Origin of the sequence: Streptomyces sp. NPDC085937 (assembly GCF_044540535.1) — a bacterium.
Classification (GTDB): domain Bacteria; phylum Actinomycetota; class Actinomycetes; order Streptomycetales; family Streptomycetaceae; genus Streptomyces.
Genome location: NZ_JBITSH010000006.1, coordinates 165,508 through 220,926, shown reverse-complemented (window position 1 = coordinate 220,926; position 55,419 = coordinate 165,508). Strand labels below are relative to the sequence as shown.

53 protein-coding genes and 1 pseudogene (2 of these 54 cut by a window edge) are annotated in these 55,419 nt (G+C 73.8%); 24 read left to right on the top strand and 30 right to left on the bottom strand.

The features are described 5' to 3' along the window. Together ACIF8S_RS15620 and ACIF8S_RS15615 are read right to left on the bottom strand one after the other, a co-directional pair. Positions 1–5, bottom strand: the beginning of a protein-coding gene (locus tag ACIF8S_RS15620; protein WP_399999661.1) for a tripartite tricarboxylate transporter TctB family protein. It extends 532 nt beyond the left edge of the window; only the first 5 of its 537 coding nucleotides appear in the window; it begins with the start codon at positions 3–5; the stop codon falls past the left edge of the window. A 71-nt stretch (positions 6–76) separates the two neighbouring features. Continuing rightward, on the bottom strand, positions 77–1,060 hold the full coding sequence (locus ACIF8S_RS15615; RefSeq protein ID WP_399999820.1) for a Bug family tripartite tricarboxylate transporter substrate binding protein: 984 nt from the start codon (positions 1,058–1,060) through the stop codon (positions 77–79). A 226-nt stretch (positions 1,061–1,286) separates the two neighbouring features. Between ACIF8S_RS15615 and ACIF8S_RS15610 the strand changes: the two genes are divergently transcribed. Further along, complete coding sequence (locus ACIF8S_RS15610; RefSeq protein ID WP_399999660.1) at positions 1,287–2,045, top strand: response regulator; 759 nt, start codon at positions 1,287–1,289, stop codon at positions 2,043–2,045. Between the two features lie 36 nt (positions 2,046–2,081). Here ACIF8S_RS15610 and ACIF8S_RS15605 read toward each other — a convergent pair whose 3' ends face one another. Both ACIF8S_RS15605 and ACIF8S_RS15600 read right to left on the bottom strand, forming a co-directional pair. Further along, positions 2,082–2,726, bottom strand: a complete 645-nt coding sequence (locus ACIF8S_RS15605; RefSeq protein ID WP_349799439.1) for a phosphatase PAP2 family protein — start codon at positions 2,724–2,726, stop codon at positions 2,082–2,084. A gap of 121 nt (positions 2,727–2,847) precedes the next feature. After that, positions 2,848–5,091: a heavy metal translocating P-type ATPase gene (locus tag ACIF8S_RS15600; RefSeq protein WP_399999659.1), complete on the bottom strand. Its 2,244-nt coding sequence runs from the start codon at positions 5,089–5,091 to the stop codon at positions 2,848–2,850. 177 nt (positions 5,092–5,268) lie between these two features. Here ACIF8S_RS15600 and ACIF8S_RS15595 point away from each other — a divergent pair, with 177 nt between their 5' ends. Continuing rightward, positions 5,269–6,237, top strand: a complete 969-nt coding sequence (locus tag ACIF8S_RS15595) for a hypothetical protein (protein ID WP_399999658.1) — start codon at positions 5,269–5,271, stop codon at positions 6,235–6,237. Between the two features lie 3 nt (positions 6,238–6,240). Here ACIF8S_RS15595 and ACIF8S_RS15590 read toward each other — a convergent pair whose 3' ends face one another. Further along, complete coding sequence (locus tag ACIF8S_RS15590; protein ID WP_399999657.1) at positions 6,241–8,079, bottom strand: glycoside hydrolase family 15 protein; 1,839 nt, start codon at positions 8,077–8,079, stop codon at positions 6,241–6,243. 150 nt (positions 8,080–8,229) lie between these two features. Then, positions 8,230–9,363, bottom strand: a complete 1,134-nt coding sequence (locus ACIF8S_RS15585) for a methyltransferase (RefSeq protein WP_399999656.1) — start codon at positions 9,361–9,363, stop codon at positions 8,230–8,232. A 193-nt stretch (positions 9,364–9,556) separates the two neighbouring features. Here ACIF8S_RS15585 and ACIF8S_RS15580 point away from each other — a divergent pair, with 193 nt between their 5' ends. The 5 genes from ACIF8S_RS15580 (at position 9,557) to ACIF8S_RS15560 (ending at position 15,059) form a co-directional block, all read left to right on the top strand. Next, on the top strand, positions 9,557–10,795 hold the full coding sequence (locus tag ACIF8S_RS15580; RefSeq protein ID WP_399999655.1) for an ROK family protein: 1,239 nt from the start codon (positions 9,557–9,559) through the stop codon (positions 10,793–10,795). 32 nt (positions 10,796–10,827) lie between these two features. Beyond that, positions 10,828–11,724 carry an NAD(P)-dependent oxidoreductase gene (locus ACIF8S_RS15575; protein ID WP_399999654.1) on the top strand — a complete coding sequence of 299 codons (897 nt, stop codon included), beginning with the start codon at positions 10,828–10,830 and terminating at the stop codon, positions 11,722–11,724. A gap of 53 nt (positions 11,725–11,777) precedes the next feature. Next, positions 11,778–12,197: a PPOX class F420-dependent oxidoreductase gene (locus ACIF8S_RS15570; RefSeq protein WP_399999653.1), complete on the top strand. Its 420-nt coding sequence runs from the start codon at positions 11,778–11,780 to the stop codon at positions 12,195–12,197. A 211-nt stretch (positions 12,198–12,408) separates the two neighbouring features. After that, positions 12,409–12,675, top strand: coding sequence for an SHOCT domain-containing protein (locus ACIF8S_RS15565; RefSeq protein WP_399999652.1), 267 nt, complete (start codon positions 12,409–12,411; stop codon positions 12,673–12,675). 281 nt (positions 12,676–12,956) lie between these two features. Further along, entirely contained in the window at positions 12,957–15,059 is a 2,103-nt protein-coding gene (locus tag ACIF8S_RS15560) for a peptidoglycan recognition protein (protein WP_399999651.1), read from the top strand. A 98-nt stretch (positions 15,060–15,157) separates the two neighbouring features. Here the strand turns inward: ACIF8S_RS15560 and ACIF8S_RS15555 are convergent, their stop codons facing one another. Next, positions 15,158–15,703, bottom strand: coding sequence for an ATP-binding protein (locus ACIF8S_RS15555; RefSeq protein ID WP_399999650.1), 546 nt, complete (start codon positions 15,701–15,703; stop codon positions 15,158–15,160). A gap of 183 nt (positions 15,704–15,886) precedes the next feature. Next, positions 15,887–16,210, bottom strand: a complete 324-nt coding sequence (locus ACIF8S_RS15550) for a hypothetical protein (protein ID WP_399999649.1) — start codon at positions 16,208–16,210, stop codon at positions 15,887–15,889. Between the two features lie 320 nt (positions 16,211–16,530). On the opposite strand from ACIF8S_RS15550, the gene ACIF8S_RS15545 reads away from it, so the two are divergent. Next, on the top strand, positions 16,531–17,682 hold the full coding sequence (locus tag ACIF8S_RS15545; protein WP_399999648.1) for a PLP-dependent cysteine synthase family protein: 1,152 nt from the start codon (positions 16,531–16,533) through the stop codon (positions 17,680–17,682). Here the strand turns inward: ACIF8S_RS15545 and ACIF8S_RS15540 are convergent. Together ACIF8S_RS15540 and ACIF8S_RS15535 are read right to left on the bottom strand one after the other, a co-directional pair. Continuing rightward, complete coding sequence (locus tag ACIF8S_RS15540) at positions 17,656–18,126, bottom strand: SRPBCC family protein (RefSeq protein ID WP_399999647.1); 471 nt, start codon at positions 18,124–18,126, stop codon at positions 17,656–17,658. The genes ACIF8S_RS15545 and ACIF8S_RS15540 overlap by 27 nt on opposite strands. 62 nt (positions 18,127–18,188) lie before the next feature. After that, positions 18,189–19,034 (bottom strand): DeoR/GlpR family DNA-binding transcription regulator, encoded by an 846-nt coding sequence (locus tag ACIF8S_RS15535; RefSeq protein ID WP_349799409.1) that lies wholly within the window; start codon positions 19,032–19,034, stop codon positions 18,189–18,191. Between the two features lie 414 nt (positions 19,035–19,448). Between ACIF8S_RS15535 and ACIF8S_RS15530 the strand changes: the two genes are divergently transcribed. Continuing rightward, positions 19,449–21,668 carry a hypothetical protein gene (locus tag ACIF8S_RS15530; protein WP_399999819.1) on the top strand — a complete coding sequence of 740 codons (2,220 nt, stop codon included), beginning with the start codon at positions 19,449–19,451 and terminating at the stop codon, positions 21,666–21,668. Between the two features lie 47 nt (positions 21,669–21,715). On the opposite strand, the gene ACIF8S_RS15525 is transcribed toward ACIF8S_RS15530, so the two are convergent. From ACIF8S_RS15525 to ACIF8S_RS15510, 4 genes are all read right to left on the bottom strand, one after another. Beyond that, positions 21,716–24,163, bottom strand: a complete 2,448-nt coding sequence (locus ACIF8S_RS15525; RefSeq protein WP_399999646.1) for a right-handed parallel beta-helix repeat-containing protein — start codon at positions 24,161–24,163, stop codon at positions 21,716–21,718. Positions 24,164–24,287: 124 nt separating this feature from the next. Further along, complete coding sequence (locus ACIF8S_RS15520; protein WP_399999645.1) at positions 24,288–24,890, bottom strand: hypothetical protein; 603 nt, start codon at positions 24,888–24,890, stop codon at positions 24,288–24,290. Positions 24,891–24,993: 103 nt separating this feature from the next. Beyond that, positions 24,994–25,821 carry an MOSC domain-containing protein gene (locus ACIF8S_RS15515; RefSeq protein ID WP_399999644.1) on the bottom strand — a complete coding sequence of 276 codons (828 nt, stop codon included), beginning with the start codon at positions 25,819–25,821 and terminating at the stop codon, positions 24,994–24,996. A gap of 39 nt (positions 25,822–25,860) precedes the next feature. Then, complete coding sequence (locus ACIF8S_RS15510) at positions 25,861–26,301, bottom strand: DUF6643 family protein (protein ID WP_399999643.1); 441 nt, start codon at positions 26,299–26,301, stop codon at positions 25,861–25,863. Between the two features lie 299 nt (positions 26,302–26,600). On the opposite strand from ACIF8S_RS15510, the gene ACIF8S_RS15505 reads away from it, so the two are divergent. Next, a complete protein-coding gene (locus ACIF8S_RS15505) occupies positions 26,601–27,899 on the top strand; it encodes a TerD family protein (RefSeq protein WP_399999642.1) in 1,299 nt (432 codons plus the stop codon). A gap of 7 nt (positions 27,900–27,906) precedes the next feature. On the opposite strand, the gene ACIF8S_RS15500 is transcribed toward ACIF8S_RS15505, so the two are convergent. After that, on the bottom strand, positions 27,907–29,100 hold the full coding sequence (locus ACIF8S_RS15500) for a glycosyltransferase (protein WP_399999641.1): 1,194 nt from the start codon (positions 29,098–29,100) through the stop codon (positions 27,907–27,909). 39 nt (positions 29,101–29,139) lie between these two features. Between ACIF8S_RS15500 and ACIF8S_RS15495 the strand changes: the two genes are divergently transcribed. Both ACIF8S_RS15495 and ACIF8S_RS15490 read left to right on the top strand, forming a co-directional pair. Then, positions 29,140–29,934 (top strand): aspartate/glutamate racemase family protein, encoded by a 795-nt coding sequence (locus ACIF8S_RS15495; RefSeq protein ID WP_356793724.1) that lies wholly within the window; start codon positions 29,140–29,142, stop codon positions 29,932–29,934. Positions 29,935–29,983: 49 nt separating this feature from the next. Next, positions 29,984–30,529 (top strand): hypothetical protein, encoded by a 546-nt coding sequence (locus tag ACIF8S_RS15490; RefSeq protein ID WP_349799393.1) that lies wholly within the window; start codon positions 29,984–29,986, stop codon positions 30,527–30,529. Positions 30,530–30,549: 20 nt separating this feature from the next. Here the strand turns inward: ACIF8S_RS15490 and ACIF8S_RS15485 are convergent, their stop codons facing one another. Beyond that, a complete protein-coding gene (locus ACIF8S_RS15485) occupies positions 30,550–31,527 on the bottom strand; it encodes an O-antigen ligase family protein (RefSeq protein ID WP_399999818.1) in 978 nt (325 codons plus the stop codon). Between the two features lie 321 nt (positions 31,528–31,848). On the opposite strand from ACIF8S_RS15485, the gene lnt reads away from it, so the two are divergent. From lnt to ACIF8S_RS15465, 4 genes are all read left to right on the top strand, one after another. Then, positions 31,849–33,459 carry an apolipoprotein N-acyltransferase gene (lnt, locus tag ACIF8S_RS15480; RefSeq protein WP_399999640.1) on the top strand — a complete coding sequence of 537 codons (1,611 nt, stop codon included), beginning with the start codon at positions 31,849–31,851 and terminating at the stop codon, positions 33,457–33,459. A gap of 59 nt (positions 33,460–33,518) precedes the next feature. Beyond that, the gene (locus ACIF8S_RS15475; protein ID WP_399999639.1) at positions 33,519–34,019 is read left to right on the top strand and encodes an NUDIX hydrolase; all 501 of its coding nucleotides are present in this window, start codon (positions 33,519–33,521) and stop codon (positions 34,017–34,019) included. Positions 34,020–34,073: 54 nt separating this feature from the next. Next, complete coding sequence (locus ACIF8S_RS15470) at positions 34,074–34,874, top strand: 3-hydroxybutyrate dehydrogenase (RefSeq protein ID WP_399999638.1); 801 nt, start codon at positions 34,074–34,076, stop codon at positions 34,872–34,874. 88 nt (positions 34,875–34,962) lie between these two features. Continuing rightward, a complete protein-coding gene (locus ACIF8S_RS15465) occupies positions 34,963–36,990 on the top strand; it encodes a helix-turn-helix domain-containing protein (RefSeq protein WP_399999637.1) in 2,028 nt (675 codons plus the stop codon). 49 nt (positions 36,991–37,039) lie between these two features. Here the strand turns inward: ACIF8S_RS15465 and ACIF8S_RS15460 are convergent, their stop codons facing one another. After that, on the bottom strand, positions 37,040–38,428 hold the full coding sequence (locus ACIF8S_RS15460) for an MFS transporter (protein ID WP_399999636.1): 1,389 nt from the start codon (positions 38,426–38,428) through the stop codon (positions 37,040–37,042). Positions 38,429–38,628: 200 nt separating this feature from the next. On the opposite strand from ACIF8S_RS15460, the gene ACIF8S_RS15455 reads away from it, so the two are divergent. Both ACIF8S_RS15455 and ACIF8S_RS15450 read left to right on the top strand, forming a co-directional pair. Beyond that, positions 38,629–38,877, top strand: coding sequence for a hypothetical protein (locus ACIF8S_RS15455; protein WP_399999635.1), 249 nt, complete (start codon positions 38,629–38,631; stop codon positions 38,875–38,877). A gap of 29 nt (positions 38,878–38,906) precedes the next feature. Further along, complete coding sequence (locus tag ACIF8S_RS15450; protein WP_399999634.1) at positions 38,907–39,074, top strand: hypothetical protein; 168 nt, start codon at positions 38,907–38,909, stop codon at positions 39,072–39,074. Positions 39,075–39,128: 54 nt separating this feature from the next. Here the strand turns inward: ACIF8S_RS15450 and ACIF8S_RS15445 are convergent. Continuing rightward, a pseudogene (locus ACIF8S_RS15445) lies at positions 39,129–39,812 on the bottom strand (SMI1/KNR4 family protein); the annotation flags it as partial. A gap of 236 nt (positions 39,813–40,048) precedes the next feature. Between ACIF8S_RS15445 and ACIF8S_RS15440 the strand changes: the two are divergent. Further along, positions 40,049–40,294 (top strand): DUF5133 domain-containing protein, encoded by a 246-nt coding sequence (locus tag ACIF8S_RS15440; protein WP_215214060.1) that lies wholly within the window; start codon positions 40,049–40,051, stop codon positions 40,292–40,294. Positions 40,295–40,313: 19 nt separating this feature from the next. Here ACIF8S_RS15440 and poxB read toward each other — a convergent pair whose 3' ends face one another. The 3 genes from poxB to ACIF8S_RS15425 all read right to left on the bottom strand — a co-directional run bounded on the left by poxB (position 40,314) and on the right by ACIF8S_RS15425 (position 43,460). Then, positions 40,314–42,062 carry a ubiquinone-dependent pyruvate dehydrogenase gene (gene poxB, locus ACIF8S_RS15435; RefSeq protein ID WP_399999633.1) on the bottom strand — a complete coding sequence of 583 codons (1,749 nt, stop codon included), beginning with the start codon at positions 42,060–42,062 and terminating at the stop codon, positions 40,314–40,316. A 96-nt stretch (positions 42,063–42,158) separates the two neighbouring features. Continuing rightward, positions 42,159–42,947, bottom strand: a complete 789-nt coding sequence (locus ACIF8S_RS15430; RefSeq protein WP_399999632.1) for an acetoacetate decarboxylase family protein — start codon at positions 42,945–42,947, stop codon at positions 42,159–42,161. Between the two features lie 81 nt (positions 42,948–43,028). Then, complete coding sequence (locus tag ACIF8S_RS15425; protein ID WP_399999631.1) at positions 43,029–43,460, bottom strand: tautomerase family protein; 432 nt, start codon at positions 43,458–43,460, stop codon at positions 43,029–43,031. Positions 43,461–43,711: 251 nt separating this feature from the next. Here ACIF8S_RS15425 and ACIF8S_RS15420 point away from each other — a divergent pair, with 251 nt between their 5' ends. Both ACIF8S_RS15420 and ACIF8S_RS15415 read left to right on the top strand, forming a co-directional pair. Then, positions 43,712–44,317, top strand: coding sequence for a GPP34 family phosphoprotein (locus ACIF8S_RS15420; RefSeq protein WP_399999630.1), 606 nt, complete (start codon positions 43,712–43,714; stop codon positions 44,315–44,317). Between the two features lie 347 nt (positions 44,318–44,664). After that, a complete protein-coding gene (locus tag ACIF8S_RS15415; RefSeq protein ID WP_399999629.1) occupies positions 44,665–45,684 on the top strand; it encodes an alcohol dehydrogenase in 1,020 nt (339 codons plus the stop codon). Between the two features lie 109 nt (positions 45,685–45,793). Here ACIF8S_RS15415 and ACIF8S_RS15410 read toward each other — a convergent pair whose 3' ends face one another. Continuing rightward, a complete protein-coding gene (locus tag ACIF8S_RS15410; RefSeq protein ID WP_399999628.1) occupies positions 45,794–47,254 on the bottom strand; it encodes a dihydrolipoyl dehydrogenase family protein in 1,461 nt (486 codons plus the stop codon). Between the two features lie 140 nt (positions 47,255–47,394). Here ACIF8S_RS15410 and ACIF8S_RS15405 point away from each other — a divergent pair, with 140 nt between their 5' ends. Further along, positions 47,395–47,868: a MarR family winged helix-turn-helix transcriptional regulator gene (locus ACIF8S_RS15405; protein ID WP_399999627.1), complete on the top strand. Its 474-nt coding sequence runs from the start codon at positions 47,395–47,397 to the stop codon at positions 47,866–47,868. Between the two features lie 88 nt (positions 47,869–47,956). Here the strand turns inward: ACIF8S_RS15405 and ACIF8S_RS15400 are convergent, their stop codons facing one another. From ACIF8S_RS15400 to ACIF8S_RS15365, 8 genes are all read right to left on the bottom strand, one after another. After that, positions 47,957–48,721, bottom strand: coding sequence for an SDR family NAD(P)-dependent oxidoreductase (locus tag ACIF8S_RS15400; RefSeq protein WP_399999626.1), 765 nt, complete (start codon positions 48,719–48,721; stop codon positions 47,957–47,959). Between the two features lie 138 nt (positions 48,722–48,859). Then, complete coding sequence (locus ACIF8S_RS15395) at positions 48,860–49,303, bottom strand: VOC family protein (RefSeq protein ID WP_399999817.1); 444 nt, start codon at positions 49,301–49,303, stop codon at positions 48,860–48,862. 43 nt (positions 49,304–49,346) lie between these two features. Beyond that, positions 49,347–50,093: an SDR family oxidoreductase gene (locus tag ACIF8S_RS15390; protein ID WP_399999625.1), complete on the bottom strand. Its 747-nt coding sequence runs from the start codon at positions 50,091–50,093 to the stop codon at positions 49,347–49,349. 63 nt (positions 50,094–50,156) lie between these two features. After that, complete coding sequence (locus ACIF8S_RS15385; RefSeq protein ID WP_399999624.1) at positions 50,157–50,876, bottom strand: SDR family oxidoreductase; 720 nt, start codon at positions 50,874–50,876, stop codon at positions 50,157–50,159. 166 nt (positions 50,877–51,042) lie between these two features. Beyond that, entirely contained in the window at positions 51,043–51,657 is a 615-nt protein-coding gene (locus ACIF8S_RS15380; protein WP_399999623.1) for an FMN reductase, read from the bottom strand. Then, positions 51,654–52,760, bottom strand: a complete 1,107-nt coding sequence (locus ACIF8S_RS15375) for a CE1758 family FMN-dependent luciferase-like monooxygenase (protein WP_399999622.1) — start codon at positions 52,758–52,760, stop codon at positions 51,654–51,656. Before ACIF8S_RS15375 ends, ACIF8S_RS15380 begins: the two co-directional genes overlap by 4 nt. 197 nt (positions 52,761–52,957) lie before the next feature. After that, positions 52,958–53,428, bottom strand: a complete 471-nt coding sequence (locus tag ACIF8S_RS15370) for a MarR family winged helix-turn-helix transcriptional regulator (RefSeq protein ID WP_399999621.1) — start codon at positions 53,426–53,428, stop codon at positions 52,958–52,960. Between the two features lie 63 nt (positions 53,429–53,491). Continuing rightward, complete coding sequence (locus tag ACIF8S_RS15365; protein WP_399999620.1) at positions 53,492–54,322, bottom strand: enoyl-CoA hydratase/isomerase family protein; 831 nt, start codon at positions 54,320–54,322, stop codon at positions 53,492–53,494. Positions 54,323–54,544: 222 nt separating this feature from the next. Here ACIF8S_RS15365 and ACIF8S_RS15360 point away from each other — a divergent pair, with 222 nt between their 5' ends. Together ACIF8S_RS15360 and ACIF8S_RS15355 are read left to right on the top strand one after the other, a co-directional pair. After that, positions 54,545–55,105, top strand: coding sequence for an NADPH-dependent FMN reductase (locus ACIF8S_RS15360; protein ID WP_033277097.1), 561 nt, complete (start codon positions 54,545–54,547; stop codon positions 55,103–55,105). A gap of 135 nt (positions 55,106–55,240) precedes the next feature. Continuing rightward, a protein-coding gene (locus ACIF8S_RS15355) for a GNAT family N-acetyltransferase (RefSeq protein ID WP_399999619.1) crosses the window boundary here: on the top strand, positions 55,241–55,419 show its 5' end (the start). It continues 724 nt past the right edge of the window; the window shows 179 of its 903 coding nt (coding positions 1–179); its start codon is at positions 55,241–55,243; the stop codon falls past the right edge of the window.

Sequence of the window (55,419 nt, the reverse complement as noted above, 5' to 3'; positions counted from 1 at the left end):
GTCATGGGGGTGGCGGGGGTTCGGGGGGATCCGGGGGTGTCGGGGGCCGAGGGGTCCGGGGGCGTGGGGGGTGTCGTCACAGGCCGAGCTCCTTCAGTACCGAGACCACGCGCTCGTCCTCGGCGGCGAGGAACGCGCCGAACTCGTCGCCGGTCAGGAACGCGTCGTCCCAGCCGTTGCGCTCCATCGACTCCTGCCACTCCGTCGAGTCGTGCAGCTCCTCCAGCAGCCGGACGAGCTTGCCGCGTTCGGCGTCGGTGAGGCCGGGCGGGGCGACGACGCCCCGCCAGTTCGTGAACTCCACGTCGTAGCCCGACTCCTTGAGCGTGGGCGCGTCGAGGCCCGGTACGCGCTCGGGCCCGGTCACCGCGAGCAGGCGCAGTTCGCCGGCCTCGATCTGGTCGCGGTACTCGCCGACCCCGGAGACGCCGAAGGCGACCTTGTTGCCGAGGATCGAGGCGAGCAGTTCGCCTCCGCCGTCGAAGGGGATGTAGTTGACGTCCTTGGGCGGGACCCCCGCCGCCTGTGCCATCAGCATCGGGGCCAGATGGTCGGGGCCGCCGGGGGAGGAGCCGCCGCCCACCGGCAGCCGGCCGGGGTTCTCCTTCCAGGCCCCGATCAGGTCGTCGACGGTCCGGTACGGGGAGTCCTTCGCCACCACCACCACGTCCTGCTCCTCGGTGAGCCGGGCGATGGGCGTGGTGTCCGCGAGGGTGCGGGGCGCGTCGTTGGAGCGGACCGCGCCGACCACGCCGAGCCCCATCGACATCGCCAGCTTGCCGTTGCCGCGCTCGCCGACCAAGCGGGTCAGGCCGACCGTGCCGCCGGCCCCGGGCAGGTTGAACACCTCCACGGAGCGGGTGAGTCCGGCGTCCTCGGCGTTCTTCGCGGCCGTACGCGCGGTGATGTCGTAACCGCCGCCCGGCGTGTTGGGGACCATGAGGCGCAGGCCCGGGATGTGGGTGCCGCTGTCGGTGCCGCCGCCGGTCGTGAGCAGCGGGGGGCCCACGAGGACGAGCAGGGCGGCCCCGAACAGGGCGAGGGGTGTGCGCAGGCGCACGAGTGCCACCACCTGTCGGTCGGGTCGTCTGGACGCACGTCGGACCCCTGGGGAGGGGAGGGTGACGCGGGCCACATGGTGCCCGGGCGAGGGCGGGCTGTCGCGGTTACGGAAGCAATGGAGGTTGTGGTCGTTGTGTCAACGGGGCGGGTGGTGCCGTGCAGGAGTTCGGCAGCTCTCGCGCAGATCCCTTTGCCGCGTCGAGGGCGGGCGTCATGATGGCGGGATGCGGGACGGGGAGGGGACGGCCGACACCATCGCGGTGCTCGTGGTCGACGACGACTTCCGGGTGGCGCGGGTGCACCGGGCGTACGTCGAACGGGTCGACGGATTCCGGGTGGTGGGTGTCGCCGGCAGCGGGGAGCAGGCCGTCGCCGCGGTGGACGGGCTGCGTCCCGATCTCGTGCTGCTCGATCTGTATCTGCCCGACGTGTTCGGTCTCGACGTCATCCCCCGGCTGCGCGCCGCCGGGCACGACTGCGACGTCATGGTCATCAGCGCCGCCCGGGAGGCGGACGCGGTGCGCGGCGCGGTGCGGCACGGCGTCGTCGACTACCTGTTGAAGCCCTTCGACTTCGGGGACCTGCGGGGACGGCTCGAGCGGTACGCCGTCCAGCGGGGGCGGATGCGGGACACGGTGGTACGCGGGCAGGCGGACGTCGACCGGGTGCTGGCTGGGGCGGCGGCGACGCCCGTCTCGCCGGTGCTGCCCAAGGGGATGAGTGCGGAGACCGCCGGGCTGATCGAGCGGACGCTGCGGGAGGCGGACGGGAGTCTCTCGGCGAGTGGGTGCGCGGAGCTGACCGGGGTGTCGCGCGTGAGCGCGCGACGGTATCTGGAGCACTTCCACTCGGTGGGGCTGGCGGAGGTGTCGTTGCGGTACGGGGCCACGGGGCGGCCCGAGCGGCGGTACCGGTGGCTGGTGCCGGGGGTCCGGCCGGCAGAGGTGCGATCGGGGGCGTCCCGGGTGCGGGGCGGAGCCTAGGGCCGGCGCTTGCCCCGCACGGGCCGGGCACCGGGTTCAGCCGCGCCGCGGGCCCCGGGGGAACGACGCCGGGAAGCGGGACGACGCCACCGCCAGTGCCGTCGCGGCGCTCGCCACGCCCAGGACCGCGCCCGCCGCCACGTCCCCCGGATAGTGCACCCCCGTATGGATGCGCGAGTACCCCACCGCCCCCGCCAACGCGCCCAGCGGCACCGACGCGGCCGGCAGCACCGTGCCGACCGCCGTCGCGAAGGCGACCGCCGACGCCGTGTGCCCGGAAGGGAACGACGCCGACATGGGCATGGGGACGTGCCGGTCCACCGTCACCCGGGCCGCCTCACGGTCCGGGCGGTCCCGCCGTACCAGCCGCTTGCCCAGCAGGTTCGCCGACGCCGAGGCCACCGCTACGGCCCCGACGCCGGCGAGCGCCGCACGGCGTGGGCGGGAGCCCGCGAGGGCCAGCGCGCCGGCGACGGCGAACGAGATCTTGGAGTGGTCGGCCGCGTGGGAGAGCCGGCGCAGCGCGCGGTCGAGGGTCGGCGTCGGGGTGGCGGCGACCGCCGCGTACAGGGCGCCGTCCACCGCTCTGAGGTCGCTCAGCACCGCCGAGGCGACCCTGCGCAGGCCGTCGGCGGGGGTTACGGATCTCGTGACGTTACGGTCGGTCGGCGGCTCGCTCATCTGTCCCTCCCGCGGTGACATCGTCGAGTGGCGTACCCGCCACCGTGGGGCGGGACGCACCGGGTGCCCACGGTACGCAAGATCCACGCGGAGGACCCGCCCACCCCGCCCTGTCGGCGGTTCAGGCAGCCCGGAACGTCCGCAGCCGCAGCGAGTTGCCCACCACGAACACCGAGGAGAACGCCATGGCCGCGCCCGCGATCATCGGGTTGAGCAGCCCGGCCGCCGCGAGCGGCAACGCGGCGACGTTGTAGGCGAACGCCCAGAACAGGTTGGAGCGGATGGTGGCGAGCGTGCGGCGGGCGAGCCGGACGGCGTCCGCCGCGGCCCGCAGGTCTCCCCGGACCAGGGTGAGGTCGCCCGCCTCGATCGCCGCGTCCGTGCCGGTGCCCATCGCCAGGCCCAGGTCGGCCTGGGCGAGGGCCGCCGCGTCGTTGACGCCGTCGCCGACCATGGCGACCGAACGCCCCTCGGACTGGAAGCGCGTGACGACGTCCACCTTGTCCTGGGGCAGCACCTCCGCGAACACGTCGTCGGGTGCGATGCCCACCTCGTGGGCCACGGACCGGGCCACCGCCTCGTTGTCGCCCGTCAGGAGGACCGGGCGCAGCCCGAGGGCGCGCAGGCGTCGTACCGCCTCGGGGCTTGTCTCCTTGACGGTGTCGGCGATCTCCAGCACGGCGCGGACCTCGCCGTCCCAGGCGGCCAGGACGGCGGTGCGGCCGGCCGCCTCCGCCCGGTCGAGGGCGCGGTGCAGGATCGCGGGGACGGTCAGGGACCGGTCGGCCATGAGCCGGGGGCGGCCGATCAGGACCGCGTGGCCCTCGACGACGCCCTGGGCGCCCAGCCCGGGGACGGCGGCGAAGTCCTCCGGGGCGGGCAGGTTGCCCAGTTTCTCCCGTGCGGCCTCGGCGACGGCACGGGCGATCGGGTGTTCCGAGGTGTGCTCGACCGCGCCCGCGAGCCGCAGGACGTCCGTCGCGTCGGTGCCCTCGGCGGGGTGGACGGCCAGGAGGCTCATACGGCCCGTGGTCACGGTGCCGGTCTTGTCGAGGACCACCGTGTCGATCCGACGGGTGGACTCCAGCACCTCCGGCCCCTTGATGAGGATCCCGAGCTGGGCGCCGCGTCCGGTACCGACCATCAGCGCGGTCGGGGTGGCGAGGCCGAGCGCGCAGGGGCAGGCGATGATCAGGACGGCCACGGCGGCGGTGAACGCGGCCGTGGCCCCGGCGCCGTTGCCGATCCAGAAGCCGAGCGTGGCCAGGGCGAGCGCGATGACCACGGGGACGAAGACCGCGGAGATCCGGTCGGCGAGCCGCTGGGCGGACGCCTTGCCGTTCTGCGCGTCCTCGACGAGCCGCGCCATGCGGGCGAGTTGCGTGTCCGCGCCGACCCGCGTGGCCTCCACCACGAGACGGCCGCCGGCGTTGACCGTGGCGCCGGTGACCTGGTCGCCGCTCGTGACTTCGACGGGCACGGATTCCCCCGTGAGCATCGACGCGTCCACCGCAGAGGACCCCTCGACGACGGTGCCGTCGGTCGCGATCTTCTCGCCCGGGCGGACCAGGAAGCGGTCGCCGACCGCCAGTGCGGTGACGGGACGCCTCTCCTCCCGGCCGTCCCGGAGGAGGACGGTGACGTCCTTCGCGCCCAGTTCCAGCAGTGCCCGCAGGGCGGCTCCGGCCCTGCGCTTGGCGCGCGCCTCGAAGTAGCGGCCGGCCAGGATGAACGCCGTGACGCCCGCCGCTGCCTCCAGGTAGAGGTTCCCGGCGCCGTCCGAGCGGGCCACGGTGAACTCGAAGGGGTGCGTCATGCCCGGCGTGCCGGCGGTGCCGAGGAAGAGGGCCCACAGCGACCACAGGAACGCGGCGGACGTGCCGACCGAGATCAGCGTGTCCATGGTGGCCGCGCCGTGGCGGGCGTTGGTGAGGGCGGCCCGGTGGAACGGCCAGGCCGCGTACGTCACGACCGGCGCCGCGAGCGTCAGCGACAGCCACTGCCAGTACTCGAACTGCAGGGCCGGGACCATCGCCATCGCGATCACCGGCACCGACAGCACGACCGCCGTGATCAACCGCTCGCGCAGCGGCCGGAGTTCGTCCGGTCCGTCGGCGGGGGGTTCCTGGTCGGGCGCGGGTTCGCGGGCGGTGTACCCGGTGGCCTCGACCGTGGCGATCAGGTCGGGGACGGTCACCCCGTCGTCGTAGGAGACCCGGGCCTTCTCGGTGGCGTAGTTGACCGTGGCGGCGACGCCCTCCATCCGGTTGAGCTTCTTCTCGATCCGCGCGGCGCACGAGGCGCACGTCATGCCCCCGATGGAGAGTTCCACCTCGGCGGGGGCGGCGGTCGTGCGGACGGTCATGGCGTGGCTCCTTGCGCATACGGGGTGGGGGTATATGGCATGGTCGTCTGTATACCCCGGTAGGGTATCCAGTGCAAGGTACCCGTCAGCTTGACTTGGTACCCCCTGGGGGTATCGTGAGCTGTGTCGATCGGCTCGTGGTGGGTCACGGGCCGCAGTTTCAGGGGAGAGACGGCCATGAAAACCGGACTGAAGACCGCCACGTTCGCCGCCGCCCTGGCCGCCACATTCGGCACCGCCTACGGCGTGGGCCAGGCCTTCGACCCGGTGGTCGAGGACCGCCCGCAGGCCCACCAGGCGCGACACCCTTCGGGAGAGCCGGAACACGGGGGCGCGCACGCCGCCGTGGCGGCCGGCGGGCTGCAGATCTCCGAGGCCGGCTACACCCTCGATCTGGAGACCCCGGCCGTCACGGCCGGGCAGCGGGCCGAGCTGCGCTTCACCGTGCGCGACGCGGACGGCAGGCCCGTCACCGAGTACCGGCGCGAGCACGACAAGGAACTGCACCTCATCGTCGCCTCCCGCGACCTGGTGACCTACCGCCACCTTCACCCCGTGCGCGCCGCCGACGGCACCTGGAGCACGCGGACCGACCTGCCGCGCGCCGGCGGGTACCGGGTGTTCGCCGACTTCACCCCGGACCGGCAGGGCGCGGAGAACCTCACCCTCGGCGCCGACCTGGCCGCCTCAGGCCCCTACACGCCCCAGGACCTGCCGCAACCGGCCGCCACGGCCCACGTCGACGGCTACGACGTCGAGCTGACCGGGACGCTGCGGCCCGGCCGGGCCGGCGAACTGCGGCTGACCGTCTCCCGGGACGGCCGGCCGGTCACCGACCTCCAGCCCTACCTCGGCGCCTACGGCCACCTGGTCGCCCTGCGGGCCGGGGACCTCGCCTATCTGCACGTCCACCCCGAGGGCGCACCGGGCGACGGCAGCACCCAGCCCGGACCCCACGTGTCCTTCACCGCGACCGCGCCCAGCGGCGGCAGCTACCGCCTGTTCCTGGACTTCAAGCACGACGGAGTCGTCCGTACCGCCGCCTTCACCGTCGAGGCGGGCAAGGCCACCGCCGAGCAGCCCCGGCCGAGCACCTCACCCGGCCACGGAAACACGCCGGAACACTCCGACGGCCACGGCCACTGAACCTCAGCCCAGCGCCCGGTCCAGGTTGTACGCGGCGCTGATCAGGGCGAGGTGGGTGAACGCCTGCGGGAAGTTGCCCTGCTGGTTGCCGGTGTGGCCGATCTCCTCGGCGTACAGGCCCAGATGGTTGCCGTAGGTGAGCATCTTCTCGAAGGCCAGCCGGGCCTCGTCGAGCCGCCCGGCCCGGGTCAGCGCCTCGACGTACCAGAACGAGCAGATGGAGAACGTGCCCTCCTCGCCGTGCAGTCCGTCGGGGCTCACCTGCGGGTCGTAGCGGTAGACCAGCGAGTCCGAGACGAGCTCCCGCGTCAGACAGTCCAGCGTGGACAGCCACTTGGGGTCCTTCGGAGCGATGAACTTCGACATCGGCATCATCAGCAGCGCGGCGTCCAGCACCTCCCCGCCCTCGTGCTGGACGAACGCCTGCAGCTCGTCCGACCAGCAGTCGGTCATGATCCGCCGGTAGATCGCGTCCCGGCACTCCATCCAGCGCGGAAGGTCGGCGGGCAGACCGCGGCGGCGTGCCACCCGCACGCCGCGCTCGATCGCCACCCAGCACATCAGCCGCGAGTACAGGAAGTTCTTCCGCCCGCCGCGCGTCTCCCAGATGCCCTCGTCGGGCTGGTCCCAGTGCGCGCACACCCAGTCCACCAGCGCCGTCACGTGGTCCCACTGCTCGCTGGAGATCGGCTCGGCCCACTTGTCGTAGAGGTAGATCGAGTCGATCAGGGCGCCGTAGACGTCCAGTTGCAGCTGGTCGGCCGCCGCGTTGCCGACCCGGACCGGCGTGGAGCCGTGGTGGCCCTCCAGGTGGTCCAGCGTGCGCTCCGGCAGATCGGTGCGGCCGTCGATGCCGTACATGATCTGCAGCGGGCCCGACGGCTTGCCGTCGCCCGGGCTGATGTGCCGGGAGACGAACGCCATGAACGCCTCGGCCTCCTCGGTGAAGCCCAGCCGCAGCATGGCGTAGACGCAGAACGCCGCGTCGCGCACCCACATGTACCGGTAGTCCCAGTTGCGTTCGCCGCCGAACTCCTCCGGCAGGCTGGTGGTGGGCGCCGCGACGATCGCCCCGGTGGGCGCGTACGTGAGCAGCTTCAGGGTGAGGGCGGAGCGGTGCACCATCTCCCGCCAGCGTCCCCGGTAGCGGGAGGAGGACAGCCAGTCACGCCAGTAGCGCACCGTCGCGGCGAACTCCTCCTCCGCCTCCTTGTGCGCGCACCCGCGCGGCGCCAGCTCGTCGCCGAGCTGGTCCAGGGCGAACACGGTCGTCTCGCCCTCGGCGAGCTTGAAGTCCGCCCGTACGTCGGGTCCGTCCTGCTCCAGCGGGACGGTGGAGGTGAGGGCGAGGTCCAGCTCCTCGGACGCGAAGACCGCCACGTCCCCGGTGACGCGCACGGTGTGCGGCTGCGTCGCGTAGCCGAACCGGGGCGCCACGCGGGCGCGGAACGGCAGGGAGCCGCGGACGCACAGCACCCGCCGGATCAGCCGGTGCCGGCCCTCCTCGACGGAGTCGCCGGACACGGGCATGAAGTCCTGCACCTCACCCACGCCGTCCTCGGTGTAGTACCGGGTGATCAGCACGTTGGTGTCGGGGAAGTAGAACTGTTTGGTGCGGGCCGGCACGGCCGCCGCCAGTTCGAAGCAGCCGCCCCGGTCGGCGTCCAGGAGCGCGGCGAACACACTCGGGGCGTCGAAGCACGGGACGCAGTACCAGTCGATGGTGCCGTCGGTCGCCACCAGTGCCACGCTGCGCAGATCGCCGATCAGCCCGTGATCGGCGATGGGCATGTACCGCCGGGCTCCGGATCCGTCGCTCTGCTGGGCCGTCGTCCCGTCCATCGCAGCCTCCTCGGCCGGCGCACGTGCTCCCACCAGCTTAGGCAGCCCACGGCCGACGGGGCCCGCCCGGCGATGGCCGGTGGCCCGGCGGACTCGGGGAGAACCGCCGTCCGCGAGGTCCTGACCAGGGGATACGTCGGGCCGGATGAGCTAGCGGCGCACGGCCTTGAGGACCACGAACTTCGGGTCCGACGCGACCACCTCGCTGTTGCCGAACAGCCGGCGCAGCTTCGCGTGGTAGCCCAGGTGCCGGTTGCCGACCACCCACAGTTCGCCGCCGGGACGCAGCGTGCGGCGGGCGCCGGTGAACATGCGCCAGGCCGTGGCGTCGGTGGTCGCCTGGTGGGAGTGGAAGGGCGGGTTGTTGAGCACCAGGTCGACACTGCCCGCCGGGACACCCGCCAGGCCGTCACCGACCCGGAACTCGGCCGGTCCGCTCACGTCGTTCGCCCGGTAGGTGTCCTGGGCCGACGCGACCGCCTGGAAGGACTCGTCCACGAACAGCACCTCGGCCTTCGGGTCGGCCAGCGCGATCGCCGTCCCCAGCACGCCGTTGCCGCAGCCCAGGTCCACCACCCGGCCGCCGCCCCGGCCGGCGGGCAGGTGCCGCAGGAAGAACCGGGTGCCGATGTCGAGCCGGTCCGCGCAGAACACGCCCGCGTGGTTGACGACCGTGTGGCCCGAGACGGGCCCGACGTCCTCGGGCAGCGTGTACCGGTACGGCCACGGGTTCGCCGGACGCGCCGCCGCGGGCTCCGGCGCGCAGAAGATCAGCCGGGCCTTCCGCTCGGCCAGGGAGGTCCGGGTCGGGCCGAGGATCCGCTCGAAGAGGGCCAGCGTCGAGGTGTGGATCTCCTTCACCATGCCGGTGCCGACCACGACCGTGTCCGCGTGTACCGAGGGCGCCAGCCGCAGCAGCTGGTCCTCCAGCAGCGCCAGGCTCTTCGGCACCCGCACCAGCAGCACGTCGATCCGCTCCGGCGGGTCGTCCCGCGTGGTGAGCAGCCGGACCGTACCCGGTTCGACGCCGTTGCGGGCGAGGTTGGCGCGGGTGGCCTCCTGCCCGAGCCACGAGTCGGTGATCTGCGTCGGGCGGTACGCGGCGAGCGCCGTGACCAGCGCGCCCCACCGGTCGCCGACGACCACGACCGTGCCGGACAACGGTGGCCGGCGGTCGGCGAGATGCCTGAGGAGATACTCGTCGGACGCGTCCCAGGCGCGCAGCCTGTCCCGCGGGTCCTCGGGGAAGCGGGTCAGCACCGGCTCGCCCCACGGAGTCGTCATACGGTCGTTCATCGTGCGGCCAGGCTAGCCGAGCCGCAGCTCGGCGCGGCACGGCGGACGGCGGGCCGCCGGGAGCACACGTGCCGGGGAGAGCGGTCCGTGCCGGACCGCCGGAGCCGGGCGCCGGAGCGCCGCCCGGCACGTCGGAGGCCTGTCGTCCGCGGCCGTTGCGGATCATGGGAGACTCGCCACCATGAGCGGGAAGGCGGACCCCCGGCCGGCGGGGGAAGGGACCACCTCGAGGACGCGGCTGGAACGCGGGCGCGGTGCGCTCGGACCCGCGCTGGAGCTCGTGCACACCGGACGCGCCCCGACCCGCGCGGTGCTCACCGCGGAGCTCGGTGTCACCCGGGCCACGGCCGGTGCGGTGGCCGCCGAGCTGGAGGCGCTCGGACTGATCCGCGTGGACGCCCGGCCCGGCGCGGCCGCCGGATCCCAGGGACGCCCCTCGCACCGGCTGTCCGTCGCCGAGGACGGCCCCGTGGCGCTCGCCGCGCAGATCCACGCCGACGGCTACCGCGCGGCCCTGGTGGGACTCGGCGGCCGCATCGTCGCCACGGCGCCCGGCAGCGAGGTCGTCGACGCCGACCCGGCGAAGGTCCTCGGCTCCGTCGTCGCGGCCGGCGCCGAGCTGCTGCGGGAGACCGGACGGCGGTGCGTGGGCGCCGGACTCGCGGTGCCCTCGGCGGTCGCCGAACCGGAGGGGCTGGCGCTGAACCCCCTGCACGTGGCCTGGGCCGCGGGGGCACCGGTGCGCGAGATCTTCGCCGAGCAGGTGCGCGCCGCCGGCCTCCACGGCCCCGCCTTCGCGGCCAACGACGTCAACCTCGCCGCCCTCGCCGAACACCGGCACGGCGCCGGACGGGGCTCGCGCGACCTGCTGTGCGTGGCCACCGGGCACCGCGGTGTCGGCGGCGCGCTGGTGCTCGACGGCCGTCTCCACACGGGCAGTTCGGGCCTCGCCCTGGAGGTCGGCCACCTCGCCGTCAACCCCGACGGGCGCCCCTGCCACTGCGGCAGCCGGGGCTGTCTGGACGTCGAGGCGGACCCGCTGGCCCTGCTCACCGCGGCGGGCCGCGAGCCGGGCCCGGAGATGTCGCTGCTGAAGCAGGCCGACGACCTGATCCGCGGGCAGTACGACGACCCGGACGTGCGCCGCGCCACCGAACAGCTCATCGACCGGCTCGGCCTCGGTCTGTCCGGACTGGTCAACATCCTCAACCCGGACCGCATCATCCTCGGCGGGCTGCACCGCACCCTGCTGGAGGCCGATCCGGACCGGCTCCGCGCCGTCGTCGCCGACCGCAGCCTGTGGGGCCGCAGTGGCGGCGTACCCATCCTCGCCTGCACCCTGGACCACAACAGTCTGGTCGGCGCGGCGGAGCTGGCCTGGCAGCCGGTGCTGGACGATCCTCTTGGGGCACTGGGGTAAGGACGACCACCGACCGACAGAAGGCCGACCGCATGACCGACAAGCTCACCGTCAGCGTCCTGGGCACCGGCATCATGGGTGCCGCGATGGCCCGCAACCTGGCCCGCGCGGGGCACACCGTCCGCGTCTGGAACCGGACCCGTGCGAAGGCCGAGCCGCTGGCCGCCGACGGCGCCCACGTCGCCGGCACCCCCGCCGAGGCGGTGGAGTCCGCCGACGTGGTGCTGACCATGCTGTACGACGGCCCCGCCACCCTGGAGATCGTGCGTGCCGCCGCCCCCGCACTGCGCCCCGGAACCGCCTGGGCGCAGTGCACGACCAGCGGCATCGAGGACGTCGCCGAACTCGCCGCCTTCGCCCGGGAACACGGCCTGCGCTTCTACGACTGCCCGGTGCTGGGCACCCGCCGCCCCGCCGAGGAAGGACAGCTCACCGTGCTCGCCGCCGGTCCGGCCGCGGGGCGGGACACGGTGACCCCGGTGTTCGACGCGGTGGGTGCCCGCACCGTGTGGACCGGGGAGGACGGCGCGGCGGCGAGCGCCACCCGGCTGAAGCTGGTCGCCAACAGCTGGGTGCTCGCGGCCACCGCCGCCGCGGGCGAGACCCTCGCCCTGGCCGGCGCCCTCGACGTGGCACCGGACGCCTTCTTCGACCTCATCGCCGGCGGACCCCTCGACATGGGCTATCTGCATGCGAAGGCCCAGCTGATCCTCGAAGAGCGGCTGTCCCCGGCCCAGTTCGCCGTGAAGACCGCCGCGAAGGACGCCGCGCTGATCGTGCGGGCCGGGGAGCGGGGCGGCGTCCGCCTCGACGTCGCCGCCGCGAGCGCCCGGCGCCTGGAGCGGGCCGCGAGCGCGGGGCACGGCGACGAGGACATGGCCGCCGCCTATTACGCCAGCTTCGACGACGGACCCGCGGCCTCCGCCTGACCACCCTCCACCGCAATTTTTCCCGATCCCCCCACGAACGCGAGGAGTTCCACGTGTCCAAGCCCCCGCTGCCCCCCGAGGCCGACGCGCTGCTGCGCAAACCGAACCCGTGCGTCATGGCCACCCTGCGGTCCGACGGCGCGCCCGTCTCCACCCCCACCTGGTACCTGTGGGAGGACGGCCGCGCGCTGCTCAACTTCGACGAGGGCCGGGTCCGCCTCGGCCACGTCCGCCGTGACCCGCGCGTCACGCTCACGATCCTCGCCGAGGACGACTGGTACACCCACGTCACCCTCCTCGGCCGCGTGACCGAGATGTACGACGACGAGGACCTGGCCGACATCGACCGCCTCTCCCGCCACTACGGCGGCTCGCCCTACCCCAACCGCGAACGCAGCCGGGTGAGCGCCTGGGTCGAGGTCGAGCGCTGGCACGGCTGGGGCGCCATGAAGGACAACGACCAGACCGGCTGAACCGTTGGGCCCGGGACGCACCGGACCGGTGCGTCCCGGGCCCCGCGGGGTCTCCCGCCGCAGGAGCGGAGCAGCCGCTCACTCCCGGCGTACTCCCCGGGCCGTACGCCGGATGCCGCCGGCCGTACGACGACCGGACCCCCCTCCCGGGGCGAGTCTCGAAGTGTCGCCGAGCGGCGACGGGACACCGCACCCGAGGAGTTGAACGATCATGGAGACGCCGGCGTACTTCGGTGACGGCGGGCCCGGCCCGTGGATCCTGCTGTTCCCCCTGTTCTGGGCCCTGGTCATCGGGCTGGGCATCACCCTGCTGCGCCGCGCGGGGTGGCGCGGCGCGCGCGGACCGCACGGGCCCGCCGCACGAGGCGACTCACCCGTGGCCGTCCTCGGCCGCCGCTTCGCCTCCGGCGAGATCGACGAGGACGAGTACTGGCGCCGCCTGTCCGTGCTGGAGGAGCAGTTCGGCCGCCGGGACTGAGCCGGACACGGCCATCCGTGGACGGGCCGCCGCCGTGGGGGAGCAGCGGTGGTCCGGCGCCCTTCCGCAGCCCAAGGTGATGTGGATCACCCCGGTTTGCTGTGACGGTTGCGCGGGGTGGTGCGCTGCACGGAGTGAGGCGTCCCGTGGGGCCATAGAGCCCCGCGTGACCGCCGCAGCTTCCGTCGGCCCGTCCGGGCCGCTTCATCGGGGTGGGGAATTCTTTGAGCCGCAGTACGCGACGCCGTCGTGCCGTGTCGCACGCCTACAGACCGCTGAGCTTGAAACGCCGGGCGTGGCTGACGCTCGGCGCCGTGGTCCTCGGGGGAGGGGGCGTGGTCACCTACGCCACGGCCAGCCCCTCCGACGGACCCGGGGCCGCCGGGCAGGACAGGAGGCCGGTCGAGGTCTACGACCTGGCCCTGCCGGGCTCCGCGGCCGGCGAGCGTAAGCTGCCGCGCACCGGGACGGAGCAGTTCTCCCTCGTCGGCGTCTCCTGGACGGGGGCGCTCAAGCCGCTGGAGGGCACCGCGCAGGTGCGTACCCGCAGCCTGGAGACCGGCGCCTGGGGGGCCTGGCACGACCTGGAGCTGGACGCGGCCCCGCCGGAGAAGCCGGAGGCCGGCATGCGCGGGGCGTCCCACCCGCTGTGGGTCGGACCCTCCGACGGTGTGGAGGCCCGGGTCGCCCGCGAGGACGGCACGACAGCGGCCCTGCCCAAGGGCCTCGAGGTCAATCTCGTCGACCCGGGTGTGGTGACCGAGGCCGAGACGCGGATGAGCGCGCCCGAGCCGGCCGCGTTCGTCGCCGACGAGAGCCCCTCCCCGTCCTCCTCCTCGTCCCCGGACCCCACCGCGCCGCCGTCCACCGTGCCCCAGCCGCCGGTCACCTCGCGTGCCGGCTGGGGCGCCGACGAGTCGAAGAGCCCCGATCCGTCGGAGTACAACGCCGACGTCAAGGCGGTGTTCGTCCACCACACCGACGGCGCCAACGACTACGACTGCGCGGAGTCGGCCTCCCTCGTGCGCGGCATCTACGCGTACCACACGCAGGTCAACAAGTGGAACGACGTCGGCTACAACTTCCTTGTCGACAAGTGCGGGACGGTCTTCGAGGGCCGCAAGGGCGGCATCGACCGGCCCGTGCTGGGCGCCCACACCTACGGCTTCAACCGTGAGTCGGCGGGCATCGCGGTGCTCGGCGAGTACGGCTCCACCGCCGCCTCGGGCGCCGCGCTCACCGCCGTCGCCCGCGTGTCGGCCTGGAAGCTCGGCCAGTACGGCGCCGACCCGTCCGGCAGTGTCCAGCTCACCGCCGGCGCGACGCAGAAGAACTACTTCGGCACCAGCTTCACGTCGGGCACGGCGTACACGTTCAAGCGCGTCTCCGCCCACCGCGACGGATTCAACACCCAGTGCCCGGGCGACGCCCTGTACGCGCAGCTGCCGACCGTCCGTGCCTGGGCGGCGGGGCCGGTCGCCGGCCTGAAGATCGTGTCCCTCACCGACGCGGCGGCGAAGGGCTCGACGTACTACACCAAGGGCACGCCCGTCGTGCGCTGGTCGGCCACCACACCGGCCGCGCTGATCAAGAGGTACGAGGTGCTCGTCGACGGCCGGGCCGTCGCCGCCACCTCGGGCGCCGGCTACGCCAAGCGGCTCGCCCTGGCCGTCGGGACCCACACGGTGACCGTGCGCGCGACCCACCAGTCCGGCACGACGACGACCACGGCCCCGCTGACCGTCGTGGCGGAGACGACCGCGCCGACGTTCACCGGCCCGCCCACGCTGGCCCTGCGCACCGGCACCGTCAACACCGGCTCCGTCCCGGTCGCCCTGCGCTGGAAGGCGGCCGACGACCAGGCCCTGCGCCAGGTGCAGCTGCTGTCCCCGGCGACCGCCACCTTCGGCGCCGCCGCCTACCTCTCCAACCGCACCGCGAAGCCGGGCACGGCGGCCACCTGGTCGATGCGGGCGTACGACTACGCCGGCAACTACCGCAACGCCTCCGCGACCTACACCCCGGTGATCCTCCAGGAGAGCGCGGCGGTCAGGACGGGCAGCTGGAGCGCGCGCACCTCCTCCAGCTACCTCGGCGGCAGGTCGTACTCCAGCGCGTCCAAGGGCGCGAGCCTGACGTGGACGTTCACCGGCCGCTCGGCGGCCTGGGTGGTGTCCCGGGCGTCGAGTTCGGGCCAGGCGTACGTGTACGTCGACGGCGTGAAGGCCGCCACGGTGGACCTGAGGTCGGCGACCACGCGCTACCGCCAGGCGATCTGGACGAAGTCGTGGTCGGCCAACGCCAAGCACACGGTCAAGATCGTCGTGGTGGGCACGAGCGGCCGGCCCACCGTCACCACGGACGGACTCGTCTACCTCAGGTAGCGGTCCGCCGCGCGCCGCCGTCCGGCCGCGGCACCCCGCGGACCACGGGGCCGCAGGGTGCCGCGCTCCCGGCGGGGCGTCGCTTCCTCACCGCCCGGTCAGCCGGGAACGGCGGACCGGGCGGGAGCGGATTCGGCCCGTCGGACGTCGGAGACGTGGTCGACGAGCGCGACCTCCGTGAACCGGGGCTCGGCCGGTTCGGCGGCGGTGTGCACCGGGCGCCGGTCCCAGTCCACCGGGGCGGACGCCGCGGACGTCGGCAGGGTGAACCACACGACCTTGCCGGACTCGCCGTCCGGCAGCACGCCCCAGCTCTCGCTCATGGCGGCCACCATCGCCAGACCGCGCCCGCACGTGGCGAGCGGTCCGGCGTCCGCGACGACCGGCAGCCGCGGATCGTGGTCGTGCACCGACACCTTCAGCCGGTCGAGCAGCAGTTCCATCTCGACGGTGCATGTCTTGTCGGGCTGTGCGTGCCGGTGGACGTTGGACAAGAGCTCTGTCACACCGAGCGAGGCCCGGTCTATCAGGGGGTCCATATGCCAGTAGCGCAATTGCGCAGATACGATTCTGCGGACCTGGCCGATCCGCGACGGCAGGGCTTGGAGCTCCACCGTGCAGTTCCTGCTCGGGTGACTGATCACGGCTGCGACTCCCCGACGTGAGGTCCGGAAGAACACGGAGTAGGGATCCAGCAGGGCGCCTGCGTGACGCTGCCGCCTGCTGTCGTGGCCGGCGGGCTGGTTCGCAGCGTTATCGCCGGTAAACCCAGAGTGACGTGAGACCAGCGTGACGCAGGGGGTGGGGTGGCGCAACTCGCGGACACCTCAGGCGCCGTGCCCCGCCGCCCGGCGGACGGCCTCGATGAAACGCCGGGCCGCCGGCGGTCCCGGCTGCCCGGGTGCCGGGTCGTGGCCCCCGAGGGTGAGCAGGTACCGGTGGCCGTTGAGGTCGGCCAGCGCCCGGTCGTCGGACGCGAACCAGGGCCGGGTCGCCCGTACGGCCTGTACCGGCGCGCTGTCGATCTCGGTGCCGTAGCTGGTGAGCAACTCCAGCCGCCCGTCGCTGATCCGGACCTGTCCGGCCCGGGTGAGCGAACGCAGCCGCCGCCCGATCCGCACGCCCGTGGCCGTGAACTCCGGCTCCGCCATGCCCCGCCCCCTCTGTGCGCGTCGGTGTGCCGGACCGTGCTCCGCGGGCCGGCTGCTGTCCAGAACCAGTGTGCCCTTGCTCCCGCCGGTGCAGTCTGCCCGTCCCCGCCGCCGAGCACCAGTGCCCGTGCCCCCGTCGCCCGGGGCGCGGGGGGCACTCACGCCAATGCGCCCCCGATCCCGCGCGCCCCCGGCCCCAGGGGTGCCTTTGGTGCCCTCAAAGATGTGTTTATGCAGGTGAGAGGTGGTGCTGACGGTGCCTATGATCGGTGTGTCGGCCGCGCGGGACGCCGTCGGCGCACAGTGTAAGGAGCCCTGTCGTGAGCACTCCCCAACAGACCCTGACCGGCGCCACCCTCGACGTCGACCGCAGCGACCATGCCTACCGGGCCTGGCTGAAAGAGGCCGTGCGCCGGGTGCAGGCCGACGCCAACCGCTCCGCCGACACCCATCTGCTGCTCTTCCCGCTGCCGGAGGAGTGGGGCATCGACCTCTACCTGAAGGACGAGTCGACCCACCCCACGGGCAGCCTCAAGCACCGGCTGGCCCGCTCGTTGTTCCTGTACGGCCTGTGCAACGGCTGGATCCGGCCGGGGCGCCCCGTGATCGAGGCGTCCAGCGGCTCGACGGCCGTGTCCGAGGCGTACTTCGCGAAGCTGATCGGCGTGCCCTTCATCGCCGTCATGCCCCGCACGACGAGCGCCGAGAAGTGCCGCCTGATCGAGTTCCACGGCGGCCGGTGCCACTTCGTGGACGACCCCCGCACGATGTACGAGGCGTCCGCCGCCCTGGCGGCGGAGACCGGAGGCCACTACATGGACCAGTTCACCTACGCGGAACGGGCCACGGACTGGCGGGGCAACAACAACATCGCCGAGTCGATCTTCCGTCAGCTGCGCAGGGAGCGGTTCCCGCAGCCGGAGTGGATCGTGGCCACCGCCGGGACCGGCGGCACCTCGGCGACCCTCGCCCGCTACGTCCACCACATGCAGTACGACACCCGCGTCTGCGTCGCCGACCCGGAGAACTCCTGCTTCTTCACGGGCTGGACGACCGGTGACCCGGACGTCTCCTGCGACAGCGCCTCCCGCATCGAGGGCATCGGACGACCGCGGATGGAGCCCAGCTTCGTGCCCGGCGCGATCGACCGGATGATGAAGGTGCCCGACGCGGCCGCCGTCGCCGCCGTACGGGCCCTCGAGCGGGTCATCGGCCGCAAGGCGGGCGGCTCCACCGGCACCGGGCTGTGGAGCGCGCTGAAGATCGTGGCGGAGATGGTGGAACGCGGCACGCGCGGCAGCGTGGTCACGCTGCTGTGCGACCCGGGCGACCGCTACCTGGACAAGTACTACTCCGATGCCTGGCTGGCCGGGCAGGGCCTGGACGTGGCACCGTACTCGGCCGCGATCGACTCCCTGCTGCGCACCGGCGTCTGGCCCGGCGGACTAGCCCGCGAGACGGCGGTCCAGTGAGGTCATGGCGTCACGGAAGCCCACCGCGAGACCCGGGCGGGACGCCTTGAGCGCCAGCCGGAACGGCACGCTCCCGTCGACCGCCATCGTCCAGCGCACCCGTGTGCCCGTGCCGGCGGGCCGCAGCCGCCACTCCTCGACCATGGCACGCGCGCCCGGCACGTTGGTCACGTCGACCCGGTAGGCGTACACCTCGGGCTCCTCGGCCACCAGGATGGTCTCGCGGAACCGGGCGGCGCCCAGCAGGCGCAGCTCGCGGCCCGCGCCGCCCTCCAGCGGGCGGCACAAGGTCACCGCGCGGAACCACGCGGTCCAGCCGGTGACGTCCCGGGCCAGCGCGTCGAAGACCGTCTCCGGGGCGGCGGTGACCTCCCGCTCGAAGACCAGACGCACGGGTGCCGTGCCGGCGAACTCGGGCCCCTCGGGGCGCAGACGGTGGGCCATCGACTCAACTCCCTGGATGCACAGCGGACTTGGGCGGAACCGCGAAGGGGGCGGTGTTCCGGTCAGGCGTCGGCGGCCTCCGCCGTCCCCGGCTCCTCGGACTCGCCCGCCACCACCAGCCGCCGCAGATGCTCGGACACCTCCGCGCGCGCCCCGGGAGGCAGTCCCGGGTCCGTGACGAGGGTGTCGACCTGCTCCAGCGAGGCGAACGAACTCAGGCCCACGGTGCCCCACTTGGTGTGGTCGGCGACCACGACCACGCGCCGGGCCGACTGCACGAGCCGCCGGTTCGTCTCGGCCTCCGCCAGGTTCGGCGTCGACAGTCCCGCCTCCACCGATATCCCGTGCACCCCGAGGAACAGCAGGTCGAAGTGGAGCGCCGCGATCGCCTGGTCGGCCACCGGGCCCACCAGCGAGTCGGACGGGGTGCGCACCCCGCCGGTCAGGACGACCGTGGCCGCCCCCGGCCGGCTGCCCGAGGTGCGCTGCGCCGCGTGGAAGACGTCCGCCACCCGCACCGAGTTGGTGACCACCGTGAGATCGGGGACGTCGGTCAGCCGGTGCGCCAGCGCGAACGTCGTCGTACCGCCCGACAGGGCGATCGCCGCGCCCGGGGGGACCAGCTCGGCCGCCGCGCGCGCGATGTCCTCCTTGGCGGTCAGCTCCAGGCCGGACTTGGCCTCGAAACCGGGCTCGTGCGTGCTGGCCTCGACCACCGGGACCGCACCGCCGTGCACCTTCTCCAGAACGCCCTGCCGGGCCAGCGCGTCGAGGTCGCGGCGGACGGTCATGTCCGACACACCGAGCCTGCGGGTCAGCTCGTTGACCCGGACCCCGCCCCGCCGCCGGACCTCGTCGAGGATCAGGGTGCGCCGCTGCTCCGCGAGCAGGTTCTGATTCTCGCTCACGTACGCTCCGGTCCTTTCGCCGCACAGCCGTCCGACACACGCCCGCACGTGCACGGCGTAGGGCGGCATCGACCCGGCACCGGCGCGCGGACGTCCCATCCTCGCATGCCGTGCCACGGGCGGCGCCACCGGTGGCTCGTCGCGTACATGGCACTTCTGGGCGCCCCGTGGTGCGTGCCTGTCACACGGATCGGGGAGATTACGTGACGAGGGATGTGCGCCCTCCTGACACGCGAGATCCTGTCGCGCACGGACCGAACCGACGGGGCGTCACGGGGGAAGTGCGACACGGTGGACAACACGCAGCGGCACAGACCGGCCGAGGACGGCGAACGCCCCGGCGACGGACCGCCCGGGTCCGGGGCCGCCCTGGAGCTGCTGGTCCACGGGGTGGGCGGCACCACCCCGGAGCAGATGCTCGACGACCCGCGCACGGTGCGCGTCACCGGCGACGACGTCGCCGCCGTGTTCCGCCGCGCCGACGACACCGAGGCGGAACGCGACCCCGCCACCCGCCGTGAGGAACCCGTCCCCGAGGCCTACGTCTGGTGCAACCTCACCTCCGGAAACGGCACCCGCGCCCTGTGGCTGCTGCTCCTGCCCTTCATGGTGGTCAACCTCGCCCACTGGATGCGGCCCAGCGCCCGCGGCCGCCGCCGCACGGTCCGGCTGTACGGACTGCTGGTGCGGCTGGCCGGCCTCAGCCTCACCGTGCTGCTCGTCGCCGCCGCCTGCGAGGTCGCCCTCGACCTGACCGCCTGGCAGTGCGCGGGCACGCCCGCGTGCGCCGCCCGGCACTCCTGGCTCGGCTTTCTCACTCCCGGCCCCGACGGCGGCTGGTGGAGCGCGCCGGGCCGGAGGCTCGCCCTCGCCGCCCTGGTGCCCGCCGCCCTCACCGGCCTGCTGTGGTTCCTGTCCCTGCGCACCTGGAGCGCGTACGAGTCGCAGCAGCCGATGAGCGCGGACCCCGGACCCGAGGAGGACACCGGCCCGACCGCGCTGAGCCGGCCCGGCTTCTGGTACGGCCGCCGCCTGGTCGCCCGGCTGCGCGCCGCGCACACCGCCGCCGCGCTGCTGACGGTCGCCGCCGCCGTCGGCTCCGCCGCCGCCCGCCACGACCGCGGGCCCGGCGGCCCGGCGGCCCTCGCCGTGCTGGGCGTGCTGCTGGAGGCGGCCCTCGCGGCCGGGGCGTGCGCGGTGGTGTGGGTGGTCTGCCGGCGCGGGCGCACCGAACGCCGGCTCGACGCCGAGGCGGACCGCCTGCTCGTGCGGTGGCTGCCCCTCGCCGCCCTCGTCCTGCTCGCGCTCACCGCCCTGTACGTCGGCTGGGAACGCCCCGGCTGGGAGTCGTCGGGCAGGCTGCCGGGCAACGTCACCTTCGGCGCCCTCACCCTGGCGCAGGGTCTGCTGGTGATCGTCCTCGCCGGCGTCGCCCACGCCCTGCACCGCACCGACCCCGACCGGCGCGCCGCGCTGCGGGGCCTGGCCGGGCCCGCGGTCGCCATGCTCGCCTGCGCCCTCGGCGGGGTGATGTCCGGCGGGGTCTCCCAGCGGGTGTCCGACTGGCTCGACGGCACCCGGGCCTCGCTCCCCGGACCGCCGGTCCTGCTCACCTGGCAGGCGTCCGTCATCCCCCCGCTGCTCGTCCTGCTCCTCGTCATGTGCGGCTGGCTCGCCCGGCGGGCCTGGCACCTCGCGCGGGCCGAACGGGCCGCCGTGGAGCGGGAGTACCCCCAGGAGACCGGCGACCCCGGCCGCACCCGCCGCATCGCGTCGGTGCGCGCCATGGCCGCCCTCACCGACCGGGGGCCGCGCATCCTCGCCGTCACCTCCGCCGCCACCCTGCTGCTGGGCGCAGGCGCCCTCGTCGGCGGGCTGGCCACCGGCCGCACCCCGGGCGACGCGGCGCAGGGCACGCACCCCGTCGTGCACGGCGCCGCGCAGACCGCGCAGGCCCTCGGCTCCTGGCTGATCGGCCTCGGCTTCGTCCTGCTCGTCACCTGGGGCCGCCGCGCCTACAAGGACGCCTCCGCCCGGCGCACCATAGGGATCCTGTGGGACGTCGGCACCTTCTGGCCGCGCGCCGCGCACCCCTTCGCGCCGCCGTGCTACGCCGAGCGCGCGGTGCCCGACCTGACCTGGCGCATCGCCACCTGGACCGGGGCCACCGGCGGCCGGCTGGTGCTCTCGGGGCACTCCCAGGGCAGCGTGCTCGCCGCCGCCGCGGCCTGGCAGCTGCCGCCGTCCGCCCGCCGGCGCGTCGCCCTGCTCACCTACGGTTCCCCGCTGGAGCGGCTGTACGGCCGTTGGTTCCCCGCGCACTTCGGCCCGGACGCGCTGAGCTCCCTGCACCGGGAGGTCGTCTGCTGGCGCAACCTGTACCGGCGCACCGACCCGATCGGCGGCCCGGTACGGCTGCCCGGGGACGGCGGACCCGACGTGGACCGCCCCCCGCTGCAGGACCCTCTGGCCTACGGCCGTACCGCGCAACACCCGCTGCCCGCGCCGATACTCGGCCACTCCGACTACCAGGCCGACCCGGCGTTCGCGGAGGAACGCCGCCTGCTGCTCGCCCGGCTGCGGCCCGAGGTGCCGGCCCCCCGGCAGACGGGCGAGCCCGGTCCGGCGGTCTAGGGAGACGCGCGCGGGGGAGCACCGGCCGGCGGTCTGGGGAGCCGTGCTCAGGGGAGTACGGGCAGGTCCTCCGCGTACAGCAGTGTCAGGTCGTCGGTGGTGGGCTCGTCGAGCTGGGCGACCCGGCTCGCGTGCCGCTCCACCATGGCCTCGAAGGTCTGCCGCGCGGTGCGGCCGTTGCCGAACGCGGGACCCTTGGGGATGTCGGTGAAGTACGTGAGCAGGGCTTCGGCGGCACCGGGCGCCAGCCGGTACTCGTGCTCCTCGGCCTGCTGCTCCACGATCCGCAGCAGCTCCTCGGGGCCGTAGTCGCCGAACGTGATCGTCCGCGAGAAGCGGGACGCCACCCCCGGGTTGACCGACAGGAAGCGCTCCATCTCGGCCGTGTAACCGGCCACGATCACCACCACCGCGTCCCGCTGGTCCTCCATCAGCTTCACCAGCGTGTCGATGGCCTCCTTGCCGAAGTCACGGCCCGCGTCCTCCGGCGAGAGCGCGTACGCCTCGTCGATGAACAGGACCCCGCCGCGCGCCTTCTCGAACGCCTCCTGGGTACGGATCGCCGTCGAGCCGATGTGCTCACCGACCAGGTCCACCCGGGACACCTCGACCAGGTGGCCCTGCTCCAGCACCCCGAGCGAGGCGAGGATCTCGCCGTACAGCCGCGCCACGGTGGTCTTGCCGGTGCCGGGGGAGCCGGTGAACACCAGGTGCCGCTTGACGGAGGCCGCCTTGAGGCCCGCCTGCCGGCGGCGCCGGCCCACCTCGATCATGTCGGTGAGGGCCCGCACCTCACGCTTGACGCTGTCCAGCCCGACCAGGGCGTCCAGTTCACCGAGGACGTCCTTGGAGGTGCGCGCCGCACGCTCCGGGGCGGGCGGTGCCCCGGTCGGGGCCTCGGCGGGGACCGTGCCGACCTGGGCGGGAACCGTGCCCAGCAGTCCCGTGCCGTGGCCCGTCGTCTGCACCGCCGGCTCGGGCGCCGGGGGCTCGGCCCGCAGGCTGCCGGACTCGTCGCTCGTGCAGTCCTCGACGACCGGGCCGCCCGAGCCGGACGTCCCGTCGGTGCCCTCGGCGAACTCGTACCCCCCGCGCGCGCAGCGCTCCGTACGGCACTTGCGCAGCGTGGTGCGGCTGCCGTCGATCACGTGGAAGCCGTAGCCGCCGCTGCCCGTCACCTTGCAGTTCTCGAAGGTGCCACGGCCGCCCGCGGAGACGTAGACGCCCGCCTCGGCGGGGGAGTCGACCGTGCAGCGCTCGACGGTCGGGTCGGCGCCCTTGGTGACGATCACGCCGGTCTGGGTGCCGTCCACGGAGCAGTTGTTGAGGGTGCCGCCGCTGCCGTGGTCACGGAACCAGGCGCCCGTCGCCGCGTCCCGGATGCGGCAGTCGTCGAGCTGGGCGGTGGCGCCGTCGCTCACCGACACCGCAGTGTTGCGCACCTGGGAGAGGTCGCTGTCGACGACGTCCGCGCGTGAGCCGCGGTCGAGCACGAAGAGGGCGTCCGGCACGTCGTGCACCCGGCAGGAGTCCAGGACGGCGGTGGCGCCGTCGCTCACCCACACCGCCGGGTAGTCGCCGGTGCTGTCGAAGATCTCGCACTGGTTGGCGTCCACCCGTGTGCCCGGGTCCCACACCGACAGGCCGTTGCGGCCGAACTGCCGGACCGTGGTGCGGGTCAGCGTGAGCACCGAACGGGACCGCAGGTCGACCGCGTTCTCCGGGATGTCGTGGATGCGGCAGTCGGCCAGCGTCAGCACGGCGTCCGTGTCGAGCGTGACGCCGTCCCCGGTGGTGCGGTGCACGTCGCAGTCGGTGAGGTGCGCGGTGGCGCGGCCGGTCACCTGGACGCCGCTGCCCCGTACCTCGTACACCTCGCACCCCACGGCTTCCAGCGCCGAGTTCTCCCCGGTCGCGGTGAGCCCGGAACCGGAGGTGTGGTGCACCCGGCAGCGCTCCAGGCGCGGATGCCCGCCGCCGCGGACGGCGACGCCCGCCTGACCGGCGGCGACCACCTCGCACTCCTCGAACACCCCGCCCCCGCCGTCCAGTACGGCGATGCCGACGCCCGCCGGATTGTCGACCGTGCACCGGCGCACCGTGGGCCGGGCGGCCCCGCGCACCTCGATCCCGGCGGCGGACCGGCTGACCACGCGGATGTCCCGGAGCTCGGGGGTGCCCTCCTCCACCAGCACGGCCGGGGCGGTCGCGTCCTGTGCCTCCACGTGCAGGTCCTGCACCACCGCGGAGGCGCGCACGGTGAGCGGCACCCCGTCCGCCGGGGCGATGCGCACCGAGCCGGGCGACCCCTCGGGCCCGCGCAGGGTCACCGCCCGCTGCACGACGAGGTTCTCCCGGTAGGTGCCGGGAGCGACGGTGAGGACGTCACCCTCGGCCGCGGCCTCCAGGGCGGCGGCGAGCGATGGGTACTCACCCGTGCGGCGCCGCCACCTCGATGTGCCGGTGTGCGTCACCTGGACCGTGCCCTGTGCCATGGTGTTGCCGTGCCCCCACCTCGTCGTACCTGTGGCCTGTTCCCGCCCGAGTCGCTGCCGATCGGTCCGGCCGGACCACCGTAGCGTGCGCGGGGGCGGCGAGTTGACCAGAGCCGGAACGCCGTCAGCTGTCGGCGCCCGCCCTGCCCCAGTCCGGACCCACCCTGCCCCACTCCCGGCCCCAGCGGGCGTACCGGCGGTGCAGCATGCGACGGACCGTCAGGCGGCGGGCGCCCTCGAACAGTCCGGCGGCCAGCAGCGCCGCACCGGCCCCGGCCAGCACCGCGTGCGCCGTCGCGGTGTCCGCGTCGAGCGGGCGGGCGACCCGGTCCCCGCGCCCGTCGGTCCATATCCGGAACCGGTCGCCCGGCCCGGGATCCGCGAGCCGCGCCTGCACGGGCTCGCGCCGGTCGGTGCCGTCCGGAGCGGTCCAGCGGGCCAGGACGCGTCTGCCCGCGTCGCCGCCCACCAGCTCCGGGTCGGCGGCCGGCGCGAGCCGATCGAGCTCGCGCACCACGGTCGCCGTCACCAGGTGCCGGGACTGCTGCTGGGCGCGGACGGACCGCTGCAGCGAACTGTGCGCCGCGTGGCCGGAGAAGACGCCGATCAGCGGCGCGGCCAGGGCGACGAGCAGCAGCGCGGTGAGCGCCAGCCAGGCCTCCGCGAGATCGGTGCCGCGCCGCAGCGGGTTGTGCCGCCAGCGCCACAGTCCGCTGATCACACGCACCGTCCGCCCCCTGCCCGGTTCTCCCACCAAACCCCTCACGAGAGCAAACGCGCCGGGCCCGGCACCGGTTCCCGGTCGGGCGGTCCCGGCTGCCGCCGGTCCGTCAGGCCACGACCTCCAGCGGGTCGCCGACGCGGAGGGTGCCGGTGGCCAGCGGCACCAGGTTCTGGCCGAACAGGAGCCTGCCGTCGGCGGACCGGTGCCGGGCCAGGGTGTGCAGGGGCTCGCGTCCGCGTCCGGCGGTGTCCTGGTCGGTGGTGGTGACCACGCACCGCCCGCAGGGCTTGGCGACCCGGAAGGGTACGTCACCGATCGTGACGCGTGTCCAGTGGTCCTCCGCCCAGGGCTCGGTCCCCTCGATCACCACGTTCGGCCGGAAGCGGCTCATCGGCAGCGGGCCCTCGTCCGCGTGCTCGCCTTGTGCGATCAGGGAGTTGAGCCGGTCCAGGGAAGCGGTCGTGGTGAGGAGCAGCGGGTAGCCGTCGGCGAGGGAGACCGTCTCGCCCGGCAGCGCGTACGCGGGGTCCACCGGCCGGCGCACGGCCGGGTCGTCCAGGTGCACCAGGCGCACGCCGACGCCCAGGAGGCCGCTGCACCAGGCGTGCACCGCCGCGTCGTCGGCCGGGACGACCTCCACCTTGTCGCCGAAGACGTCCGCCGGGACCCTCGTGCCGGACGCCGGGACGGGAACCGTGACGGGCTCCCGGCCGGGCGCGGACAGCACGACGCCGCCGCCGGGCAAGGGCTCGGCGGCGGCGAGGGCCAGGTGTGGGTGACGGCGCTGTGTGACGACCTTTCCCCCGTCGTCGATCAGCATCCAGCGCCGGTCACCGGCCGGACCCCAGCGCTCCACCAGGACCTCCCGGAGCGGCAGGCTCCGGAAGGCCTTGACCGGATGAACGTGAATCGAGCGCACACGAGCGTTCCGCATGGGGCCATCGTGCCATCAGGCGCCGACGGCCCCGGTCGCTCAGTACCCCCGGTACTGCGGCTGCGGCTGCTGGTTGCCGTACGGGTCCTGGTACGGCGCGGGCGCCGGACGCGGGGCCGCGGGGCGCATCGCCTCGTACCCGGCGGGCTGCGGCTGGCGCGGCGGCTGCTGCTGGGGGCCGGGATACCCGCGCGGCGCGGTGGCCTGCTGCGGGATGTACGCCGTGTGCGCCTGCTGGAGCGGGGCGGGCTGCGGCGCCTGGGGGTAGCCGTAGGACGGCTGGGACGGTGCCGCCGGGAGGGCCGGCAACGCCGAGGGAAGCGCGGGCAGATGACTGGCCGGCGCCTCGTACGCGGCGGGGACCCGGATCGGGGCGATCTGCGGGGTGCCCCGCTCGGCCACGAGCGAGTCGTAGATCGGAGTGTCCGGGAAGGCAGCGGAGGAGTAGCCGCCGCCATACATGGAGCGGGGGGAGGTCATGGCACATAAGTTAAGCCCACGATGTGCTGGTTGGGGAGACCGATAAGAGGGTTGTTTTCCGCGCCCTGGGTGACTGGCGATCCCCAATCCGAGCGAACTTGGGGAAAACGGGCTTCTTGCCGCGTGTTTTTCGTGTAAAGGCCGAGTTCCTGGGGCGTTACCGGCGGTTGCGGGGGTGCTGCGCCCCTCTCGGGCGTGGGCGCCCCGGGCCCGGGGGAATAGGTTGGGCGGACGAACACCGACGGATGCCGGGACCTGGCCCGGCGCGCGGCGACCTGTGATGGGGGCGGGACATGTCAATGCCGAAGGGATCGAACACACCGGTGCCGGCCACGGCGCTGCGGGTGGCCGTGGGCTGGCGCTCCGGCCCCGGCGTCCCGGACGCGGACGTCTCGGCACTGCTGCTGGCCGGCGGCAAGGTCCGCTCGGACGCCGACTTCGTCTTCTACAACCAGCCCGCCCACGCCTCCGGCGCCGTACGGCACGAGGGCAAGCGGCAGGCCGGGGGAGAGGTCACCGACACCCTCCTCGTCGACCTCACGCGCGTGGAGCCCGGCATCGAGACCGTCATCCTGGCCGCCTCCAGCGACGGCGGCTCCTTCGGACGGGTCCCAGGTCTGTACGTCGAGGTGCAGGACGCCGCGAACGGCACCCGGGCGGCCCGCTTCGACCCCGCCGGCGCCACGACCGAGACGGCGTTCGTGCTCGGCGAGTTCTACCGGCGCCAGGGCGCCTGGAAGTTCCGCGCCGTCGGCCAGGGCTACAGCAGCGGACTCGAGGGACTGGCCACCGACTACGGCATCACCGTCGACGAACCCCAGCACGCCGCCCCGCCCGCCACGCCCCAGGCCCCGCCGGCCGCCCCGCCGGTCACCGCGCACCGGCCGCCGGCGGCCCCGCCCGTCGCGCCCCCGGTCACCGTGCCGCAGCCCCCGCCGGCCGCGCCCCCCGCGCCGGTCCGGCTGACGAAGGTGACGCTCACCAAGGCGGCGCCGTCCGTGTCGCTGACCAAGCAGGGCGGCACCTCGGGCGCCCTGCACGTCAACCTCAACTGGGAGGTGCGCAAGCAGTTCTCCGGCTGGGCCGGCAAGCTGGGCCGCCCGGTCGCCATGCACTCCGACCTCGACCTCGACCTGTGCGCCCTGTGGGAACTCACCGACGGCAGGAAGGGCGTCGTCCAGGCCCTCGGCAACGCCTTCGGCTCGCTGCACCAGCCGCCGTTCCTCCACCTCGACGGCGACGACCGTACCGGGGCCGTGGCGAGCGGTGAGAACCTCACCGTCAACCTCGACCAGAAGCACCTGTTCCGGCGCATCCTCGTCTTCGTCACCATCTACGAGGGCGCCCGCTCCTTCGCCGACCTGCACGCGACGGTCACCCTCCGGCCGCAGCACGGCGCGCCCATCGACTTCTCCCTCGACGAGTGCACCGTCCCGTCCACGGTGTGCGCGCTCGCGCTCATCACCAACACCGGGGGCGGTGAACTGGTCGTCCAGCGCGAGGCCCGCTACCTCGTCCCGGAGCGCGGCGTCAGCCCGCAGCGCACCGTCGACCACGCCTACGGCTGGGGCATGAACTGGACGCCCGGCCGTAAATGACGGCCGGTCAGGCCTCTTCGGCGGCGGCCTCCGGGCGGGCGTAGGTGCGGCCCTTCCAGGCGGCACCACGCCCGCGGCGGTGCTGCACCGCCGAGTCCACCGTCATCAGCAGGTAGAGGAACGCGGTCACCGGCAGCAGCGGCGCGAGCCACAGCGGCTGCCGGTAGTACCGCAGCATCGGTACGTACGTCCCCGCCATCACCAGCCAGGCCGCCGCCCCCAGCAGCGCGCACGGCAGGCTCCCCGTGACCGCGCCCACGGCCACCGCGACGGGCGGCACCAGGTACACCACGACCAGACCGGCGACCGTACCCGCCAGCAGCGCCGGGTTGTGCCGCAGCTGGGCGTACGCGCTGCGCGACACCATGCGCCACAGGTCGGCCAGCCGCGGATAGGGGCGCACGCTGTCCACCCCGTCCGCCAGCCCCAGCCAGACGCGTCCGCCGATCCGCTTCACCGCGCGGGCCACCGCCACGTCGTCGATCACGGCGTGCCGCACCGCGTCCGGGATCCGCGCCCGCCCGGCGGCCTCGGCGCGCAGCAGCACACAGCCGCCGGCCGCCGCCGCCGTCCGGCTGCCCGGCCGGGCGATCCTGCGGAACGGATACAACTGCGCGAAGAAGTAGACGAAGGCCGGCACGACCAGCCGCTCCCACAGGCTCTCCACCCGCAGCCGCGCCATCTGCGACACGATGTCGAACCCGCCGGTCCGGGCGGCCGCCACCAGCCTGCGCAGACCGTCCGGGGCGTGGGCGATGTCCGCGTCCGTCAACAGCAGGTACTCCGGCCCCCGCGCCCGGGCCAAAGCCATCCCGTGCCGCACGGCCCACAGCTTGCCGGTCCAGCCGGCCGGCGGCTCACCGGGGGAGCCGACGGTGAGCGGCAGACCTCCGTGCCGCTCCGCGAGTTCCCGCGCGAGCCGCGCGGTGCCGTCGGTGCTGCCGTCGTCGACCAGGAAGATCTCGGCGCGGCCCGGGTAGTCCTGGGCGAGCAGCGACGGCAGGCTCGCAGGCAGCACCGCCGCTTCGTCCCGCGCGGGTACGACCACGCAGACGTCCGGCCACACGCCGGGGTCGCGCGACGACGGAAGCCGCACGTCCGTACGCCAGAACCACCCCTGGAGAAGCAGCAGCCACAACCAGGCGGCGAGTGATACGGCGGCACTCCACACGATGGCGCTCACGCCCGCAGTCTGCCCCACGGCACGGCCCCGCAGCGGCTCATCGTCTATCGTGGCCGGGTGAAGATCGCGCTCATGGACTCCGGAATCGGACTGCTGGCGGCCACCGCAGCGGTACGGCGACTGCGCCCCGACGCCGATCTGGTGCTCTCCCTCGACCCCGACGGCATGCCGTGGGGACCCAGGACCCCCGCGGACCTCACCCGGCGCGCCCTGTCCGTCGCCGAGGCCGCCGCCGTGCACCGGCCCGACGCGCTGATCGTCGGCTGCAACACCGCCACCGTGCACGCCCTCACCGCCCTGCGCGCCCGCCACGAGCCGGACCTTCCGGTCATCGGCACCGTCCCGGCGATCAAGCCGGCCGCGGCCGGCGGTGGACCGCTCGCCATCTGGGCCACGCCCGCCACCACCGGCAGCCCCTACCAGCGTGACCTGATCAAGAGGTTCGCCGACGGGGTGACCGTGACCGAGGTGCCCTGCTGGGGCCTGGCCGAAGCAGTGGAGCGGGCGGACGACACGGCGGTCGACGCCGCCGTCGCGGCGGCCGCCGAGCTCACCCCCGACGACGTGACCACCGTCGTCCTCGGCTGCACCCACTACGAACTGGTCGCCGACCGCATCCGCGCCGCCGTGCAGCGCCCCGGGCGCCCGCCGCTCGCCCTGCACGGCTCCGCCGGCGCGGTCGCCGCGCAGGCCCTGCGGCGGCTCGGCGAGCACCCCGCCCCCGACGCGCCGGCCACCGGCGGCCTGACCGTGCTCCTCAGCGGGCGCCCGGGCAGCCTGCCCGCCCCCGCCCTCACCTACCCCGAGGGCGGACTGCTCCGGCCGGTCGTCCCCGCCCGGACGGCTCAGTGACGCTGTGCGACGCGGTGGCCGCGGAGCGGATTCTGAGTAACCTCGAAGCATGAGGGACCACCGCCCCGGCGAGCACGGCCCGTACTCCGAGGTCTGGACCGGTCGCGCCACCGCCCGCTTCCAGTGGCTGCTGGCGCTGATCGGCGCCGCCTGCATGGCACTCGGTATCGCGCTGGCCGTCGACTCCGCGTGGACGTCCGGGGTCGCGCCGCTCGCCATGGCCGTCGTCGGCTGCATCGCGGCCGGACTCCTGGTGCTGTTCGGCACCCTCGCCTTCGTGCACGTCGCGCTGCGGGTCGACCAGGACCACCTCGAGGTGCGCTGCGGCCACATCGGCGTGCCGCGCCGCCGCATCCCGCTGTCACACGTCGCCGGGGCCGACTTCGCCCCGCACGTCACGCCCCGGCACTGGGGCGGCTGGGGGTACCGGTGGCGGCCCGAGAAGGGCACGGCGGTCGTCGTACGGCGCGGTGAGGGCGTGGTGCTGCGGCTGGCCGACGGCCACACCTTCACGGTGACGGTGGACGACGCGGAGGCCGCCGTCACCGTCATCCGCGACCGCCTCCGCCTGGGACGCGCCGGCACGAAGCTGTGAGGTTTCGCCAGGTCCGTGGCTCAGTGCTGCGGCGGGTCGGTTCGCCCGTGATCCGTGAAGGGGCGGGACGTGGCGAGGCCCGCAAGGAAACCGCCGCCGGCCGTCACCGCCGTGAAGCTCAGGGCGTTGCCCACCGTGGCGACGAGCGCCAGCGCGGTCAGGGCCGTACCGGCGGTCAGCACCACCGGTGTCGAGCGCGGGCTGCGCCACAGGGCGTACAGCAGCCAGCCGAACGCCAGCGCCGCGAGGAGCACCCCGACGACGCCCTGCTCCGCCGCCAGCTGCAGCGGTGCGGAGTGCGGCTTGCCGTCGGACAACGGTGACCCGACCGACGTCGTGCTCAGCTCCCCGAAGCGCCCCGGACCCACGCCCAGGCCCGCGTGCGTCCGTACGAGGTCCAGCGCGTCGTGCCACAGCGCCACCCGGTGCGGGGTGAGCCGGCCCTCCAACGACGCGGCGAACCCCTCCGGCACCGCGTCACCGGCGACGGCCCAGGTCAGCCCGACCGCGCCGGCCGCCGTCAGGCCCAGCACGGCGAGGGCCGCGCCGCGGTGCCGCACGCGGCCGACGGCCAGGGAACACACCAGGAGCAGGGTGGCCGCCACGGACCCCGCGGCCGAGCCCAGCACCGCCGCGGTCACCGCCACGCCCGCCGCGAGCAGCCGCAGCACGAACCGCGGCGCCGGTGCGGCCGCCGCCCAGGCCGCACAGCAGGCGGCGCCCGCCGCCAGGATCACCATGGCGGTCGTCGCCCCGGCGTGCCCGAGAGGAGTGGTGATCTGCGGGCCCGGTGCCAGGTGGGGCACCCACGCCACGAGGGCGATCCCCGCCACCGCGCCCGCGCAGGGGGCGGCCACCGGCAGCAGCGCCCCGCCGATGCGGCCCGCCGCGTACCCCGCCGCCACGGCCAGCACCGCGAGCAGCATGCCCTCGGGACGGCCGTCCCGGGCCGCCGCGGTGATCAGCGGCCAGGCCGCGCACGCGCCCAGCACCACCATGCCCGCCGCGTCCGGACCGGTCCGTCTCTCGCCGTCCGCGTCCGGACCGGCGGACGTCATGTCCGTGGAACCCACCCCGCACCCCGCCCCACCTCGTCGCCCCCGAGCTGACGGGCCCCGTCCGACGGCCCCGCGTAGGGCCCCACGGACAAGGCACCGGCACACGGTAACGGCTGGTGGCCCGTTTGGGGACGTGTGGTGACGACTCAGCGGAAACGTTGTCGCGCTCGTCCACGGCACGGGGCCACGCGGTGCTCCACCCGCCCCGGGCCCGTACGACCGTGCTGTCCGGCCCCAGGTCACGCGCCGTAGACTCCCGGAGTGACCGTCACCGCAACCTCCGTCGGCGCGTCGGACCCCATGCCGCCGCAGACCACGCCCTCGGCCTGGCAGAAGTGGCGCGCGCGCCTCCTCCCGGCCGGCGCCGCCGCGCTCGCGGGCCTCCTCCTCTATGTCAGCTTCCCGCCGCGCACCCTGTGGTGGCTGGCCCTGCCCGCCTTCGCCGTCCTCGGTGGGGTGCTGCGCGGCCGGAGCTGGAAGGCGGGACTGGGCCTCGGCTACCTCTTCGGGCTCGGCTTCCTGCTGCCGCTGCTGGTGTGGACCGGCGTGGAGGTCGGCCCCGGCCCGTGGATCGCGCTCGTGGTGATCGAGGCCGTGTTCGTCGCGCTGGTCGGCGCGGGCATCACCGTGGTGTCGCGGCTGCCCGGGTGGCCGGTCTGGGCGGCGGCGCTGTGGATCGCCGGCGAGGCGGCACGCGCGCGCGTGCCGTTCAGCGGCTTCCCCTGGGGCAAGATCGCGTTCGGGCAGGCGGACGGCGTGTTCCTGCCGCTCGCCGCGCTGGGCGGCACCCCGGTCCTCGGATGCGCCGTCGTGCTGTGCGGCTTCGGCCTGTACGAGCTGGTGCGGCTCGCCCTGCGGGCCCGGCGCACCGGGACCCCGCACCGGGCCGCGGCGGTCGTCGGTGTGCTGAGCGTCGCCGTGCCGGTGGCCGGCGCGTTCGCGGCGCGGACGCTGGTGAGCGACAAGGCCGAGAGCGGCACGGTGACGGTCGCCGTCATCCAGGGCAACGTGCCCCGCCTCGGACTCGACTTCAATTCCCAGCGCCGGGCGGTCCTCGACCACCACGCGCGCGAGACGGAGCGTCTGGCCGCCGAGGTCGCCGCCGGCCGCGCCGAGCGCCCCGACATCGTGCTGTGGCCGGAGAACTCCTCCGACATCGACCCCTTCGCCAACGCCGACGCCCGCGAGGTCGTCGACCGCGCCGCCAAGGCCGTCGGCGCGCCCGTCTCGGTCGGCGCGGTGGTCTCCCGGGACGGCGAACTGCTCAACGAGCAGATCCTCTGGGACCCGGCGAAGGGCCCCGTCGACACCTACGACAAACGGCAGATCCAGCCGTTCGGCGAGTACCTGCCGCTGCGTTCCCTGGTGGGCGCGATCAACGAGACCTGGACCTCCATGGTCCGCCAGGACTTCAGCCGCGGCTCCGAGCCCGGCGTGTTCGACATGGGCGGCGCCGGCGTCGGCCTGGTCACCTGCTACGAGGCCGCTTTCGACTGGGCGGTGCGCGACACGGTCACCGCGGGCGCCCAGCTGATCTCCGTGCCGAGCAACAACGCCACTTTCGGGCGGAGCGAGATGACCTACCAGCAGCTCGCCATGTCCCGGGTCCGCGCCGTGGAGCACAGCCGCGCCGTCACCGTGCCGGTGACCAGCGGCGTCAGCGCGGTCATCATGCCGGACGGCACGGTCACGCAGAAGACGGGCATGTTCGTCGCCGACTCCCTGGTGCAGGAGGTGCCGCTGCGCACCTCGCAGACCCCCGCGACCCGCTTGGGCGCGCTCCCGGAGGCGGTCCTGGTCCTCGTCGCGGCGGGCGGCCTCGGCTGGGGCGTCACCGCGCGGCTGCGCGCCCGGAGGGCCGGCGAACAGTAGCTCCCGGACGCCCTCCGGCGCGCCCGGGAGCGTCCGCGCGCGCCGGTTAGGGTCGGGACATGGCTACTCCTGACTTCATCCGCACCCTGCGCGCCTCGGCCGGACACCAGCTGCTGTGGCTGCCCGGCGTCACGGCCCTCGTCTTCGACGACGAGGGCCGCGTGCTGCTCAACCGCCGGGCGGACACCCGCAAGTGGTCGGTGATCGGCGGCATCCCCGACCCGGGGGAGCAGCCCGCGGCCTGCGCGGTGCGGGAGGTCGAGGAGGAGACCGCGGTGCGCTGCGTGGTCGAGCGGGTCGTGCTGATCCAGGCCGTGGAACCCGTGACGTACGGCAACGGCGACGTCTGTCAGTTCATGGACATCACCTTCCGCTGCCGTGCCGTCGGCGGACAGGCGCGGGTCAACGACGACGAGTCGCTGGACGTCGGCTGGTTCGACGTGGACGCGCTGCCCGAGCTGAACGAGTTCGGCAGCTTCCGCATCAAGCAGGCCCTGTCCGACGTACCCACGTGGTTCGACCCCTCATCCACATGGCTCGACCCCACTGGAAACCGCTGAACTGTGGGGTGTGACCACATGGGTCGACCGGGGCGTGCTGCCTAGGGTCGACCCATGACCGCGCCCCGTGCCCTTCCGGCTCCCCACGACACCTCCCTCGACCTCGGTGGCCGTACCGCGCTCGTCACCGGCGCCGCAGGCGGCATCGGCCGCGCCTGCGCCCTGCGGCTCGCGGCCGCCGGTGCCGAGGTCAGAGCCGTCGACCGGGACGCCGGCGGGCTGGAGGCGCTCGCCGCGGCCGCCGCGGACCTCGGCGGCAGCGTCGAACCGCACGTCCTGGACCTCACCGATCTGGACGCCGCCGAGTCCGCCGCGGCCGGGACCGACGTCCTGGTCAACAACGCCGGACTGCAGCTGGTCCGCCCCATCGAGGACTTTCCGCCGGACGTCTTCCACACGGTGCTCACCGTGATGCTGGAGGCCCCCTTCCGCCTCATCCGCGGCGCCCTGCCGCACATGTACGGGCAGGGCTGGGGCCGGATCGTCAACATCTCCTCGGTGCACGGCCTGCGCGCCTCGGCCTACAAGTCCGCGTACGTGGCTGCCAAGCACGGCCTGGAGGGGCTGTCCAAGACCACCGCCCTGGAGGGCGCGGCCCACGGTGTCACGTCCAACTGTGTGAACCCCGCCTATGTGCGCACCGCACTGGTCGAGAAGCAGATCGCCGACCAGGCCCGCGCCCACGGCATCCCCGAGGAGCGCGTCGTGTCCGAGGTGCTGCTGCAGGACAGCGCGGTCAAGCGCCTCATCGAACCGGACGAGGTCGCCGACGCCGTCGCCTACCTGTGCGGCCCGCGGGCGTCCTTCGTGACCGGCACCTCGCTGGTCCTGGACGGCGGCTGGACCGCCCACTGAGGCACGAGCCGACCGCGGCCGGCCGTCGGCCGACGGAGTTGTCCACAGGCCTGACGGGGCGGCCGCCGGATGAGGAATCCTGAGACCCATGCCCCGCGATCACCCGCAGTCCGCCGAGCACTCCGCCCCCGCCGCCGGAGCGCCGGCCCGGCCCCGCCCCGACGCCGCCCGCCCCGACGCCGCCCGACACGCGCCCGACGCCGCCCGGCCCGCGCCCGACGGCGCCGAGGCGCCGTTCCTCGAACTGCTGGCCCGCGGCGCGCCCGCCGAGGCGTACGAGCAGCCGGTGCTGCTGGCCCGCGCCGAGGGGCTGCCCGCCGAGCGGGTCGCCGCCCTGGAGCGGGCCAAGCTGCTCGCGCTGCGCGTGCGCTCCGAGATAGAGGGGCGCCGCCGCCGGGAGGCGGAGCTGTCCGCGCTGTTCGAGACGGCCCACGACCTCGCCGGACTGCGCGACCTGGACGCCGTGCTGCGCGCGATCGTGCAGCGCGCCCGCTCCCTGCTCGGCACCGACGTCGCCTACCTCAGCCTGAACGACCCGGCCAGGGGCGACACCTACATGCGGGTCACCGAGGGCTCGGTGGCGGCCCGTTTCCAGCAGCTGCGTCTCGGCATGGGGGAGGGGCTCGGCGGGCTCGTCGCGCAGACCGCCCGCCCCTACGTCACCGACGACTACTTCCGCGACGGCCGCTTCCAGCACACCCGTTCCATCGACAGCGGGGTGCGCGACGAGGGGCTCGTCGCCATCGTCGGGGTGCCTTTGACGCTCGGCGACCACGTCATCGGGGTGCTGTTCGCCGCCGACCGCCGCTCCCGGGTGTTCGAGCGGGAGCAGATCGCCCTGCTCGGGTCCTTCGCCGCGCTCGCCGCGGCCGCCATCGACACCGCCAACCTGCTCGCCGAGACCCGCTCCGCCCTCGCCGGCCTGGAGCGCGCCAACGAAATCATCCAGGACCGCAGCGCCGTCATCGAGCGCGCCTCCGACGTCCACGACCGGCTCGCCGAGCTGGTCCTGCGCGGCGGCGGGGTGCACGACGTGGCCGCCGCCGTCTCCGAGGTGCTGGACGGCACCGTCGAGTTCACCGAGGCCCCGGCGGCGCCCGCCGAGGCCCTGGAGTCCTCGCGCGCCGAGGGCCACGCCGTACGGCACGGGGGCGACTGGACCGCCGCCGTGGCCGCCGGGGACGAACTGCTCGGCGCACTCGTGCTGCGCGGCCACCCGGAGCTCGACCCCGTCGACCAGCGCACCCTGGAACGCGCGGCGATGGTGACCTCGCTGCTGCTGCTGGCCCGCCGCTCCGCCGCCGAGGCCGAACAGCGCGTCCGGGGCGAGCTGCTCGACGACCTGCTCGACGCCCGCGACCGCGACCCCCGCCTGCTGCGCGAGCGGGCCACCCGGCTGAGCGCCGACCTGGACGCCACCCACGCCGTGCTCGCCGCCCGGCTGGAGGGCGGCACCGCCGACGCCGACCAGGAGGCCGACGCCCGCAGACGGCTGTGGGCCGCGGCCTCCCACCTCGCCGCGACCCGGCAGGGCCTCGCCGCGGCCCGCGACGGCGGCACCGTCCTGCTGCTGCCGCTCACCCCCGGCGACACCGCCACCGGCCTCGCCCGCCGCACCGCCCGCGAGCTCGGCACGGCCGTCCACGAACCGGTGACCGTCGGCGCCTCCGCCCCGGTCGGACAGCTCCTCGACCGTCCCGACACCGTGGCCACGGCCTATGCGGAGGCCCGGCGCTGCCTCGACACCCTGCGACTGCTCGGCCGCAGCGGCGACGGCTCCGCCGCCGAGGACTTCGGCTTCCTGGGCCTGCTGCTCGCGGGTGAGCGGGACATCGCCGGCTTCGTCGACCGCACCATCGGCCGGGTCGTGGCCTACGACGCCCGCCGCGGCACCGAGCTGCTGCGCACCCTCGACGCCTACTTCACCTGCGGCATGAGCCCCGCCCGCACCAAGGACGAGCTGCACGTCCACGTCAACACGGTCGCCCAGCGGCTGGACCGCGTCGGCCGCCTCCTCGGGGACGACTGGCAGAGCCCGGCGCGGACCCTGGAGATCCAGCTGGCCCTGCGCCTGCACCGCCTGTCCGGCATCACCCCGCCGCCCGCACAGCCGTGACCCCCGCACCGCCGAGGGGCGGGGGCGGGGGTCAGGGCGACGGAGCGGGTCAGTGGGTGCGCGCGTCCTCGGCGGCCCCGGTCCTGACGGGCGGCGTGCCCGGCCCGTCCACGGCGGACACGTCCGCCAGATCCCGGTGCCGGGTCTCCTTGGCCACCGCCACGGCGACGACCGTGAGCAGGCTCGCGGCGATGACGTAGAGCGCGATCGGGGTGGAGCTGCCGTAGTCCGACAACAGCGCGGTGGCGATCAGCGGGGCCGGGGCGCCCGCCGCGACCGACGCGAACTGGGCGCCGATGGAGGCACCGGAGTAGCGCATCCGGGTCGCGAACATCTCGGAGAAGAAGGCGGCCTGCGGCGCGTACATCGCCCCGTGCATCACCAGGCCCACGGTCACCGCGAGCAGCAGGGCACCGAAGCCCCCGGTGTCGATGAGCGCGAAGAAGGGGAACATCCACAGCCCCACGCCGACCGCGCCGATGAGATACACCGGACGCCGGCCCACCCGGTCCGACAGCGCACCCCAGGCCGGGATCACCGCGAAGTGCAGCGCGGAGGCGATGAGCACCGCGTTGAGCGCGGTCTGCTTGGACACCCCGGCCGAGGTGGTGGCGTACACCAGGATGAACGCGGTGATCACGTAGTAGCTGATGTTCTCCGCCATCCGCGCGCCCATCGCCACGAGCACGTCACGCCAGTGGTGGCGCACCACCGCCACCAGGGGCATGCGCTCGGCGGGGGCGTCGGCCTCGCGGGCCTCGGCACGCTGGAGTGCCTCCTTGAACACCGGCGACTCGTCGACAGAGAGACGAATCCACAAACCGACGATCACCAGGACCCCGGAGAGCAGGAACGGGATGCGCCAGCCCCAGGCCCCGAAGGCGGAGTCCGACAGCACGGCGGTCAGCAGCGACAGCACACCCGTCGCCAGCAACTGCCCGGCCGGCGCGCCGGTCTGCGGCCACGAGGCCCAGAACCCGCGCCGGCGCGCGTCGCCGTGCTCGGACACCAGCAGCACGGCGCCGCCCCACTCACCGCCGAGGGCGAAGCCCTGCACCAGCCGGAGCACGGTGAGCAGGACCGGCGCGGCGCTGCCGATGGTGGCGTGCGTGGGCAGCAGCCCGATCGCGAAGGTCGCCCCGCCCATCATCAGCAGGCTCAGCACGAGCAGCTTCTTGCGTCCGAGCCGGTCCCCGTAGTGCCCGAAGACCAGCGCGCCGATCGGCCGCGCGGCGAACCCGACGGCGTACGTGAGGAACGACAGCAGCGTGCCGACCAGCGGATCGGAGTCCGGGAAGAACAACTTGTTGAAGACGAGCGCGGCGGCCGAGCCGTAGAGGAAGAAGTCGTACCACTCGATGGTGGTGCCGATGAGGGAGGCGGCGACGATGCGTTTGAGGTTGCTCGGTGCTGGTGGGGCGGTAGAGGGCGACGACATCGGCACCACTTCCTGGCGTTGCGGGGACGTTTGCGTGTCGCCACACCGTAGGAACCCGCAGGTCAGGCGCACATGTGGCGGGACACCATAGTTCTGGCGCCGAGCATCCGCGCGGGCACCATGCCACCGTGGGCGTTTCGCGGTGTTCGTCCCCGGGAACCCGGCGGGCCGCCGACGCGGCGCCGACGAGAGGAACGGACATGACCGGGCAGCAGGACCAGGACGCCGACCGCTACGGCCGGGCGCGCAGCGACGAGGAGCCCGGCGCCCACTCCGGCGCGGAGAAGCAGGCGCAGGAAAGGTCGGTACCGGGCACCGGGAGCGCGAAGGAGGGCTACCAGACCGGTCGCGGGACGACGGCGGGCAAGCCCTTGGAGGGAGTCGAGGCGTCCGCGGACGCCGACGACGAGACGGGCGGAGACACCGGAGACAGCCGGAAGAACTCCTGACCACCGACCACACGGAAGGAGACATCCCCTTGAGCGAGTACACGCCGTCGCAGGCCGAGGGTGAACCCGATACGGCCGGAGCCGCGGACGAGCAGGATGAGCAGTCCGGTCGTCGGGACGTGCCCCGGACGACGCCCTCGCAGGCCGAGGGCGGGGACGAGGAAGAGGAAGAGGAAGAGGACGGCGACCGGGAGTAAGCGGGAGCCCCGGGCGGTCCGGTCCGTGACGCGGCGGAAGTCCTGCCGGCGTCCTCACCCCATGCGGATCACCACGTACGTCTCGCCGTCCTTCGGGGGGCGGGTCCAGGAGCGGGCGGGGAAGGTGTGCAGGCGGCCGTTCCTGAGGGCGTGACGGGGGAGGCGCACGCCGAAGTGCTCGGCCATCGCGTCCAGGAGCGGCCGTTCCGCCTCGGCGCCGGCTCCGGGGGAGGCGAGGAAGCGGTCCGGGTCGAGCGCCCGCGGGATGTCACCGGTGCGCCGGATCGCGCCGTCGGCGTAGGTGAAGGCGTACTCCTCGGTGCCGTCGCGGGCCACCGACAGGTGGAAGGACGGCTCCCCGTGCCGGGCGGCGAGGTCGCTCCACACCACCACCGCGCGGGTGTCCGCGGAGGCGGTCGCGGCGGGGGAGACGAAGCGCCGGGGATCGAAGTGGGCCGGGGTCCCGTCGAAGGCGAAGCTCCAGCCGGCGCCGGCCCGGCCGACCGCCATCAGAGGCCGCTCGTCGTAGGACGAGGACTCGCGTCGGCCGCTCCACAGCCGTCGGTGAGCCTCCCTGAGCGTCAGGGGCTCGTCGAGCGTCGTGCCGTCCCCGTCCCCCAGACGCCCCGGGAGTTCCTCCGGACCTACCGCTTCAACCAGGACGAAGCGGTAGGACGTGTGGTGGTCGCCGGGGCCGGGATCCGCGAGCCACGCCAGGCCACCGGGCCCGCCGCGCGGCCTCGTCGTCCGCGTCCCGCACGTCACCCTCGCGCAGGGAGTCGGCCCATTCCCCGCTCCACCGCAGCAGGAAGGTCCTCCAGTCGAACGCCGCGTTCTCCGTCATGCGCCGATGCTGTCACCCGCCACTGACAGGCCGACCCAGAGGTTGACAGGTGTGGACCTCTTCGGGCGGGGCATTCGCAAGCCTGGCGCCCCACTGGGGGACGGCTTCGGACGAGGGGAGAGGTACCGAGATGATCCTTCCGGCGGAGAAGGAACTGCGTGCTGTGCTGGCCCGGTTCGCCCAGGCGCGTATCGAGCACGACGTGCTTCCCACCGGCCGCACCAGCCGGCTGCTCGAGGACGCCACCTACACGCTGTGCGTGATGACCGGCTCCCGTACCGCCGACGAGGCCCTGCGCGCGGCCGACGCCCTGCTGGAGCAGTACCGGGCGGGCGGCTCCGGCCTCCGCCAGGAGGACGAGACGCTGGCGGCGTGACGCCGCAGGGGCCGGCCGGTCAGCGCAGCAGCGGCAGTTCGTGCAGGTTGGTCTTCGCCAGCTCCAGCAGTTCGTCGCCCTGGCCCGAGAGCACCGTGCGCGTGGCGAACAGGGAGAAGCCCTTCACCTGGTCGTAGGTGAGGTTCGGGGGCAGGGACAGCTCCTGGCTCGCCGTGCGGGCGTCGACGACCGCGGGACCGTCGAGGGCGAGGGCCTCGCCGAGCGCGTCGTCCAGCTGCCCGGCCCGGTCGACCCGGACGCCGAAGATGCCGGCGGAGCGGGCGACGGCCGCGAAGTCGAGGTCGTCCAGGTCGGTGCCGTAGTTGACGATGCCGCCGGCCTTCATCTCCAGCTCGACGAACGACAGCGTGCCGTTGTTGAAGACGACGACCTTGACCGGCAGACGCAGATGGCGCAGCGTGATCAGGTCGCCCAGCAGCATGCTCAGTCCGCCGTCCCCGCAGAACGCCACGACCTGGCGCCGCCGGCCCGCGGCGGCCTGGGCGCCGATGGCCTGGGGCAGCGCGTTGGCCATGCTGCCGTGGTTGAAGGAGCCGATCAGCCGTCGGCGGCCGTTCATCGTGAGGTAGCGCGCGGCCCACACGGTGGGCGTGCCGACGTCCGCCGTGAAGACCGTGTCGTCCGCGGCCAGCCGGTCCACCGCGGCGGCGACGTGCTGCGGGTGCATCGGCGCGTCGGTCGGCCTCGCCTCGCCCAGACGGTCCAGGTGGGAGCGCACACGCCGGTAGTGCTTGGTGAGCTTCTCCGCGAACGCGCCGTCGGTCTTCGGCCGGAGCAGCGGCAGCAGCGCGGCGGCCGTGTCCTTCACCGTCCCCACGAGCGGCACCGTGACCCCGGTGCGCCGTCCGATGTGCTCGCCGCGGATGTCGACCTGGACGACGGGCACGTCCGCGGGCGGGTAGAACGGCCGGTAGGGGAAGTCGGTCCCCAGCATGAGCAGGGCGTCGCAGTGCTCCATGGCGCGGTAGCCCGAGCTGTAGCCGATCAGGCCGGTCAGGCCCACGTCGTAGGGGTTGTCGTACTCGAGGTGCTCCTTGCCCCGCAGTGAGTGCACGACCGGGGACCTCAGGGCGTCCGCCAGGGCCATGACCTCGGTGTGGGCGCCCACGCAGCCGGCGCCGCCCAGGATCGTCACCCGCTCCGCGTCGTTGAGCACGCCGGCGGCCTCGGCGAGGGCGTCGCGGTCCGGCGTCATGTGCGACACGGTCCTCAGGACCGGCCGCGCGAACGCCCCGGCGTCGCCGAGAGCGGCCAGCAGCATGTCTCCGGGGACCACGAGGACGGACACCCCGCCCCGCTCGACGGCCATCCGCATGGCGATGTGCAGCAGCCGCGGCACCTGCTCCGGGGTACTGGCGAGCTCGCAGTACACGCTGCACTCGCGGAACACGTCCTGCGGGTGGGTCTCCTGGAAGTACTCGCTGCCGATCTCCTCGCTCGGGATGTGGGCGGCGATCGCCAGGACGGGCACCCGGCTGCGCTGGGCCTCGTACAGGCCGTTGATCAGGTGCAGGTTGCCCGGACCGCAGCTGCCCGCCGCGACGGCGAGGCGTCCGGTCAGGGAGGCCTCCCCGGCGGCGGCGAAGGCGGCCGTCTCCTCGTGCCGGACGTGCGTCCACCCGACGGTCCCGTTGCGGCGCAGCGCGTCGGTGAAGCCGTTCAGGGAGTCGCCGGGAAGGCCGTGGACGCGGCGGACGCCGGAGGCCGCCAGTGCCTCGACCATGCGGTCTGCGACGGTCGTACTCATGGTGTGGGCCCCTGTCTTCGGACTGCGGGAGGGGGGAGGGGCCCGTCGGTCCCGGCGGCGTCGGCGCGGGCGGGATCGACGGGGCGGGAGCCGGCGCTATCCGAGCGGCTCGACCTGCGTGACGTTGTAGGACATGGAGGCGCGGAAGCCCATGCCCGCGCGGACCGGGGCCAGGTCCGCCAGTTCCTCGCCCGGTGCCTGGAGCAGCTCGATCTCGCTGGTGCCGGTCCACACCTCGGCCACCTGCTGGTCGGCGTAGTCCATGCGGACCAGTTCGTGCACGGCGGGCTTGTCGTACTTGCCGACCTCCAGCGTGGGGAAGTGCCGCAGGTTGATCGTGTCCCGGCTGAGCAGGGCCGACGGGTCCTCCATCGGGGCCACCAGCGTCACCCGCGCCGTGGCGAGGGTCCGCTCGTCGCAGGAGAGGGACGCCCCGAAGCGGGCGCCGGGCGACAGCGTCGGCGATGCCTTGCCCGGTGAGGCGAACACCCGCGTCTGATGCACGTTGCCGGCCTTCTTCGGGAAGCCCTGGATCCAACCGCGGGCCAGCGCATGGTGGTTGTCGACGTAGATGTACGGGCACCACGACACCGGCCGACCCTGGTGACGGGCGTCGACCAGGACGAAGAACTCCCGGTACTGGCTGCGGACGGGGTCGAGGTACTCGTCCTGCTCGCCGTTGAACTGCCAGTCCACGAAGAACGCGACGACCCGCCCGGAGGTGTCCGGATCCGGGTCGAGTCCCTCCGGCAGCGTCGCCTCGGCGGCGGCGGGTTCCGTGAAGAACTCGACGCCCACGATGTCGCCGGCGTAGTGCCACGGCGGCGTCGGGGCGATGTTCGCCTCGCCCTTGGGGGACAGCGGGACGGTGTAACCCTTCAGCATGAGCGTCTCCTCCGGGTCCGTACGGCTCGGTTCAAAGGGGTTCGTGGGCGGACAAGTTGTAGACGTGGCAGGGCGGCTGCCTCAGGCGCCGGCGCGGCCCGCGGCGAGCCATTCCGCCTCATGGCCCGGGTCGGGAAGGACGCGGCCCGCCTCGACCGCTGAGCGCGCCGGGCTGTCGAGGATCACCACCATGACGTGCTCCCGCGGAATGCCGGACGCACGGGACGCGGCCTCCGCGAGCGCCAGCGCCAGCCGGGTCGTCGCGTCCTGCGGATGACCGCGCCGCGCCCAGCCGGTGATCAGCAGGGGTGTCCCGGGACGGCCGCCGACGTAGACGTTCTCCGGTGGCATCTCCGCGAAGACGACGTTGACGTAGTCCGGCGGTACGTGGTTGATGTCGGAGTGGATGCCCGTGATGTCGGCGGCGAGTTCGTCCTTGACGCCGGGTGTCAGGGATCCCTGGGCGTAGGTGCAGGTGTAGAGGGGCATGAAGCGTCCCGGGGTCGACGGCACGGGTGTGAGGGGAACGGCAAGCGCCGTGCCGGCCCGCCGTCCTGTGCACCCGCGCCATCGCGCATTCTCCGGCGCGGTGACGACGCGGGCGGCCGGCGGCCGAGACACCGAGTGAACTCGCCACCAGACGTCCAGCATCACCCATTGGGCGGAGAGTCGCAGCTCGAAAGCGGGGTAGGGCGGCACGCGCCCGGGTGGGGGGTGTGTGCGACTGTTGGGGCAACGGCCTTCCGTCCCGACCGGAGTTGCTCATGACCACAGCGCGTGACCTGGCCCTCGTCTCCGCCGACCCGCGGGGCGGGGCCGTCGTGGAGCAGGGCGACCTGTCCCTCGCCCTCGCCGGGGCGGAGCTGATCGACCTTCTCGCGGCGGGCGCACTCGCCCTCGACGGCACCCGCCTCGTCCCCGAGGGGCCGCCGCCGGCCGGTGACGTCCTGCTGTCCGAGGCGTCGGAGCGGCTGCGGGACAGCGGGCCCGGCGAGAGCGTGGAGGACTGGCTCTGGCGCCGCGGCCGCGGCCTCGCCGCCCGCTACCGAGCCGTGCTCGAGGAGGAGGGGCTGGTCCCGCCCGAGCGGCGCGGCCGCAACCCGCTGCGCCGGCACCGGGACGCACCGGCCGACCCCTCGGCGGCCGCGCGGGCCAGGGAACGGTGGGAGTCGGGCGACCCCGTGCTCGGCGCCCTCGCGGCGGCCGCGGGGCTGACGGAACGGGGGAGCGAGGAGCAGTCCGACGGGCTCACCGACGACCACGCCGCCGTGCTGGCCACCGTGCTCCAGGCGGTCACGGAACTGGCCGGCGAACGGCAGCGCAGGACGATCGAGGCCGCCGCCTTCGACAACATCTGGCGCGGGAACTGACGCGACGCGCCCGTTCCGCCGGTCGGTGCGTGCGCGGGGCACGGGCGACGCCTTCCGTTCCCCGGCCCCGGCCGTCCCGTGTTGCCGCACCCGCACAGCGGTGGTGGGATGGACACGCTCTTGCGTGCGACGCGGGAGGAGGTGACGCCGGGCGACGCCGGCCCGCCCCGCATCCGGCCGCCGTCCGTCCGACCTCGGTCACGGCGATCCGGCGCGCGACCCAACTCCTGCTCGTCCCACCTCAGTTGCAGTGCGCAGTCCGCGCCCGCCGTCCGCGGCGTCCGAGCCGCCCGAGCGGCGTCGCACCGGGCATCGGGGGCTGCCGCTGCCGGCCCCGGAGTCACGCCATGAACACTTACCGAGTCGCACAGGTACCCACCGCGAACGGATCCTTCGAGATCGTCGAACGCGAGCTGCCCCGACCGGGCTTCCGTCACGTGCGCATCGCCGTGGAGGCCTGCGGGGTCTGCCACAGCGACGCCCTCTTCGTCTCCGCCGGCATGCCCGGTACGCCGTTCCCGCTCGTCCCCGGGCACGAGGTCGCCGGACGCATCGACGAACTCGGTGACGGCGCCGAGGACATGGGCTGGCAGGTGGGGGAGCGGGTCACCGTGGGCTGGTTCGGCGGCAGCTGCTGGCACTGCGTCCCCTGCCGCAGGGGCGACTTCATCGTCTGCGACAACCTCAAGATCCCCGGCTACGCCTACGACGGAGGGTTCGCGGAGGCGATCGTCGCCCCCGTCGACGCCCTGGCCCGCATCCCCGAGGCGCTGGCGGCCCCCGACGCGGGACCCATGGCCTGCGCGGGCGTCACCACGTACAACGGCCTGCGGCGCAGCTCCGCCCGGCCCGACGACCTGGTGGCCGTGCAGGGCATCGGCGGCCTCGGACACCTGGCGGTGCAGTTCGCGGCGGCCATGGGCTTCGAGACGGTGGCCATCGCGCGGGGCGCCGACAAGGCGGACTTCGCCAAGCAGCTGGGCGCTCATCACTACGTGGACAGCACGGCGGGGCCGGTCGCCGAGGCCCTGCAGTCGCTGGGCGGCGCAAAGGTGGTCCTGGCCACCGCGGGCAACTCGGAGGCCATCGCGTCGACGGTGGACGGTCTGGCCCCGCGCGGTGAGCTCGTCGCCGTCGGCGCCACCACCGACCCGATGCCGATCAGCCCCCTCCAGCTGATCCTTCGGGGCCGGCTGGTGCGCGGTCACCCGTCCGGGACGGCGCAGGACGTGCAGGACACCATGACCTTCGCCGCCCGGCACGGCATCCGCCCCCTGACGGAGATCCTGCCGCTGAGCGAGGCGAACACCGCCTACGGCAAGATGATGGACGGCAGCGCCCGGTTCCGGATGGTGCTCACCCCCTGACCCTGCCCGCCCCTCGTCGAACGCCCCGTGCGCTCACGTCGCGCACGGGGCGTTCGACGGAGACGCTCGACAGAGGCGTTCGACCGAGGCGGGCGGACCGCCGGACCCTTCAGGCCGCCGTGCCGTCGCTGTCCCGGTACGTCTCCAGGACCCGCAGCCACACCTCGCTGATCGTCGGGAACGCCGGGACCGCGTGCCACAGCCGGTCCACCGGCACCTCACCGGTGACGGCGACGGTCGCCGAGTAGAGCAGTTCCTGCACGCCCGGACCGACGAAGGTCACGCCGACGATCGTGCGGCGCGCGCTGTCCACGAGCACCCGGGCCTTGCCCCGGTACCCCGTCGCGTACTGGACCGCGCCCGCGACACTGCCGATGTCGTAGTCCACGACGTCGACCTTCAGCCCCGCGCGTTCCGCGTCCCGCGCGGTCAGGCCCACGGACGCCACCTCGGGCTCCGTGAACACCACTTGGGGGACGGCGGCGCTGTCGGCCGTCGGGGCGTGCCGTCCCCACCTGCCGTCGTCCAGCGGTTCGCCCTTGGCCCGCGCCCCGATCACGGCACCCGCGATGCGCGCCTGGTACTTGCCCTGATGGGTCATCAGAGCGCGGTGGTTGACGTCACCCACGGCATAGAGCCACCCCTCGGGGACGTCCGTGACGCGGTAGGAGTCGTCCACGGGCAGCCAGTCACCCGGGGTCAGGCCGACGGTGTCGAGGCCTATGTCCCCGGTGTGCGGCGCACGGCCGGTCGCGAACAGGATCTCGTCCGCGATCAGGGAGTTCCCGTCGTCCAGGGTGATCCGTACCGGACCGTCCCCTCCGTCGTCGCGCGCGACGGAGGCCACCGACGTGCCGAAGCGCAGGTCCACCCCGTTCTCGCGCAGCGCGTCCGCGACCATCTCCCCGGCGAACGGCTCCATCCGGCCGAGCAGTCCGCCGCGCCCGCGTACCAGCATGGTCACCCGCGACCCCAGCGCCTGGAACGCCGTGGCCATCTCCACGGCCACCACTCCACCGCCCACCACCGCGAGGCGTTCCGGCACGTGCCGGGCGGCCGTCGCCTGCCGGTTGGTCCACGGGCGGACGTCCTCGAGCCCCGGCAGGTCGGGGAAGGCGGTGACCGTGCCCGTGCACACCCCGACGGCGTGCCGCGCGGTCAGCCGTACGGTCTCCCCGTCGGGGGTGTCCACGACGACCTGGCGGGGGCCGTCCAGCCGGCCGTGCCCCCGCACCAGATCCACGGAGACGGAGTCGAGCCACTCCGCCTGGTCCTCGTCCTGCCAGTGCGCGGCCATCTCGTCGCGGTGCTCGAAGACGGCCGCGATGTCCAGGGGGCCCTCGACCGCCCGCCGGAGCCCGGGGACGCGCCGGGCGTCGGCGCGCGCCAGCACGGGCCGCAGCAGCGCCTTGCTCGGCTCGCACGCCCAGAACGAGCATTCGCCGCCGAGCAGTTCGTTCTCCACGATGACCGTGGTGAGTCCGGCGGCGCGGGTGCGGTCGGCGAGGTTCTCCCCCGTCGGTCCCGCACCGAGAACCACCACGTCGTAGGCAGGGGAAGTGCCGTTCATGCCCGCTCCCGTGGTCGTCGGCTGGTCGGCTGGGCCATGTCCTCCCAGTGTCCCCCTTCGGTCACGACATCGCCCGGCGTGCGGGGACGTACCGCCCGGCCGCTCCGGGCCCGGAACCACGCGGCACGTAGCATGGCGCCATGTCACACGTCGCGCGGAAGGACCCCGCTGAGCAGCGGCCCGAGCCCCTCACCCCGGACGAGGAGGCCGTGGTGCGGTCGCTCAGCCGTGTCATCTACGCGCTGCCCCGCGCCATCGACGCCGACATGCTGCGCGAACAGCGCATGTCGCTCGTCGAGTACCTGGCCCTGGCGAATCTGTCGGAGGCCCCGGACCGGCAGTTGCGCATGAGCGAACTCGCCGCCTCGGTCGAGATGTCCCTCAGCGGCATGACACGCCTGGCGACGCGGCTGGAGACACAGGGGCTCATCCGCCGGATCCGGTCCGAGGAGGACGCCCGAGGCCTGAACGCCCGGCTGACCGACGCGGGCCTGGCCCGGCTGGAGGAGGCGTGGCCCAGCAACCTGGCCTCGGTGCGGCGCCACTTCCTGGACCACCTGACGGAGCTGGACCTCAGGAAGCTCGCCGCGGCACTGCAGAATGTCGCCACGTGACCCTGCGGCGGACCCGCCAGGTCCGCCGCACGGTCACGTCCCCTTGACGGCCGCGTCACCGGGCCGCCCTCCGTGGCGTCCGCGTCCGTCACCAGGCGCTCGAGCCGCCGTCGACGGCGTAGTTGGCCCCGGTGATGTACGACGCCCGGTCCGAGGCGAGGAAGGCGGCCAGCTCGACCACCTCCTCGGGGCGACCGAAGCGCTTGAGGAGCGTCTTGGCGGTGATCGCCTCACGCAGCGCCTGGTTGTCGCCGAGGTCCCGGTCGCTGGCCGGGGTGAGCACCGGGCCCGGGCTGACGGCCACCGCGCGGATGCCGTGCGGGGCGCCCTCCAAGGCCATCTGCCGGGTCATGCCGATCACTCCGGCGTTGGCGGCCGTGTGCGCCACCATCGGCGGGTGCGCGCCGGCGATCATGCCCGCCTCCGAGGCCACGTTGATCAGCACGCCGCCGCCGCGCGCGACCAGATGCGGCCAGGCGTACTTCGACACGAAGAACGGGATGTCGAGTTCGCCCGCCACGGTCGTCCGCCAGTCCTCCACGGAGAAGTCCGGCAAGGGACCGAAGCGCTGCAGGGCCGCGTTGTTGTAGACCACGTCCAGACCGCCGTACACGCCCACGGCGTTCTCCACCAGCTCACGCACCTGCTCGGGGTCGGTGAGGTCGACCGGCGCGAAGCCCGTCATCAGGCCGCCCGCGGTGCGCACCATGTCGACGGTCTCGGCGTTCCCGTCGGCGTTGATGTCGGCGCCCACGACGCGCGCGCCCTCCCTGGCGAAGACCAGGGCGGCGACCCGTCCCATGCCGCCGCCGGTTCCGGTGATGAGGACGATCTTCTCGTCGAGTATGCCCATGAGGAACAGCTCCAGGTCCGATGTCCGTGCCCATGCCGGACATTTCCTTGCTTGACGAAGCAAGTGTGCGTCATGTCGGCCCAGGCGTCAAACGACGTCGTGAACGGGGAGAGCCGGCGTCGCCCGGTGGGGCGGGGGTCAGCGGCCGGGCAGGCGCTCCGTGATCTCCTGCACGATCCAGCCGTTGCCGTCCGGGTCGTCGAAGGACAGGAACGAGCTGTAGCTGCGCCCCTCGGGGTCTCGGCCCGACAGCCGTGCCTTCGTGCCCGAGTGGTGGAAGACCCCGCCGGCGTCGTGGAAGACCTCACTCACGGCGACACCCCTGCGCGCCAGCTCGTCGCGGGCGGCCTCGATGTCCCGCACGACGAGGTGCAGTCCCTCGGCCGATCCCGGCGCGGCCCCGCTGACCTGGTCCCCGAAGATCACCGAGCAGGCCGACCCCGGCGGTGTCACCTGCACCACGCGCAGACCGTCGTCGGCGGTGAAGTCGGCGTCGAGCCGCCAGCCGAGCCCTTCGTAGAAGCTCTTCGCGCGGTCGACGTCCGACACCGGAACCACTGCCACTTCCAGCTTCATGTCCATGGTGGACCCTTCCTGTTCTGCGTCGGTCACGCCCGCCGCCCGGTCACGGGGGCACCAGCTGCTGTCCGCCGTCGATGTCGTACGTGGCGCCCGTCACGGCCTCGTTGCACATCAGGTGCACGGCCAGCGCGGCCACGTCGTCCGGACCGACGACCCGCCTGATGGGGAGGGCGGCGCGCAGCTGCTCCCGCCGCGCCTCCAGCCCGTCGCCCAGCAGCGACGCGGACAGGGGCGTGTCGACGAAGCCGGGCGCGACGAGATTGACGCGCACCGGTGCCAGTTCGAGCGCCAGACCGGCGGTCAGGGCGGGCAGCGCGGCGGTGAGGGCCGACGTCACGGCCCCGCCGACGGCGGGGCGGCGGCCACCCGTGCCGCCGACGAACACCAGCGTCCCCGCGTCACGGACCACGGCGGCGCCGTACTTGGCGACGCCGAGGGTGAGGGCGAGGCGCCGCCCGAACACGGCGCGCGCCTCGTCGACGTCCATCTCCGCCAGCGGCATGTACCAGGGGGCGCCGGCGGTCGAGACGACGTGGTCGACCGGGCCGGCCAGATCCGCGAAGAACCGCCGCAGGGCGTCGGAGTCGGCGGCGTCGACGGTCGCCGTCCGCTCCGCCCCGACGTCCGCCGCCGCCCGGTCCAGTCGGTCCCGGTCGCGTCCGGCCATCACCACCCGGGCGCCGTGCCGCCGTGCCTGATGCGCCGTCGCGAGTCCGATGCCGGAACTCGCGCCGATCACCACCACGGTCTGGCCCGCCAGGTCTCGGGGGAGAGGGGCGTCGCTCGCCATGGGTGCCTCCGGCGTCGGTGCGTGGGACGGCCCGGTCACGGACCCGGGCGGCGGGGTCCCGCATCAGACAAGGGACTGCCCGCCGTGCAACTGGGGGTACAGTGCGGCGGGCCCTTCCGGCAGGGCCGCCTGGACCCGCCGGCTGACCTCGTCGCCCAGGACCTCGGGCAGCCCGGCCGCGACACCGTCCAGGGCGGCGCGCGCCACCGTGCCGGGGTCCGACTTCGGCCCCGGCACGCCCGCCGCCATGTCGGTCGCCAGATAGCTGACGTGCAGGGCGGTGACCTGCGTGCCCTGGCCGGCGAGGGCCAGGCGAAGGGCGTTGGTGACCGACCACTCGGCGGCCTTCGCCGCGGCGTACCCGGCGCTGACCGGGATGGACACCCAGGACAGCACGGAGAGGACGTTCACGACGGCGCCCCCGCCGTTGCGTCCGAGCACCGGGGCGAAGGCACGGCTCATCGCCAGCGTGCCCACCACATGTGTCTCGAACTCCCGCCGGAACGAGTCCAGATCGCCGTCGAGGATGTGGGCGCGGGTCGTCGACCCCGCGTTGTTCACGAGCAGCGTCACGTCCGGAGCCGCTCGGGACGCCGCGGCCACGGAGTCGTGGTCGGTGATGTCCACGGCCACCGGGACCGCCCCCGGTACGGCGACCTTGCCGGGGTCGCGGGCTCCCGCGTAGACCTTGGCCGCCCCCGCGTCGAACAGGGCGCGTACGAACTGCTCCCCGAGTCCTCGGTTGGCGCCCGTCACGAACGCCACGGATTCTTCGAGCTTCATGGAGACCTCCCCCGGCGCGGGGACAGCCGCCACGGACCACCGGTCGGCAGGCGGTTCGAGGCCGTGGACGGCCGTTCCGACGCTACAGCGCGGGGTCGTGCCTCACCACTCGAACGGCCGAGCGGGTGCCCGGCGTGCAGGCGCCCACGGCGCGTCGGGGCAGGCCTCATCCTCCCTGGAGCAGACGGTCGAACGGCTGCGGATCGTCGTACGGGTGGTCTGCGGGCGGTGCCTCCTCCCGCCGGCCCATCTCGCGGGCCAGTTCCCGCGCCGCCCGCCCGACGCGCGCGGCCAGTGGCCCTTCCGCCTGCCCCGCGCCCCAGTCCTCCGGCGCGGCGAACACGGCGGTGGGGACCACCACGGCGTGCAGGTGGCTGAGCAGGGGCCGCAGGGCGTGCTCCAGGACGAGCGAATGCCGTCCGGTGCCGCCGGTGGCGGCGACCAGGACCGGCTTGCCCGCCGCCGCCGGCTCCTCGAGACAGTCGACGAACATCTTGAACATGCCGCTGTACGACGCCGCGAAGGTCGGCGTCACCACGATGAGGCCGTCGGCCCGCGCCACGGCGTCGAGCGCCCGGCCGAGACCGGGTGACGGATAGCCGGCGATCTGGTGGTTCACCAGGTCGTGCGCGTGGTCCCGGACCTCGATGACCTCCACGTCGGTGTCGTCCCCCAGCAGACCCAGTTCCCGCCGTGCGGCGTCGGTGAGCCGGTCGGCCAGCAGACGGGTGGACGACGGCTGCCGCAGCCCCGCCGAGACGACGGTGAGACGGCGCTTCACCGGGCACCTCCCTCTCCGGGGACCGGCGCCGCCTGGGCGGCCGCGGTCCGGGAGGCGTGGGTGGGGGCGTCCGGGACGTGCGCGGGCCGTCCCTCGGCGGACTCCGTGCGCAGGACGGGCACGATCGCGCCCAGGGCCTCGATCTGTTCGAGCACCGCCCGGTGCGGGACGCCGATGCCGTCGACGTTGAACAACTGGCGCTGGTAGTGCCCCGCCGCCTGCTCGCGGTAGGTGAGCACCTGCTCGATCACCTGCTGCGGGCTGCCGACCAGCATGGCGGTCTGCGCCATCGTGTCCTCCAGCGACGGACCTCCGCCGTACACCGGCGAGTGGTCGAAGTAGGGGCGGAACTCGCGCACCGCGTCCTGCGAGTTCTTCCGTACGAACATCTGCGCCGCCAGCCCGACGACCGCCTGGTCGGCGGGCCCGTGCCCGTAGTGCTCGAAGCGGCGGCGGTACAGGTCGACCAGCCGTTTGACGTGCTCCTTGGGCCAGAAGAGGTTGTTGTGGAAGAAGCCGTCACCGTAGTAGGCGGCCTGCTCGGCGATCTCCGGGGAGCGGATGGAGGCGTGCCAGACGAACGGCGGCACGCCGTCCAGCGGGCGGGGTGTGGAGGTGAAGCCCTGCAACGGCGTGCGGAACTTCCCCTCCCAGTCGACGACGTCCTCGCGCCAGAGCCGCCGCAGCAGGGCGTAGTTCTCCACGGCGAGTGCGAGACCGTCACGGATGTCCTGCCCGAACCAGGGATACACCGGGCCGGTGTTCCCGCGCCCCAGCATCAGGTCGACCCGGCCGTCCGCGAGGTGCTGGAGCGTCGCGTAGTCCTCGGCGATCTTCACCGGGTCGTTGGTGGTGATCAGCGTGGTGGAGGTGGACAGCAGGATGCGCCGGGTGCGGGCGGCGATGTGGCCGAGCAGCGTGGTGGGGGAGGACGGGACGAAGGGCGGGTTGTGGTGCTCGCCGAGCGCGAAGACGTCCAGGCCGACGTCCTCGGCCAGGCTCGCGTACTCCACCAGCGCCTTGATCCGCTCGTGCTCGGTGGGGGTCCGTCCGGACAGCGGGTCGCGTGCCACGTCCCCCACGCCGAAGATTCCGAAGTGCATCTGGTGATTCCCGTCTGTGATCGCGATTGATTGTTGCTATGCGAAGCAAATAAAAAGCGAGTATTGTTCCCCGCCGTTTCGCTCGCCGTCGCCGTCGCCGTCGCCGTCCGGCCGTGCTGGATGCCGGTGCGCGGCGGTGAGGGCCGGGTGGGTCCGTGTGTGTCGTGGGCGCCGAGTCCGCCGACGGGCGGATCGGCTCAGGTCGCGACCTTGTGCAGCGCCGCGGCCAGCTGCCCGAGGTCCATGCCCGTCAGATGGTCGAGGAAGTACCGGCGGACGGCGGCCAGGTTGGTGGGCCACGCCTCCTCCAGCCGTCGCAGGCCCGCGTCCGTCAGGGTCGCGTTCCAGCCCCGGGCGTCGTCCGGGCAGCGGGTCCGCCGGACGAACCCCTGGCTTTCCAGTCGCTGCACGACGCGCGTGGTGCCGCTCAGTGACATCTCGCAGGCGTCCGCGAGCTCGCTCATGCGCAACCGGCGCTCCGGGGCCTCCGACAGGTGCATCAGGGCCAGGTACTCGGTGTTCGGCAGCCGCTGCTCGCGCATCATGTCCGCGTCGATGGCGCGCGGCAGTGCGTGGATGAGCCGGGGGAGGGCCCGCACCACGGCTTCCTCGTCCGGGGTGAGGGGGTGCGGCCCGGCCGGGGCGGGATCTGGTGTCGCGGTCGCCATGCCCAGATGGTTGCACGGCGAAGTATCTTCGGCAAACGTCGCGCCGTTCCGGTCCCACCGCGGTCAGGTGCCTGGAGGGACGCCGATCCGCCGGCCGAGGTCGAGTTCCACGCCGTCCGGCTGCTGGAGCCCCGCCTCGAGGAGCTGCTCGACGCGGTGCGCGTTCTCCGGGCGGCCGGAGGTGCGGAAGAACGCCGAGAGCGCGGCGCCGAACTCCTCGACGGGAGGCTCGGTGACCGCGTCGACGAGCGACTTGGTCTCCCGTACGGCCGTCCTGTCGAAACCGGCGATCCTGCGGGCGAAGCCGTCGACGAAGTCCTCCAGCTCACCGTCCGGCAGGACGCGGTTGACGTAGCCGTACCGCTCGGCGAGATCCGCGGGGAAGTCGTCCGCACCCAGGAGGATCTCCAGCGCGCGCCCCCGGCCCAGCATCCTGGCGAGCCGCCCCGTGGGATCGCCGCCGGGCACCGACCCGACGCCGACCTCGAAGTGGCCGAGGACGGCGCCCGGCCCGGCGAACCGGATGTCGGTGGCCAGCGCGAACTCGCTGCCGGCACCGCGGGCGCGGCCGTTGATCTCGCTGACGGTGACGGCGGGGACCCTGGCCAGGCGGTACACGTTGTCCGCGTAGGGGTGCAGGCCGGAGGCCGCCGGCTTCATGGCGGCCACTCGCGAGCGGTCCGCCAGCATGTCGTAGTGCGCCATGAAGAAGTCCGGGTTGGCGCTGCGGAACACCACCACCGTGAGCTCGGGAGCCCGCTCGATGCGGGTGATCAGCTCCGCCAGCTGCTCGATGGTGTCCGGGTCGATCAGGTTGATCTCCCCGTTGGAGAAGGTGACCCGCCAGTAGGAGGGGCTGATCTCCCGGACGTCGAACTGTGTCTCGCCGCTCATCGGCTGCTCCCGTCTGCGGGGGAGGGGTGGACCCGGGGCCCGCTGCCCAATCTAGGTCATTACCGAACGAATGCCCTACGTGAAGGACCTCGGGCGGCAGGCGTCCGCCGTCACCGACTTACTTGACTCGGCAAGCATGTGGTCGTACCTTCGCAGAGAAGTTGCTTGGCGAAGCAATTTATGTCGAGTTCCCACACGCTGTTTCCGCACGAAAGGTCGATCATGACCAAGATTGGCATCATCCTCGGCAGCACCCGCCCGGGCCGCAACGGTGAGGCCGTGGCCCGCTGGGTGCACGAGGTCGCCGCCCGGCGCACCGACGCGGAGTTCGAGATCGTCGATCTCCTCGACTACGAGCTTCCGGTCCTGGACGAGCCGTACCCGGCGTCCCTGGGTAACTACACCCGGCCGCACACCGGGCCCTGGGCCGAGAAGATCGCGTCCCTGGACGGGTTCGTCATCGTGACGCCGGAGTACAACCGCTCCGTGCCGGGCGCCCTGAAGAACGCCATCGACTACCTCTACGCCGAGTGGAACAACAAGGCCGTCGGGTTCGTCAGCTACGGATCGGTCGGCGGCACCCGTGCCGTGGAGCACCTGCGCGGCATCGCGGGGGAGCTGCAGCTGGCCGACGTCCGCTCGCAGGTGGCTCTCTCCCTGTTCACGGACTTCGAGAACTTCAGCACCTTCAAGCCCGCGGACATCCAGCACGCCACCCTGACCACCACCCTGGACCAGGTGGTCGCCTGGGCCAAGGCGCTGGAGCCGCTGCGCGCGGCCTGAGCGACGCCCCCGGCCCGCCCGGACGGGACGTCGGTGCCGGCCTCAGGGGAGACCCGGGCCGGCACCGGCGGCCGTGTTCCGGTGAGATCTGCCGTACGAGCCCCGGGCCGCTGCGTGATGGTGTGTCATCGGGGCATGACGGTCGAGGTGGGCGGGGCGGGAGCCGGCGGGCTGGACGAGGTCGTGCGGGTGCTGCGGGAGTGGCAGCACGAGGGGGCGCCCGTACAGCTGCACCCGGGGGACGTGGGCTGGTTCCTGCGGTTCGGGGACGGGCCGGCCACCGAGGCGGTCAGGGTGTGGCGGCGAGGCGGAGG

Coding starts and splice junctions, on each gene's coding strand:
- ACIF8S_RS15610 (WP_399999660.1), top strand. CDS start 1,287: ATGCGGGACGGGGAGGGGACGGCCGACACCATCGCGGTGCTCGTGGTC.
- ACIF8S_RS15605 (WP_349799439.1), bottom strand. CDS start 2,726: ATGAGCGAGCCGCCGACCGACCGTAACGTCACGAGATCCGTAACCCCC.
- ACIF8S_RS15600 (WP_399999659.1), bottom strand. CDS start 5,091: ATGACCGTCCGCACGACCGCCGCCCCCGCCGAGGTGGAACTCTCCATC.
- ACIF8S_RS15595 (WP_399999658.1), top strand. CDS start 5,269: ATGAAAACCGGACTGAAGACCGCCACGTTCGCCGCCGCCCTGGCCGCC.
- ACIF8S_RS15590 (WP_399999657.1), bottom strand. CDS start 8,079: ATGGACGGGACGACGGCCCAGCAGAGCGACGGATCCGGAGCCCGGCGG.
- ACIF8S_RS15585 (WP_399999656.1), bottom strand. CDS start 9,363: ATGACGACTCCGTGGGGCGAGCCGGTGCTGACCCGCTTCCCCGAGGAC.
- ACIF8S_RS15580 (WP_399999655.1), top strand. CDS start 9,557: ATGAGCGGGAAGGCGGACCCCCGGCCGGCGGGGGAAGGGACCACCTCG.
- ACIF8S_RS15575 (WP_399999654.1), top strand. CDS start 10,828: ATGACCGACAAGCTCACCGTCAGCGTCCTGGGCACCGGCATCATGGGT.
- ACIF8S_RS15565 (WP_399999652.1), top strand. CDS start 12,409: ATGGAGACGCCGGCGTACTTCGGTGACGGCGGGCCCGGCCCGTGGATC.
- ACIF8S_RS15550 (WP_399999649.1), bottom strand. CDS start 16,210: ATGGCGGAGCCGGAGTTCACGGCCACGGGCGTGCGGATCGGGCGGCGG.
- ACIF8S_RS15540 (WP_399999647.1), bottom strand. CDS start 18,126: ATGGCCCACCGTCTGCGCCCCGAGGGGCCCGAGTTCGCCGGCACGGCA.
- ACIF8S_RS15530 (WP_399999819.1), top strand. CDS start 19,449: ATGCTCGACGACCCGCGCACGGTGCGCGTCACCGGCGACGACGTCGCC.
- ACIF8S_RS15525 (WP_399999646.1), bottom strand. CDS start 24,163: ATGGCACAGGGCACGGTCCAGGTGACGCACACCGGCACATCGAGGTGG.
- ACIF8S_RS15515 (WP_399999644.1), bottom strand. CDS start 25,821: ATGCGGAACGCTCGTGTGCGCTCGATTCACGTTCATCCGGTCAAGGCC.
- ACIF8S_RS15510 (WP_399999643.1), bottom strand. CDS start 26,301: ATGACCTCCCCCCGCTCCATGTATGGCGGCGGCTACTCCTCCGCTGCC.
- ACIF8S_RS15505 (WP_399999642.1), top strand. CDS start 26,601: ATGCCGAAGGGATCGAACACACCGGTGCCGGCCACGGCGCTGCGGGTG.
- ACIF8S_RS15490 (WP_349799393.1), top strand. CDS start 29,984: ATGAGGGACCACCGCCCCGGCGAGCACGGCCCGTACTCCGAGGTCTGG.
- ACIF8S_RS15485 (WP_399999818.1), bottom strand. CDS start 31,527: ATGGTGGTGCTGGGCGCGTGCGCGGCCTGGCCGCTGATCACCGCGGCG.
- ACIF8S_RS15475 (WP_399999639.1), top strand. CDS start 33,519: ATGGCTACTCCTGACTTCATCCGCACCCTGCGCGCCTCGGCCGGACAC.
- ACIF8S_RS15470 (WP_399999638.1), top strand. CDS start 34,074: ATGACCGCGCCCCGTGCCCTTCCGGCTCCCCACGACACCTCCCTCGAC.
- ACIF8S_RS15465 (WP_399999637.1), top strand. CDS start 34,963: ATGCCCCGCGATCACCCGCAGTCCGCCGAGCACTCCGCCCCCGCCGCC.
- ACIF8S_RS15460 (WP_399999636.1), bottom strand. CDS start 38,428: ATGTCGTCGCCCTCTACCGCCCCACCAGCACCGAGCAACCTCAAACGC.
- ACIF8S_RS15455 (WP_399999635.1), top strand. CDS start 38,629: ATGACCGGGCAGCAGGACCAGGACGCCGACCGCTACGGCCGGGCGCGC.
- ACIF8S_RS15440 (WP_215214060.1), top strand. CDS start 40,049: ATGATCCTTCCGGCGGAGAAGGAACTGCGTGCTGTGCTGGCCCGGTTC.
- poxB (WP_399999633.1), bottom strand. CDS start 42,062: ATGAGTACGACCGTCGCAGACCGCATGGTCGAGGCACTGGCGGCCTCC.
- ACIF8S_RS15430 (WP_399999632.1), bottom strand. CDS start 42,947: ATGCTGAAGGGTTACACCGTCCCGCTGTCCCCCAAGGGCGAGGCGAAC.
- ACIF8S_RS15420 (WP_399999630.1), top strand. CDS start 43,712: ATGACCACAGCGCGTGACCTGGCCCTCGTCTCCGCCGACCCGCGGGGC.
- ACIF8S_RS15415 (WP_399999629.1), top strand. CDS start 44,665: ATGAACACTTACCGAGTCGCACAGGTACCCACCGCGAACGGATCCTTC.
- ACIF8S_RS15410 (WP_399999628.1), bottom strand. CDS start 47,254: ATGAACGGCACTTCCCCTGCCTACGACGTGGTGGTTCTCGGTGCGGGA.
- ACIF8S_RS15405 (WP_399999627.1), top strand. CDS start 47,395: ATGTCACACGTCGCGCGGAAGGACCCCGCTGAGCAGCGGCCCGAGCCC.
- ACIF8S_RS15400 (WP_399999626.1), bottom strand. CDS start 48,721: ATGGGCATACTCGACGAGAAGATCGTCCTCATCACCGGAACCGGCGGC.
- ACIF8S_RS15395 (WP_399999817.1), bottom strand. CDS start 49,303: ATGGACATGAAGCTGGAAGTGGCAGTGGTTCCGGTGTCGGACGTCGAC.
- ACIF8S_RS15390 (WP_399999625.1), bottom strand. CDS start 50,093: ATGGCGAGCGACGCCCCTCTCCCCCGAGACCTGGCGGGCCAGACCGTG.
- ACIF8S_RS15385 (WP_399999624.1), bottom strand. CDS start 50,876: ATGAAGCTCGAAGAATCCGTGGCGTTCGTGACGGGCGCCAACCGAGGA.
- ACIF8S_RS15375 (WP_399999622.1), bottom strand. CDS start 52,760: ATGCACTTCGGAATCTTCGGCGTGGGGGACGTGGCACGCGACCCGCTG.
- ACIF8S_RS15370 (WP_399999621.1), bottom strand. CDS start 53,428: ATGGCGACCGCGACACCAGATCCCGCCCCGGCCGGGCCGCACCCCCTC.
- ACIF8S_RS15365 (WP_399999620.1), bottom strand. CDS start 54,322: ATGAGCGGCGAGACACAGTTCGACGTCCGGGAGATCAGCCCCTCCTAC.
- ACIF8S_RS15360 (WP_033277097.1), top strand. CDS start 54,545: ATGACCAAGATTGGCATCATCCTCGGCAGCACCCGCCCGGGCCGCAAC.